At 44.2% G+C, this 57,671-nt stretch carries 49 protein-coding genes and 1 pseudogene (2 of these 50 cut by a window edge); 13 read left to right on the forward strand and 37 right to left on the reverse strand.

The genetic code is table 11. The features are described from left to right. From LRL21_RS32900 to LRL21_RS32915, 4 genes are all read right to left on the reverse strand, one after another. On the reverse strand, window positions 1–1,011 hold the 5' portion of the coding sequence (locus tag LRL21_RS32900) for an FAD-binding oxidoreductase (protein WP_240420031.1). It extends 360 nt beyond the left edge of the window; 1,011 of the gene's 1,371 nt are visible here — the first part of the coding sequence; its start codon is at window positions 1,009–1,011; its stop codon lies beyond the left edge, outside the window. A 55-nt stretch (window positions 1,012–1,066) separates the two neighbouring features. Next, the gene (locus tag LRL21_RS32905) at window positions 1,067–1,978 is read right to left on the reverse strand and encodes a hypothetical protein (RefSeq protein WP_240420032.1); all 912 of its coding nucleotides are present in this window, start codon (window positions 1,976–1,978) and stop codon (window positions 1,067–1,069) included. Between the two features lie 296 nt (window positions 1,979–2,274). Next, window positions 2,275–4,287 (reverse strand): alpha-amylase family protein, encoded by a 2,013-nt coding sequence (locus LRL21_RS32910; protein WP_240420033.1) that lies wholly within the window; start codon window positions 4,285–4,287, stop codon window positions 2,275–2,277. Window positions 4,288–4,299: 12 nt separating this feature from the next. After that, window positions 4,300–5,886 carry an extracellular solute-binding protein gene (locus LRL21_RS32915; RefSeq protein WP_240420034.1) on the reverse strand — a complete coding sequence of 529 codons (1,587 nt, stop codon included), beginning with the start codon at window positions 5,884–5,886 and terminating at the stop codon, window positions 4,300–4,302. A 196-nt stretch (window positions 5,887–6,082) separates the two neighbouring features. Here LRL21_RS32915 and LRL21_RS32920 point away from each other — a divergent pair, with 196 nt between their 5' ends. The 8 genes from LRL21_RS32920 to LRL21_RS32955 all read left to right on the forward strand — a co-directional run bounded on the left by LRL21_RS32920 (window position 6,083) and on the right by LRL21_RS32955 (window position 16,878). Then, window positions 6,083–8,308: a helix-turn-helix domain-containing protein gene (locus LRL21_RS32920; RefSeq protein WP_240420035.1), complete on the forward strand. Its 2,226-nt coding sequence runs from the start codon at window positions 6,083–6,085 to the stop codon at window positions 8,306–8,308. A gap of 30 nt (window positions 8,309–8,338) precedes the next feature. Then, the gene (locus LRL21_RS32925) at window positions 8,339–9,307 is read left to right on the forward strand and encodes an ABC transporter permease (RefSeq protein ID WP_240420036.1); all 969 of its coding nucleotides are present in this window, start codon (window positions 8,339–8,341) and stop codon (window positions 9,305–9,307) included. A gap of 27 nt (window positions 9,308–9,334) precedes the next feature. Then, on the forward strand, window positions 9,335–10,213 hold the full coding sequence (locus LRL21_RS32930) for a carbohydrate ABC transporter permease (RefSeq protein WP_240420037.1): 879 nt from the start codon (window positions 9,335–9,337) through the stop codon (window positions 10,211–10,213). 57 nt (window positions 10,214–10,270) lie between these two features. After that, a complete protein-coding gene (locus tag LRL21_RS32935) occupies window positions 10,271–11,266 on the forward strand; it encodes a D-2-hydroxyacid dehydrogenase (RefSeq protein ID WP_240420038.1) in 996 nt (331 codons plus the stop codon). 32 nt (window positions 11,267–11,298) lie between these two features. Next, window positions 11,299–13,344: an alpha-amylase family protein gene (locus LRL21_RS32940; protein ID WP_240420039.1), complete on the forward strand. Its 2,046-nt coding sequence runs from the start codon at window positions 11,299–11,301 to the stop codon at window positions 13,342–13,344. Between the two features lie 38 nt (window positions 13,345–13,382). Beyond that, window positions 13,383–14,924, forward strand: a complete 1,542-nt coding sequence (locus tag LRL21_RS32945; RefSeq protein WP_240420040.1) for a type 2 periplasmic-binding domain-containing protein — start codon at window positions 13,383–13,385, stop codon at window positions 14,922–14,924. Window positions 14,925–15,038: 114 nt separating this feature from the next. Next, complete coding sequence (locus tag LRL21_RS32950; RefSeq protein ID WP_240420041.1) at window positions 15,039–15,962, forward strand: ABC transporter permease; 924 nt, start codon at window positions 15,039–15,041, stop codon at window positions 15,960–15,962. A gap of 43 nt (window positions 15,963–16,005) precedes the next feature. After that, complete coding sequence (locus LRL21_RS32955) at window positions 16,006–16,878, forward strand: carbohydrate ABC transporter permease (protein ID WP_240420042.1); 873 nt, start codon at window positions 16,006–16,008, stop codon at window positions 16,876–16,878. A 95-nt stretch (window positions 16,879–16,973) separates the two neighbouring features. On the opposite strand, the gene LRL21_RS32960 is transcribed toward LRL21_RS32955, so the two are convergent. Continuing rightward, window positions 16,974–17,195, reverse strand: coding sequence for a helix-turn-helix transcriptional regulator (locus tag LRL21_RS32960; RefSeq protein ID WP_240420043.1), 222 nt, complete (start codon window positions 17,193–17,195; stop codon window positions 16,974–16,976). Between the two features lie 161 nt (window positions 17,196–17,356). Between LRL21_RS32960 and LRL21_RS32965 the strand changes: the two genes are divergently transcribed. Both LRL21_RS32965 and LRL21_RS32970 read left to right on the forward strand, forming a co-directional pair. Further along, on the forward strand, window positions 17,357–18,238 hold the full coding sequence (locus LRL21_RS32965) for an AraC family transcriptional regulator (protein ID WP_240420044.1): 882 nt from the start codon (window positions 17,357–17,359) through the stop codon (window positions 18,236–18,238). Window positions 18,239–18,299: 61 nt separating this feature from the next. After that, window positions 18,300–19,679 carry an ADP-ribosylglycohydrolase family protein gene (locus tag LRL21_RS32970; RefSeq protein WP_240420045.1) on the forward strand — a complete coding sequence of 460 codons (1,380 nt, stop codon included), beginning with the start codon at window positions 18,300–18,302 and terminating at the stop codon, window positions 19,677–19,679. Between the two features lie 103 nt (window positions 19,680–19,782). On the opposite strand, the gene LRL21_RS32975 is transcribed toward LRL21_RS32970, so the two are convergent. The 5 genes from LRL21_RS32975 to LRL21_RS32995 all read right to left on the reverse strand — a co-directional run bounded on the left by LRL21_RS32975 (window position 19,783) and on the right by LRL21_RS32995 (window position 26,440). Then, window positions 19,783–20,874, reverse strand: a complete 1,092-nt coding sequence (locus LRL21_RS32975) for a response regulator (protein WP_240420046.1) — start codon at window positions 20,872–20,874, stop codon at window positions 19,783–19,785. A gap of 20 nt (window positions 20,875–20,894) precedes the next feature. Continuing rightward, the gene (locus tag LRL21_RS32980; protein ID WP_240420047.1) at window positions 20,895–22,673 is read right to left on the reverse strand and encodes a sensor histidine kinase; all 1,779 of its coding nucleotides are present in this window, start codon (window positions 22,671–22,673) and stop codon (window positions 20,895–20,897) included. A 161-nt stretch (window positions 22,674–22,834) separates the two neighbouring features. Then, window positions 22,835–24,406 carry an extracellular solute-binding protein gene (locus LRL21_RS32985; protein ID WP_240420048.1) on the reverse strand — a complete coding sequence of 524 codons (1,572 nt, stop codon included), beginning with the start codon at window positions 24,404–24,406 and terminating at the stop codon, window positions 22,835–22,837. Window positions 24,407–24,477: 71 nt separating this feature from the next. After that, window positions 24,478–25,353 (reverse strand): carbohydrate ABC transporter permease, encoded by an 876-nt coding sequence (locus LRL21_RS32990; RefSeq protein ID WP_240420049.1) that lies wholly within the window; start codon window positions 25,351–25,353, stop codon window positions 24,478–24,480. Window positions 25,354–25,477: 124 nt separating this feature from the next. Continuing rightward, window positions 25,478–26,440, reverse strand: a complete 963-nt coding sequence (locus tag LRL21_RS32995; RefSeq protein ID WP_240420050.1) for an ABC transporter permease — start codon at window positions 26,438–26,440, stop codon at window positions 25,478–25,480. Between the two features lie 478 nt (window positions 26,441–26,918). On the opposite strand from LRL21_RS32995, the gene LRL21_RS33000 reads away from it, so the two are divergent. Further along, window positions 26,919–27,323 (forward strand): VOC family protein, encoded by a 405-nt coding sequence (locus tag LRL21_RS33000; protein WP_240420051.1) that lies wholly within the window; start codon window positions 26,919–26,921, stop codon window positions 27,321–27,323. Here the strand turns inward: LRL21_RS33000 and LRL21_RS33005 are convergent. The 3 genes and pseudogenes from LRL21_RS33005 to LRL21_RS33015 form a co-directional block, all read right to left on the reverse strand. Continuing rightward, complete coding sequence (locus tag LRL21_RS33005) at window positions 27,307–28,485, reverse strand: ABC transporter permease (protein ID WP_240420052.1); 1,179 nt, start codon at window positions 28,483–28,485, stop codon at window positions 27,307–27,309. The genes LRL21_RS33000 and LRL21_RS33005 overlap by 17 nt on opposite strands. After that, the gene (locus LRL21_RS33010; RefSeq protein ID WP_240420053.1) at window positions 28,469–29,101 is read right to left on the reverse strand and encodes an HlyD family secretion protein; all 633 of its coding nucleotides are present in this window, start codon (window positions 29,099–29,101) and stop codon (window positions 28,469–28,471) included. Before LRL21_RS33010 ends, LRL21_RS33005 begins: the two co-directional genes overlap by 17 nt. Before the next feature lie 38 nt (window positions 29,102–29,139). Next, a pseudogene (locus LRL21_RS33015) lies at window positions 29,140–30,371 on the reverse strand (FAD-dependent oxidoreductase). Window positions 30,372–30,557: 186 nt separating this feature from the next. Here LRL21_RS33015 and LRL21_RS33020 point away from each other — a divergent pair. After that, complete coding sequence (locus LRL21_RS33020) at window positions 30,558–31,136, forward strand: TetR/AcrR family transcriptional regulator (RefSeq protein WP_240420054.1); 579 nt, start codon at window positions 30,558–30,560, stop codon at window positions 31,134–31,136. A 14-nt stretch (window positions 31,137–31,150) separates the two neighbouring features. Here LRL21_RS33020 and LRL21_RS33025 read toward each other — a convergent pair whose 3' ends face one another. The 3 genes from LRL21_RS33025 to LRL21_RS33035 all read right to left on the reverse strand — a co-directional run bounded on the left by LRL21_RS33025 (window position 31,151) and on the right by LRL21_RS33035 (window position 34,289). Continuing rightward, entirely contained in the window at window positions 31,151–31,678 is a 528-nt protein-coding gene (locus tag LRL21_RS33025; protein WP_240420055.1) for an RDD family protein, read from the reverse strand. A gap of 816 nt (window positions 31,679–32,494) precedes the next feature. After that, window positions 32,495–33,187, reverse strand: a complete 693-nt coding sequence (locus tag LRL21_RS33030; protein WP_240420056.1) for a DUF3888 domain-containing protein — start codon at window positions 33,185–33,187, stop codon at window positions 32,495–32,497. Window positions 33,188–33,458: 271 nt separating this feature from the next. Then, window positions 33,459–34,289: an SDR family oxidoreductase gene (locus LRL21_RS33035; protein ID WP_240420057.1), complete on the reverse strand. Its 831-nt coding sequence runs from the start codon at window positions 34,287–34,289 to the stop codon at window positions 33,459–33,461. A gap of 97 nt (window positions 34,290–34,386) precedes the next feature. Between LRL21_RS33035 and LRL21_RS33040 the strand changes: the two genes are divergently transcribed. Then, a complete protein-coding gene (locus LRL21_RS33040) occupies window positions 34,387–34,800 on the forward strand; it encodes a MerR family transcriptional regulator (protein WP_240420058.1) in 414 nt (137 codons plus the stop codon). 596 nt (window positions 34,801–35,396) lie between these two features. Here LRL21_RS33040 and LRL21_RS33045 read toward each other — a convergent pair. The 21 genes from LRL21_RS33045 to LRL21_RS33145 all read right to left on the reverse strand — a co-directional run. After that, complete coding sequence (locus tag LRL21_RS33045) at window positions 35,397–36,155, reverse strand: copper amine oxidase N-terminal domain-containing protein (RefSeq protein ID WP_240420059.1); 759 nt, start codon at window positions 36,153–36,155, stop codon at window positions 35,397–35,399. 167 nt (window positions 36,156–36,322) lie between these two features. Beyond that, complete coding sequence (locus LRL21_RS33050) at window positions 36,323–37,141, reverse strand: permease prefix domain 1-containing protein (protein ID WP_240420060.1); 819 nt, start codon at window positions 37,139–37,141, stop codon at window positions 36,323–36,325. Then, window positions 37,138–37,479, reverse strand: a complete 342-nt coding sequence (locus LRL21_RS33055) for a PadR family transcriptional regulator (protein WP_240420061.1) — start codon at window positions 37,477–37,479, stop codon at window positions 37,138–37,140. Before LRL21_RS33055 ends, LRL21_RS33050 begins: the two co-directional genes overlap by 4 nt. Before the next feature lie 874 nt (window positions 37,480–38,353). Further along, the gene (locus tag LRL21_RS33060; RefSeq protein ID WP_240420062.1) at window positions 38,354–39,199 is read right to left on the reverse strand and encodes a GNAT family N-acetyltransferase; all 846 of its coding nucleotides are present in this window, start codon (window positions 39,197–39,199) and stop codon (window positions 38,354–38,356) included. 82 nt (window positions 39,200–39,281) lie between these two features. After that, a complete protein-coding gene (locus tag LRL21_RS33065; protein ID WP_240420063.1) occupies window positions 39,282–39,479 on the reverse strand; it encodes a tyrosine-type recombinase/integrase in 198 nt (65 codons plus the stop codon). After that, entirely contained in the window at window positions 39,436–39,864 is a 429-nt protein-coding gene (locus LRL21_RS33070) for a tyrosine-type recombinase/integrase (protein ID WP_240420064.1), read from the reverse strand. The genes LRL21_RS33065 and LRL21_RS33070 overlap by 44 nt, the downstream gene beginning before the upstream one ends. After that, window positions 39,861–40,151, reverse strand: a complete 291-nt coding sequence (locus LRL21_RS33075; protein ID WP_240420065.1) for a hypothetical protein — start codon at window positions 40,149–40,151, stop codon at window positions 39,861–39,863. Before LRL21_RS33075 ends, LRL21_RS33070 begins: the two co-directional genes overlap by 4 nt. 298 nt (window positions 40,152–40,449) lie before the next feature. Continuing rightward, window positions 40,450–41,169: a metallophosphoesterase family protein gene (locus LRL21_RS33080; RefSeq protein WP_240420066.1), complete on the reverse strand. Its 720-nt coding sequence runs from the start codon at window positions 41,167–41,169 to the stop codon at window positions 40,450–40,452. Window positions 41,170–41,215: 46 nt separating this feature from the next. Then, the gene (locus tag LRL21_RS33085; RefSeq protein WP_240420067.1) at window positions 41,216–42,694 is read right to left on the reverse strand and encodes a DUF4340 domain-containing protein; all 1,479 of its coding nucleotides are present in this window, start codon (window positions 42,692–42,694) and stop codon (window positions 41,216–41,218) included. Next, complete coding sequence (locus LRL21_RS33090; RefSeq protein WP_240420068.1) at window positions 42,695–44,134, reverse strand: GldG family protein; 1,440 nt, start codon at window positions 44,132–44,134, stop codon at window positions 42,695–42,697. A 2-nt stretch (window positions 44,135–44,136) separates the two neighbouring features. Continuing rightward, the gene (locus tag LRL21_RS33095) at window positions 44,137–45,000 is read right to left on the reverse strand and encodes an ABC transporter permease (protein WP_240420069.1); all 864 of its coding nucleotides are present in this window, start codon (window positions 44,998–45,000) and stop codon (window positions 44,137–44,139) included. Next, entirely contained in the window at window positions 44,984–45,940 is a 957-nt protein-coding gene (locus tag LRL21_RS33100; RefSeq protein ID WP_240420070.1) for an ABC transporter ATP-binding protein, read from the reverse strand. The genes LRL21_RS33095 and LRL21_RS33100 overlap by 17 nt, the downstream gene beginning before the upstream one ends. Before the next feature lie 14 nt (window positions 45,941–45,954). Next, window positions 45,955–46,821, reverse strand: a complete 867-nt coding sequence (locus tag LRL21_RS33105; protein ID WP_240420071.1) for a carbohydrate ABC transporter permease — start codon at window positions 46,819–46,821, stop codon at window positions 45,955–45,957. A 9-nt stretch (window positions 46,822–46,830) separates the two neighbouring features. Next, a complete protein-coding gene (locus LRL21_RS33110) occupies window positions 46,831–47,736 on the reverse strand; it encodes an ABC transporter permease (protein ID WP_240420072.1) in 906 nt (301 codons plus the stop codon). Between the two features lie 109 nt (window positions 47,737–47,845). After that, on the reverse strand, window positions 47,846–49,408 hold the full coding sequence (locus tag LRL21_RS33115; RefSeq protein WP_240420073.1) for an extracellular solute-binding protein: 1,563 nt from the start codon (window positions 49,406–49,408) through the stop codon (window positions 47,846–47,848). 44 nt (window positions 49,409–49,452) lie between these two features. Continuing rightward, window positions 49,453–50,178: a histidine phosphatase family protein gene (locus LRL21_RS33120; protein WP_240420074.1), complete on the reverse strand. Its 726-nt coding sequence runs from the start codon at window positions 50,176–50,178 to the stop codon at window positions 49,453–49,455. Window positions 50,179–50,374: 196 nt separating this feature from the next. Then, window positions 50,375–51,268, reverse strand: a complete 894-nt coding sequence (locus tag LRL21_RS33125; RefSeq protein WP_240420075.1) for a dihydrodipicolinate synthase family protein — start codon at window positions 51,266–51,268, stop codon at window positions 50,375–50,377. Window positions 51,269–51,475: 207 nt separating this feature from the next. After that, the gene (locus LRL21_RS33130; RefSeq protein ID WP_420832519.1) at window positions 51,476–52,219 is read right to left on the reverse strand and encodes a PHP domain-containing protein; all 744 of its coding nucleotides are present in this window, start codon (window positions 52,217–52,219) and stop codon (window positions 51,476–51,478) included. Window positions 52,220–52,950: 731 nt separating this feature from the next. Next, the gene (locus LRL21_RS33135; RefSeq protein WP_240420076.1) at window positions 52,951–54,576 is read right to left on the reverse strand and encodes a response regulator transcription factor; all 1,626 of its coding nucleotides are present in this window, start codon (window positions 54,574–54,576) and stop codon (window positions 52,951–52,953) included. Continuing rightward, window positions 54,563–56,326 (reverse strand): sensor histidine kinase, encoded by a 1,764-nt coding sequence (locus LRL21_RS33140; protein WP_240420077.1) that lies wholly within the window; start codon window positions 56,324–56,326, stop codon window positions 54,563–54,565. The genes LRL21_RS33135 and LRL21_RS33140 overlap by 14 nt, the downstream gene beginning before the upstream one ends. A 214-nt stretch (window positions 56,327–56,540) precedes the next feature. After that, window positions 56,541–57,671 carry the 3' portion of an FAD-dependent oxidoreductase gene (locus LRL21_RS33145; protein WP_240420078.1) on the reverse strand. The gene runs 246 nt beyond the window's last position, so the window shows 1,131 of its 1,377 coding nt (coding positions 247–1,377); the start codon falls outside the window, past its right edge; the stop codon is at window positions 56,541–56,543.

Below are 57,671 nucleotides of genomic sequence, written 5' to 3' on the forward strand. Positions count from 1 at the left end.
CATCATCTTCATTGAAACTACCGATTCGTGGTCTTCTATAAGATTAGAATTAGGCAGGATGTTCCGCACTACAGAAAGTGCTGACTCAAATTCCTCGGCTCCGCGAAGCTCTGTCATTACCGTGGCCCCTAACTCCTGACATAGCTGCTGAACATGGCGAAATTGCTCGTCAACCGAAGGCCATACATCGGCAAATCCAAGAAAAACGGCAGGTCCCTGCGTTTCGATTCCGATACATTTGACGGTATCTTTGTTCACCCATTCAAATACACACGGCTCAAGATGAGAATCCAACAGTACATTCTGAAAGGCTCGGAGCGTCTCTACATGAGCATTCCCTATAACCATCAGACACTGTCCCGCCGGAATAGGCCTGATTTTAAAAGTAAATTCGGTATGTACACCCAATGTACCCATTGAACCGATAAAGAGCTTATTCATATCGTAGCCTGCGACATTTTTCACTACCTTAGCTCCTGTACGGATGACTTGACCATTCGGATAAACAATCCGGGAAGCGATGAGGAAATCACGAACTGAGCCATAACCGGCCCGGCGGGGTCCTGAAGCGCCCGAATTAACGATGCCTCCGATCGTCGATTGATCATCCCATGCAACATCCAACGGTAAAAACTGTCCGGCTGTTTTTAACGCCGCCTGTAGTTCCCGCAGCGTGGTGCCGGCAAGGACAGTAACCATTAAGTCGCCGGCTGAATGCTCCAGCACACCGGACATGGCTTTTAGGGAGAGCACCAAATCAATCGATTTAGTAGATTGACCATACGCATCTTTCGTGCCTCCTCCTTGAGGAGCAACCGATAACCGATGCTCATCAGCAAAGCAAAGTATTTCTGCAACCTGCTTTTCATTTTCTGGCAGCGTTTTCAAACAAGCGTTTATACGGTATTCCGAACGGTTATTGTCACCTGGTAAGATATTATTTCCACTGACTATCCGTTCCAAGGTTGAACTGATTAGTCCGTTTTCCAACTTAGCTTTGGTGCCATCCATTTGATAACCCTCCAAGTGCTTTTCAGATAAGTATTCCCTTAATAATGAGCATTCGTCAGCAATTGGGCCAAATCGTCTGATTGAGCTGCAGCATCCTCCAAGCTTCGAGAAGGGTACGTTTTCCGTTTGCAATTACAGAATGCGGGGCTTCGTAATCCATCGTTTTTACATTTAAAGAAAGCACACCCTGATTGCCTTCCCCTATGTAATCGAATTTATAAAGATTCCGTAAAAAATATAGCAGCTGATCTGCATGAACAGCAGTGAACTGATTTCTTGTATGTGGCGTCTTACCCATTATTTGATTGTATCGCCCTACCTTGCAGCAGTTTCCCATTCGGGAGTAAAGCAAATGTTTTTTTATATATTTCATATTCTTATCATTCATCTCGTAATTGACTGGTAGATGATCTAAATCGATCAAAAAACCAAATTGATCTTGCTCTATTTTAGGGAATTTTCCGGTAACACTAGGAGACACTGTTGAAAAAGGAGGCCGATAAGCTACCTTCATCGTTCCTTTCAAAGCTGCATGACGATAGATTTCTTTAAAAGATTCATTTAAAGCTCGGACAGTATGTTCTTGAAAAAAGGCTTCAGAAATAAAATCATCCGAAATAGTAAATATTTCAGCATTCATCTCGTAAGCCTCGTCAACTGCTTCCTTTATCATTTGCAAGGCTGAATGCCTTTCGAATTCAATAACACTCCCGAGACTGAGCGGTTTTGTTAAACATTGCGGTGTAGCATTAAAACAAACCAGTATTCCGCTACTCAACAAAGTTTGCTTGACTTTTGTCCGTTCGTTTGAATCATGGATGGATGTAATTTCTATTGCATCAAAGAAAGGGTCACTCACGATGTCCGTTATCGATTCCAAAGTACCTCCGGATTTCGAACCTGCTAAAGGAAATGCCGTATGATGAACAATTCCAATTTTCATATAAAGATGAATGTCCTCTTTCAATTGGCAACAACTCCTGAAAGTAATACCGGTATTTTTTCCGCTGCGGAAGCAAGCTTAAAATTTCCAATGGATTACTCACAATTCCAACATGATGACTAATTATATGTTCATTGTCCCTCTTTGTATTACTATGTATCGCCCACCTTTGTTCATTATTATGAACATCGTTCAATTTATGTGTTAAGAATATATTCCCATATCGCTAAGATTATGTCAATGTAAAAAGTGTACCCGACTGCTTATTGTTGAAATTCAACAACATTCATGCGGTCGGATACACCTTACCTTATGGGTTATTAGAACGAAATCTTAATCGCTTCGAATAGTCCCAGCTTGCTTAGCTTAATTGTAAGCTGACCATCCCTGTATTCATGCTCACAATCGCTTCCGCTAATTAAGCTTATAACGGATTGCGGGGCTTCAGCAGCCGGGAAAATCACTTCTAGATCAGAAAGTGTAACCGGTTCATAAAAGGTAGCCCCGAAATGTCCGGTACCATTCACCAGATGAAGTAGTGTGGAATTACGGCCCTTCTGTTCGAACAGCGTAGCCTCGACCATCGGCGGCAGATTTCCTTGAATTGGCTTTAATCCAGCCACATGCTCAAGTAGATCAGCTACGAATTCAATCGTATTCGTATAGCCTTGTCTATGAAACAGCTCACCCGGTTTCCACGGAATGAATATGCCGCGCCCCTTCCCGTATGCACTTACAGTAAACCCGGGATGCTCGGTAACCTGGGTATAGTAGCAGCGCTCCGGTGGTCCAAACATATGAGGCGGAATCAGTTTAAAATAGGCTTCCGTCTGATCGTTGTACTCAGCGAATACATAATGACTGTCCAAATAAATCAGACCGCTGACCGGGAAGCGTGTAAATTGATCTTTATGATCCACTTTGAAATATACCGAACGATTGTCCTCACGCACGGAGCTTATTTTATCAATACCTAAGCTTTTTAATGGCGGAGTATGTCTGGCAATATAAGCTTCATTGGTAAAGCCGCTGCGACATATCGAAACAACTACTCCCCCTGCGTGTGTGAATGCATCCAATCTAGCAGTAAATTCATCGCTAAGCGGCTGGTAATCGGGAACAATAATTGCCTTATATTTATCCCAAGAAAGATTCAATGCATTCTGAACAACTAAGGTATCGAAAACATAATGATTTTCCGTCAAGAAGCGGTACCAGCCACGGTATTCAGCTTGATTGGCTGAAGGCCCGTTCAATAAAGCAATCGTTGAATTTGAGCTGATATTCAGGTACTCCTCGCCATGCTCCGCATGATAATGAAAGATTTCCTTGATCCCTTCATACCCGGATTTATCCTCTTTATTATCAAGACGTCCCATTATGTAGTAATCCAGCCCTCCTCCATTAGCAAGATTTTGAGCCAAGCGCAGCTTCTGCTGAAACGGTGAAATCGAAACATGCCTATGATAATAGTCGGGGAAATCGACTGTCGTGTTACTGGATACCATCTCAGGATAAGAGCTCACCGCCCATTTGGTATTGTCGGATGCGCTGTACTGCCAATGAGGCAGCGGACGATCCAAGGCCGTGTTGGACTCCTGCCGAATCATGCCTTGCTTTAGTTCAAAATTATTGGCGATGCAAATGTCGGGACGTACCCCTAGAATCACCTGATGCATGGTGACCGCGTAATTCTTCAGCGTTTGTTGTTTAAAGATCATATATTTTTGAAACAGCGGATCGCTTGCATCCTCAGCCTTGGGTAGCTGAGCGTCGAACATCTCTGCAAATCCCCGTTTGCAGCTGTCGCAATGGCATATGCCATAATAACGGTAGCTGTAATCCTTTACTTGGTATCCACCCATGTTAAAGAAGATACCGTCAAAATCGTGTGTCGTTATCGCTTCTTTAATGATTTGTGGAGCATAATGCTGTTGGTAATCTCCGTTCAAACAAACGTGAACATCGCCGTTATAATCAATAATCTCGCCCTTCTGACTGACATAGGCCCATTCGGGATGAGTTTCGTAGATCGGCCGACGGACCTTGGAAAAGTCGGTTCTGGCAAAAACTTTAATATCTGCTTTATGGCAAGCGGCAATAATATCCTTCAAGCTGTCGCCCGTTAAATATGGACTTTGAAAATGAAACGGCAGACTCGTCGGATAGCTGGCAATAATACCTGCTGCATTGATCATCACCACATTAGCTTTGAATTCCTGCAGATCCGCAACAAATTGCTCGGCGTTAATGTCCAGCATATCAATCTCACGTAAATTCGTTTGAATTTCGCGCCATGGCCGGTTAATCCACCATTTTTTTTGCTCACCCATATAAGCTTCGCCTCATTTCCCAAAGGTTTCTTTATAATCCTTAGCAAATTCTTGGTAAGACTTCTTAATGTTCGGATCATCGTTGATTTTTTTCACGTAAGCCTTATATTCATCCATGGAGATTTGGCCAACTATGGCTTTTACCGACATCGAGGTCCATTCCTGCTGGAATTTAGGCCAAGTCGCAACCCACGTGCTCGAGTCAATAACGCTGAATGGACTAATAACGCCCTTCGTCAAGTAACCCTGCGATTCAATCAGCTTGATTTTCGCATCGTTATATTCCTTTGGAGCGACCGGTGTCACTATTTTTCCATACTTATCAAAGAATAACGTAATAGGCTGCCAAGGTGAGGTAGAACCCACTTCTTTCTTATGTTGGTCTGTTAAGACAATTTCACCGTTTACCTTGTTATAATGAATACCTTCAAGACCGTTGACCGAAAAATCGTAGTATTCTTTGCTGTTCGTCAGTTCGAAAAAATCCAAGATTCGTCTGACTTTTTCTTCGGGAACCTTTTTCGAAATAAGAAAAGCTCCGTCCACTCCAGTTGAATAGCGAACAGCATATCCATTTAAGCCTTGAAGAGGAGGAACGGTATCTACAATAGCTTCAGGCTGTACTTTCTTAATAGTACTCATGAACGAATAATCCCAACGAAAGCTTTCATTAATCAAGGATGCAGCTTTACCGGCTTCAAAGAGCTCAACCGCCTGTGTAGGCTTCATAACTGCGAATTCCTTGGCCAGCACCCCATCTGAATAAAGGTCCCTCAACCAGGCGATCATATCGGCATATTGCGGAGTCAATTGCTCATAAATAAGTCCGCCATCCGGATCAAAGGTAGGTTTTCCCATGCCGAAGGCATCACCAAATCCACCAGCGCTTCCAGAAAACAGACTGGCCTTGGATACAAGCCCTATCGTATCCTTCTTGCCATTGCCGTCAATATCGGCATCCACAATCTTTTTCAGAGCGACGCGGTATTCGTCCATAGTCTGCGGCATCGGGATTCCCAACTTATCCAACCAATCCTTTCGGATTTTTGGACCACCGGACAGCTGTGGGCGATTTTTGGGAATTGCATAATTTTTACCGATAATCCGGCTGGTAATCCAGGAATCAGGGGCTGAATAATTTTTCAAATTCGGGTATTTGCTGAAATCACCCAGAATCGGCGTGAGATCCCAAAACGCCCCATTCCTGACCGCATTAACTACAGGCGGGTGTTTGAGGTTATTAATTACAAGGACTTCAGGAATATTTCCTGAGGCAAGAATCAGGTTTAGTTTGGTCGTATAGTCGCCGTCGGGGATCCATTCAATGTTTAATTTGGTATTGGTTCGCTTCATAAACTCTTTCCAATAGGAGTTTTCCATATTGGGCGCTTCCTCGAACAAACGCGCTGTCATTTGAATCTCCAGCGGGCTGGCTGACTTCGTTTCAGGCGGCTTACTGCTTGGCGGCTCTACCGGATTTGTCGGTATAGCCGCATTTGGACTGCTGCTGCAGCCTGCCAAGAGAAGCAGAGCCAGCGCGGAACTAATGGCTACCTTTATTGTCGGTCCACGCATACGTTTTGGATAATTTAGCCCCATTCGTTCATCCCCTCATTAATTAAATATGTCAAGCATAACCTCATAGTAAACCGGAGGGGGCAGGCACTCAATAGACAAATTTTACGATGTTGCAGGGAAATCCTCATCACTGTAAGCACTTTCACCAATATCAAATATTGTCTATATCTGCCCACTCCATTTCTTGTTATATTGATCGTACGGGAGATGATAGCTAATGAATATTCGGGATGTTCATGGAATGAAAGCTACTTATTTCTACCGACTCATTTGGTTTGGTTGCCTCTCGGTATGCGTGCCGATTATGTTGGCGGGTGTTGTATATTACCAGTTCTCAATGAAAGGAGGAATTGAAAGCATTCAATCCGATAACCAGACATCATTAACTATGGTCGAGCAGTTTACAGAAAAGGTGATGCGCGACGTTGTTGACCGGTCATTTCATTTAGCGTTTGATTCCATGATCACGGATTCCTTCAATCTTCCGGATTATCAAACCAATTACGTGGCCCAAATGGAGCTGTTGAACAAAATATCACTAGAAAAATATCAGAACAATCTGATCGGAAATATTTATTATTATAACAATAATGCTCAGTTCGTATTGTCTACCGAGGCAGGCCACCAGCAAAAAGCAGATTTTAAATATAAAAAAGATATCGAACAATTGGAAAAAAGCAATCAGCAGGGTCAATGGATTTATTTGCCCGAAAGCAAGCTTAATGGATATATTTCCTTTGCTATGAAGCTCCCAACGCTTGCCTCGGGGGAATCGCAAGGCTTGCTGGTTATACAAGTCGATGTCAGCCAGATTAAAAAATATGTTGCCGATGTATCCATGCTGGCCAAAACCGAGTCTATTATTGCTATTGACGAGCAGCACCGAGTACTTTTTCAAATTCAGAAAAGCAGTGACATCCATTCCTACTATAATGAAGAAATCATACAGACGGTCCTAACCGATCAACGCAAGAAAGACAGCTTCAAAGCTGAAGACTCCCACGGAGAACCACTCTATTATTCGTACATAAAATCCACATCCGGCAATATTTACATATCGGTAAATCCCAATCAGGCTATTGCAAAAGAACTGGGATGGATCCGATGGATGACTATTTCCGCTGTGCTTGTACTGTTGTCGGTCGGCATTTTACTTACTGTCATTACCTTAAAACGGGCCTATAATCCGATCGGGCAATTGGTGGAGCATCTCCATATAGAGAAAAAAACGCTGGGCGAGCAGCTTGACCGCTCGATTCCGCCGCTTATGGAAAGGCTGCTGCAGCAGTGGCTTGCAGGCAATTACATTCACAGTCCGACGCTGTATGATGAATGCCGCAAATACGGAATTCCTGTAGATCATACCTATGTAGTCGTATTGCTGGTCAAGGTCGAAAAGCTGTTTAATGAAGAGCGCTTTCGTCCAGAAGATAAGCCCATGATTACTTTCGCCGTAACGAATGTAATGGGAGAACTGCTTTCCAGCCACCCGACACTTCGGGGTAACGTTCTTCATGACCATCAGGGTCAAGGAACCGCGATTCTATATTTCGGCAAGAACACCTCTTTGAATTCGAATATCAATGAAACGAAACAGTATGCTGAATCGGTCCGCGCTGCACTGCTTAAGTATTTAAAGCTTCAGGTATCTGTTGGAATTGGGCGGTTGTATCCTCACATTGCGGATATTCGAGTGTCATACCGGGAATCCAAGCTCTCTCTGCAGTATCGCTTATATAAAGAGGATGAGTCCGTCTTATATATTGCTGACTTGGAAAGTACACAGAAGCTGCTTCCATTCAGCTATCCTCGCGCAATTGAGAGCTCTATTGTCGAGTCGCTCGCACTGGGTGATCTGAAACAGGCAAAGTCATCCATGGAGGAATTTACTCATGCGCTGCAGCCGTCTGAATCTTACGCAATCAGCTCTCAAAGCTATCATATGCTGTTGGCTGCAATAATCGCTTCCATTGAGCACAAGGGCGGCGGTATACCCGATATGCTCGAATACGACCTTTTCGACCAGCTCAGAGTCCGGGAAACCCGGGCAGAAATGCGTGATTGGTTTAGTGAGTATCTATTTCCTCTATATGAAAAAATTGCCAACGATAACTACAACACTTCAGGCAAAATAATCGCTCAAAAAGTACGCAGGTATATTGTCGACCATGTATCTCGGGAAATTTCATTGGCGGAATGCGCCGATTTGTTTCATATTACACCCGCTTACTTAAGCCGTTTGTTCAAAAAAGAATTCGGAGAATCGTTTATTGACTATGTAACGGAGTGTAAAATGAACGAAGCCCGGAGATTGTTAACAGCGACTGATCAAAATATTAGCCAAATAGCCGAGGCTGTCGGTTATTCGCATCGGAACTTTAATCGTGTCTTTCAGCGTCTGTTAAAAACATCGCCCAGCAATTATCGAACCAATTACCGGTAATTTGGACTGCATGAAGAAAGGAGAACCGCCATGAACCTGGAACAATCGACCCAACCATCGGGACTATCCCTGCCTCACACTTCGTCAACCCATAACAGAAAGGTTTGGCAGCGTCTGGTCACCGGACGGTATGTGTATATGCTGATCCTGCCCGGTTTTATTTATTTCGCAATTTTCAAATTTTTACCTATGTGGGGTGTGCTTATCGCTTTTCAGAATTACAACCCGTTTGCCGGGATAGGCGGAAGTGAATGGGTTGGATTTGAGCATTTTTCGAATTTATTTCTCGATAAGCACTTTTATATTTTATTGCGGAATACGCTGCTCATTAACCTGATGAGCTTGATCTTCTTCTTTCCGTTACCGATTCTTTTATCAGTTATGCTAAACGAGGTCAGGCATGAGTGGTTCAAGAAGCTAAATCAATCCATCGTATATATGCCGCATTTCCTGTCTTGGGTTGTCGTAGCAAGTATGACCTTTTTCACGCTATCCGTCGATGTTGGTTTTATTAACAAGCTATTGATTTCCTTTGGAATGGATTCGATTTCATTTTTATCGGAGCCTAAATTTTTCTGGGGCATCCTGACTTTGCAAAACATCTGGAAGGAGACCGGCTGGGGCACGATCATTTTCCTTGCAGCCGTAGCTGGGGTGGACCCGCAGCGGTATGAGGCGGCAGTCGTTGATGGGGCCGGGAGATTGAGGCAAATCTGGCATATTACGCTTCCCGCTATCCGGCCGACAATCGTGATTCTGCTTATTTTGCGGTTGGGGCATATGGCTGACGTTGGTTTTGAGCAGGTCTTGCTTATGATGAACCCCCTTGTGAATGATGTCGCAGACGTATTTGACACCTACGTATATTATCGGGGGATTCAGCAGGGTGATATCAGTATTGGCACCGCAGTAGGCATGTTCAAGGGAGTTGTGGGACTCATTCTCGTCATCATCGCCAATTACGTGGTCAAGAAACTCGGGCATGAGGGTATTTATTAGCAGCATCCGTACAGGGAGGAAGAACCCATGAGTTTTATTCACCAAAAATCAATGACGGTTGGCGATTGGCTCAACTATAGTCTGCTTGGACTGATTGCTATTGTTAGTTTGTTTCCTTTTTTGTATGTACTCAGCCTTTCGTTAACGGACCCTTCAACCTATACGCCCTTAAAATTTTATCTGCTTCCTGATAAGTGGTCTCTCGCCTCCTATGCTTATATCTTAACGACCGACAGCTTTGGCAACTCATTAAAAAGCACTGCATTTATTACGGTTGCAGGTACCGTACTCAACATTATCATTACGTTCACGATGGCATACGGTTTAACTAAAAAATGGGTGATGGGCCGTAATTTTTTCCTGGGCACCGTGATCTTTACACTCTTTTTCAACGCCGGGATCATTCCTAATTATATTTTGGTTAAAGAAATGGGCCTGCTGAACTCCTATTGGTCATTAATTTGGCCCAGCCTTACCAGCGCTTGGAGTCTAATTGTCGTTAAGAGCTTTATGGAGTCGATTCACCCGGAATTGGAGGATTCGGCCAAAATTGATGGCTGTACAGATATAGATGTATTCCTAAGAATTATAATCCCCCTCTCCCTTCCCGCAATCGCCGCATTTACACTGTTTTTCGCAGTCCAGCATTGGAATACGTACTTCAATGCTCTTATTTATATATCGGACACTAAGAAATGGACGCTTCAGGTATTAATCAAACAGTTGGTTATTGAAGCTGATGCTTCTGGAGTAGGTCAGCAAGGGAGCTCTGATGAGGTTCTCGTCCCACAGGAAACGATCCGTATGGCTTCAATTGTATTAGCGATGCTACCTATTCTGGTCGTATATCCATTCCTGCAAAAATATTTTGCCAAAGGCGTCATGCTCGGATCTGTTAAAGGCTAATCATGCAGCCGGGCTTAATCATATGGATAGCTAATAAACCAATCAAGGAGTGGTAACATGACAAGTACAAGGGAAATTAAGAATGTTCTGGTAACAGTAGAATACGCAGAGAATCACATGGCCCGGCTTAAGGAAGCTTTATTTCCGGCCAATATCATTCATCTCAGCACAAAGGATGCTTCCGGCATCGAAGAGGCCCTCAAGATAGCCGATGTTGCTCTGCTTCATGGAGATTTGGATGATCGCTTTCTGAATGCCCCCAACCTTCGTTGGATTCATTGCGACCATGCCGGTCTTAACAAGTCAGCTCGTCCAGAGGTATTCGAGAAGGGTATTATTGTAACCAGCTCCGCCGGTCGCTCGGGACCTGTGCTCGCAGAACACGTCATGTATTTTTCGCTGGCACTTACTTATAAATTTACTTCTTTCTATGCTGCCCAGCAAGCCCATCAGTGGGGAATTCCCGGCCAAAATAATCTGCGCGGATTGTATGGAAAGACGATGGGAATTCTTGGATTGGGAAATACAGGTAAAGAGCTTGCTTTGCGAGCGAAAGCATTCAATATGCGGGTTCTGGGCTACCGCCGCAGCGTAAGCGATATCCCGGAGCATGTTGACAAGCTCTTCTGCGCAGACCGCGGTGATACACTGGATGAGCTTTTGCGAGAAAGCGATATCGTTGCGCTAGTGCTGCCTCTTTCGAACGAAACTCATCATTTGATTGGTAAAAGAGAGCTGGAATTAATGAAGCCCTCCGCTTTCTTGGTTAATCTTGCCCGAGGTGCTGTTGTAGATGAGAATGCACTGCTGTTGGCTCTACGTGAGGGAACTATTGCCGGAGCGGGGCTTGATACCTTTTCATCGGAACCGCTTTCAGCAGACAGCCCATTATGGGATGCTCCCAATACGCTGATTACTCCGCACTGTACGCCTGCAGTTCCTGACAGAAACGGGCGCTCGCTTGAATTCATCCGTCACAATATACACGCCTATCGTACGGGAGGAGCTATGGTTAATCAATTGTCGGAAAGAGATGTTTACACGAAAGGCTAGGGCTTTAAATAATAAAAAGGAGACAGGACGAAATGAAAATAAACAAGTGGTGGCTGGAAAAACCGATGCGATTAATTCAAACCAATCTTCGGGAAATTGATGTGCTATCGGACCCCGATGAGTTTGTAAACAGCTTGAAGCCATTTTCAGCGGATGTGCTTTTATTAAATGTTGGCGGTATCGTTGCCAATTATCCTACGGAGCTCGATTTTCAATACCGCAATCCCCTTCTGGTCAACGACTTTGTCGGGGAAATCCTCGAACGTGTTCATGCCAATGGCATACGGTTGATTGCCCGGTTTGACTTCAGCAGATTAAACGAAGCCATTGCTTTGAAGCATCCCGAATGGTTGTATAAAAGTGTCAAAGGCGAAACCGTCAATTATAACGGTCAGGTACATACTGCATTTAACGGATGGTACCAGCAGGAAGGTTCGATCCAGATCATGACGGAGGCCGTCATGAAATATCCGATTGATGGTGTATTTATCAATATGCATGGTTATGTCACTCATGATTACAGCTACAATCATTACGGGATTTGTCAATCCGACAGCGATCAGGCCCGTTTTCAACAATTATTTGGTCATCCTCAACTGCCTCTGACGGCGGATAGCCTTGACCCTGTTTATCGGGATTATGAAAAGTTCAAGCAGCAAACAGTAGCTGAATTGTTCAGGAGACGCGCCCAAGCGGTGAAAGACGTCAATCCTAACGTTGCTATTTGCAATTATACTCCCGAGGGTACGGATATTTTCAGGATGGAATCCAACACTGGCATCGACCGTCAGCTTCCTGAATTTAACTACTCCGCCTCTCATCATGTCAATATGGTGATGAACTCCTGGGAGCATATGGCGGTCAGTAATTCTGCAGTTCATTTTGTCGATTTTGCTATGCGCCATTCCGCCGTATCTGCACATCATACAGCCGCCAGATTAGCACAGGATTTAGTCCATGGCGGATGGTTGGACTTTTACGTAATTGGCACATTAAATAATCAGGATGACCGTTTGTGTATGGAATCCGTTAAGGAATTGTATAGCTTTCACCGGGATAACGAACATCACTATACCAACATCGCGTCACGCTCCGATGTATGCCTGATCTTCCCGCACAACAGCAGCTATTATGGAAGTGTTAAAGAGTTTCAGGGACTATTCCGCATCCTTTCGGAGCAGCATATTTTATTTGATGTCATTCATGACAGCATTCTGGAAGATCCATCGACCTTGGATAAGCTGAGCGCATATCAAGCCGTACTGCTGCCGGATGCCCGCAATTTGAGCGGGACCGCATGCAGTGTACTGGACAGCTATGTGCAATCCGGAGGCAAGCTGCTGGCAACCGGCGGTTCCTCAATCTGCGACGAGAAAGGAACACCTTACCATGAATACCGTTTGGCATCGCTGGGTGCGGACCGTATAGAGCAGATCTACCCGCGTCAGCAGGGTGCCTACTTCCGCGTTAAACCGGAAGATAAGGAGCGGCTGCAAGGGTTTGAAGATTTGGACATCATGTACTTGTATGATGAATTTTTTCAAGCACGCTGTAAGGAGTCATGCACGAGTTTTCTGGGGTACATCCCTCCCTGCATGTTTGGTCCTCCGGAAAAATGCTACTATACCGTCATTACCGATACACCGGGGCTTATCCAACATTCCTATGGCAAAGGCAGCACCGCTCTCATTCCCTGGACGATTGGCAAGCATTATGAGAAGCTGAGCAATCATGCTCACTCCAAACTGGTGCTCAGCGCCTTGATTGATCTGCTTCAGGTAGAGCGAAGTTTACTTATCAATACGTATCCAACGGTTGAGGTAACCTCTCACCTTAAGAAAAAGGACGGCAGCACGCTGATTCATCTCGTAAATTTAAGCGGACAATTGGGTACCGCCTTTCATCCTCCGATTCCTATTCAATCTATTGAGATAGAACTTGCTGTTGAACGGAAGCCTAGCAGCATTTATACATTGAAATCAAAACGGTTGTTAGATTTCGCGGTATCATCCGAGCAATCTGTCACTTTCAAGCTGCCAGAGCTGCAATTGTTCGAAACGATTGTAATTGAATATTAAACTAAATCATCCACATTAACTCAATCGAGGTGTTGGCGATGACCAATAAATGGGCCAAATTCAGCTTGCCGTTATTTCTTAGCCTCCTGGTATTCAACGGCTGTAGCAGCGGAGCAAGCGACAGCGCAGTTCCTGGCACGGGAACCGTAGATACGAGAGGAACAGCTGCAGCGGACAATAAAGACGCAGGTCCCTTATCCATTGATGTGATGACGAGTTTTACAAATACCATACCCAAGTTGGATAACGCTTTTTATACCGAATTGCAAAGGCTTACGAATACTAAGCTGAATATTACTTTCGTCTTGGATGGAAACGATTATAATGCCAAGCTGGACCTGGTGCTTGCATCTGGAGACCTTCCGGAGGTTCTGAAGGCAGATTACACCCGCCCCACATTGGTCAATGCAATTAAAGACGGAGCCTTTTGGGATCTGACTCCTTTTCTTGGCGATTTCTCCAAATATCCGAATTTACGCGATAAAATGATACCTGGCTCTTGGAGTTACGTTAAATATGACGGGAAAACTATGGGTATTCCTCGAAGCAGAGCACAGATCGATAATACGATTATGTTCCGAAGGGATTGGCTGGAAAAAGCAAATATTCCTGTTCCTAAAACTGTAGATGAGTTTAAAGATGCGCTGAAAGCTATTGTGAAAAACAACCCAGCTGGCGGCAACGGTACAATTGGTTATGACATCGCTGATGCCACCGGCTCCCCTTCCCTGAACGCTGCCTTCGGTGTGCCTAATCCAACTTACGATACGGATGGCGGTCTGATGTACTCCTATTTAAATCCGCAGTTTACTAAACTGGTCGAATGGTTCCGTGGACTTTATGCAGAAGGGTTGATAGCTAAGGAGTTTTCCGCTCTGACCGTTACGCAACAAAAAGATTTGTTCAGCTCAGGTCGGGCATTCGCCTATGATGCCAGCGCTTACTACAGCTTCGTTTATACAGATAATGTAAAGAAAACCCAGCCTGATGGTAACGTAGTGTCGTTTCAGCCGTTAAAAGGACCTGGCGGCGAAGGAGCCATGCTCGACATTGGGACCCGTGGCGGCATGTATATTAGTAAGAGGGTACCTCAGGATAAGGTGTCCAAAATATTGGATTTCTTTGAAAAAACCGCCACACAGGAAATTACCGATCTTGGCTATTATGGCAAGGAAGGTGTTCATTACAACAATGTGAATGGCGAGAAGGTTTTGACCGATCTGGGTAAACAAGAAATTACAGTTGACAGTATCTCTGCCATGACGCCCGCTTATTCCAAATGGGGAAAAGTAGCTTATGCCGGAGCCTCAAAGGCTGCTAACGAAGCGAAGCAGAAAGAAATGGAAATTTACGGGCAAATAGGAAAAACCGACGTATTTGGGTATTTATATTCCCCTACATGGGTCGATGTATGGCCTACCTATGAAGCTGAATTGAAAAGTATGAGAATTAAAGCGGTTGTCGGTCAGATTACGATGGATCAATACAAGCAATTTGTGGATAAGGTAAATGCCGATCCGAAAATAAAGAAAGCCTATCAGGAATTCGCCAAGGATAATAAATCACGTACGAATAAATAACCACGGAATTTTAGGCAGTATCAATTAAATCTGCGTAAAGGCTGGGCATTTGGGAGCCTCAGGATATCCTGATTGCCCAACCCTTCTTCTTATAGTTTAGAAGGGAGGCATACTATGGTGCGAATAATGCCAACTAACAAACGCTGGGTAAGAATAAAAAGAAATCGCTACATATACCTGATGATGTCAGCGGGAGTCGTCTATTTTTTTCTCTTTAAATTTTTGCCTATATGGGGATTACTGCTATCGTTTCAGGACTACAGCCCCTTCAAAGGCTTCTTTGGGAGCAACTGGGTCGGCCTCAAACATTTTTCCAATTTATTCCAAAACGAACAATTTTATATTATGGGCAGAAATACATTCCTTATCAGCCTATTTAACCTCGTTTTTTATTTTCCTGTGCCTATTGTTCTGGCATTGATGCTTAATGAAGTTAGACATGAATGGTTTAAAAAAATTAATCAGTCGATTGTCTATCTCCCCCATTTTTTATCTTGGGTTATCCTCGTCAGTCTTACTTTCTTTGTATTCTCGTCAGATATCGGCATCATCAATAAACTAGTCGTTGCTTCCGGGAACCAGCCCATTCTATTCCTCTCCGAGCCCAAGTTTTTCTGGATACTGCTGACATTGCAAAATATATGGAAGGATGCCGGATGGGGCACGATTATTTTTCTAGCCGCAATCGCCGGAGTTGACCCTGCCCGCTATGAAGCTGCCGTCATTGACGGAGCGAGCCGGTGGCGGCAAATCTACCATATTACACTGCCCGCTATACGTCCCACCATTATCATTCTATTGATTCTCCGGTTTGGAAACATGGCGGATGTCGGGTTCGAACAGGTGTTATTAATGATGAACCCCCTAGTCACTTCCGTTGCGGATGTATTTGATACCTACTCGTATACTCAGGGTATTGTAGGCGGCAAAATCAGCGTTGGTGTAGCTGTAGGGATGTTCAAAGGGATTGTCGGACTCATTCTGGTAGTTACCGCTAATCAAATCGTAAAAAAATTGGGATATGAGGGGATTTACTAGCTTTTTCTTTGAGTGATTATTCATAGCGAAGAAGGTGACCTGAATGAGTTTCGTTTACAGAAAAAGGCTGACGGCAGCGGATTGGATTAACTACAGTGCCCTGATTTCGTTATCCTTAATTTGTATCTTCCCGTTTATTTATATTTTCAGCGTTTCATTCACGGACCCTGCGGTTTATGTTCCTTTACAATTTTATCTGTTCCCACCCAAATGGTCTTTAGATGCTTATAAATATATTTTGTCGACTCAAAGTTTTTTGAATTCCATTAAAAGCACTTTTTTTATCACAGTAGTGGGTACCATTCTACAGGTAATCGTCACGTTTACTTTGGCCTATGGCCTTACAAGAAAAGATCTGGATGGGAGAAAGCTCGTCTTGGGCTTCGTCATCTTTACGCTGGTGTTTCATGCAGGCATCGTTCCGAACTATCTGGTTGTGAAAAGTCTCGGACTGCTTAACTCGTATTGGTCACTGATCTGGCCTAATTTGACCAATGCATGGACGCTAATTGTTGTAAAAAGCTTTTTGGATTCGCTGCCTCCTGAGCTGGAGGAATCTGCACAAATTGACGGAAGCAATGACGTAGGCATATTTTTCAAAATTGTTATTCCCCTTTCGATGCCTGCCATTGCCGCCTTCACTTTATTTTTTGCAGTTTCGCAATGGAATATTTATTTTAATGCCTTGATCTATATATCCGATGCCAACAAGTGGACATTACAGGTGCTGATCAAGGCGCTTGTCCTGGATTCCACGCCCCTCGGTGCTTCCGGGACGGCTGCAGACGGAATTCCACCCTTAGAAACAGTCCGTATGGCCGCAGTTACATTTGCGATGGCGCCTATACTTATTGCATATCCCTTTCTGCAAAAGTATTTTGCAAAAGGCGTTATGCTGGGCTCCATAAAGGGATAGGGAATAGCCACTTTAGACCCATTTAATAACTGTACTACTACTATTATTGCAGACAAAAAAGCCGTTAAACCAAAATTACTATAGTTTTAGCGGCTTTAACTGTTTACGAATAGTCTGAGTTCTTTATTTAACAATTGTTTGTGGAATTGACCGGGGGACTGCTTCAGATAGCGCTGAAAAATACGATTTAAATTGCCCTCGGAATTGCCGATTGACAGGGCAATGTCATTCACACTTTTTTCAGTGTCCAGCAGCAGCCGCTTCGCTTCTTCCATCTTACAGATCATAACGTACTCGACAAATGACAAACCAATCATACATTTCCAATTGCGTTTGTCTTCCCTTCAGGTGATCGAACAAGTTGTTTTCCAAAATGTCAAGAATCCTAGCGCAGTTCCCAGCCACGTGATAGAATGAGAATGTAGCGGTCAAACTGCTGTTCGCTGATACCATACTATTCCTTGAGGTTGGTTCATTAATGAAGCTGACAATTACTTACGAGCATAGCATCCCAATAAATGCTTTCCGTTGGACACCGAGCGTAACGGCAAAGCCATTGCATTATCATTCCAGTTTGGAGATTGGCCTCTGCGTTTCCGGCAGAGGCATTTTTTACTTCGGTGAGAAGAACTATGAGGTCTTTCCGGGCGATATATTCATCGTGAATAATCTGGAGCTCCATATCGCCAGATCGAATGAGAATGATCCGAGTACGTACATCTTCATCAATTTCGATCCGATACTGCTGCTGGATGAGGAGGAAGCGCTGCTCCTGCCGTTTGCCTACCGCTCCGACCACTTCGACAATCGCATACCCGCTGCTTCCCCTCTGGCTGCGCCGATAGGAGCGCTGATCGAGAAGATATCCAGAGAGCTTACCGACAGGCAGGAAGGATACCGGAGTATGGCCAAGAGTGCCTTGCTGGATCTATGCGTTCTCTTCCTGCGCCACTATGCGGCAGGCTTGTCGATGAACGAGTGGAATCGGCTCACGGAATCGTTCCGGCGCATGCGTCCGGCTCTTGTCCTGATCGACCAACGCTTCCGGGAGCCGATTGAGCTGGGCGATGTTGCCAAAGTCCTCCGGATCAGCCCCTCGCGAGCCAGCCACCTGTTCCAGCAGGAGCTCGGTCGCAGCTTCAAGGAGCACCTGCTGCAGCTGCGCATCAACGAAGCTAAGCGGCTTCTCATCAGTACAAATCACAGCGCAGTGAATGTCTGCTTCGAAAGCGGGTTCCAAAGCGTGCCCTCTTTCTACCGTCTATTCGTGCGCTCCGTTGGTCTTGCTCCCCTGGATTACCGCAAGCAATATTCCGTTCACGCAATTTTTGAGAATACGACTGAACCGTTGAGTAGATGAGTCGATCCGGCCGCAGGTATACTGAAGCAGTAACGAATCATTATATTTGGAGGGAAACCATATGGCGGGTTGGACATTGCTTGATTCACTGGTACAGAACGAAGTAGTGCAGAGAAAAGAGGAAGGCTGCGATGTCAAAGGGTATGCGGAGAGAGTAGAAGCAGCAGGTACAGATCAGGAGAAGCTGATGGCAATCTACAATGAACTCATGGCGTTGCCGATCCGCAGTGATTATCCTTATGAGGAGCCGTCGGAGTTAAACGAGATTCGCTTACTGCGTCCGGAGGGACCTCGCCAGCTAAGCGACACGCTCGATGAAGCACAGTGGCAGGACAAGTTCTATGGAGCATGGCTGGGGCGGAGTGCCGGCTGTGCTCTCGGTAAGCCTCTGGAGGCATGGCATTATATGGGCGGCACAGGCAGTAATCCTGGCTGGCGCAACGTGCAGCTCTGGTTCGAGGGTGCCGATGCCTGGCCGATTCGCGGCTACACTCCGCTTGAATCCCGCGCCGAGATGGAACACGGCCTGTTCCTTGCATCCTCCAGCCTGAAGAGCACCAGAGAACAAATCCGCTTTATGGAGACGGACGATGATATTCGGTATACCGTACTCGGGCTGATTATGCTCGAAGAGCGTGGAATAGATTTCGATTCCTACGACATCGGGAAGCTGTGGCATAGCCGGCTTACCTATAGGCAGGTATGCACAGCTGAAACGCAAGCCTATCTGAACTTTACGCAGGCAACCTCCCACCAGAAGGCAGAAAGACCGGAAAATTGGGAAGAACGTAAGGATTGGGTTCGCACGTATTTGAATCCTTATCGTGAATGGATCGGAGCTCAGATTCGGGCCGATGGCTTCGCTTATGGAGCGGCCGGCAATCCCGAGCTTGCCGCCGATCTCGCTTGGCGCGATGCCTCGTTCTCGCATGTGAAGAATGGCATTTATGGAGAAATGTTTTGTGCAGCGATGATTGCAGCAGCTTTCGTAGAAAGCGACCCTGAGCGTATCGTTAGGATCGGACTAAGCGAAATCCCGCGCAATTGCCGACTTGCGCATGACATTGAGCTGGCGGTTTCTATTGCACAAGAGGCAACGGATCAACTCCAACTGGTTGATCGCATATGGGAGGCATTCAAGCACTATCATCCAGTTCATACGAACAATAATGCTGCGCTTGTGGCGGCATCAATCATTTTTGCCAAGGGAGATTTTGAGTTGGCGATTGCAACATCGGTGCTGGGCGGTTGGGACACCGATTGCAACGGAGCTACCGTCGGTTCCATTATGGGCGCCTCGCTCGGAGCAGAAAGGCTGCCTACAAAATGGACGCAGCCGTTGAACGATACACTGTATGCCGAAGTTTCAGGCTTCCATCCCATTTCTATCTCCGAATGCGCGAAACGGACCTATAAGGTGTTCAACAAAATACGCGGCTGACAAGACAAGCTCGCGGATTGACAGGAATAGAGCTCATCCAGGCCAATGAAAGAAGGCTGTATACAGACCGGCCAGGGTATGACCGGTCCATATATAGCCTTTATTATGGTTCTGCGCAGTATCTGGAGAAGCGATTTTTCAGTTCTGTGGAGCTCATTCCGTAATAAGACTTGAATACTTTGGCAAAATGCGCGCTGTCACTATAACCGACTGCTTCCGCCACATCGCCTAGCCTCTTGTCAGTAGTCAGGAGCAGCTCTTTGGCCTCGCGCATTCTCACCTCAGTCAAATAGTTCCAGATCGTCATTCCCGTCTCCTGCCGGAATACGTTGGCCAAGTAAGGTTTGCTTATATTGACGGCATCCGCGATCTGCTGCAGGCTGAGCTTGTGGGGATAATTGCGTTCAATATACCGCTTCACATCTACGATGGAGCGCCTGCCTGAGTTGATGCCTGCCATTCCATCATGGCTGTTGAACCAGGCTAAAGCCAATTCCAGCCGGTACACACCGACAAGCCTGAAGTACAATCTCCGGTCATCCAGGATAGGGACGGGAGAGCGGTCATGCTCCTCGGCCATCCACTCGAATACCCCCTCTGTTTTCCGGACGGCGACTACCCCGGCGATCCATTCATCGGCGAGAGCAAGCAGCAGTTCCACTCGTTCACCTACCCATGATTCTAATAAATGGAACGTATCGATTACCAGCAGAGGCAGTGACAAGGCTTGCTGATTACCCGGGTATTCCTGCCATCTGGCCAGCAATATCCCGGCTGAATTGTAATTTTTCAGCATAAGCGACCGCGCCGCGTTCGTTCGTATCGAGCGCAGTTGTTCTGCTGCAGCCAGCAGCGCCTGCTCAAGGTCCGATTGTTTGATCGGCTTTACGATATAGTCGATTGTGCCGAGCAAGATGCCCCGTTTGGCATATTCAAAATCATCGTAGCTGGATATAAGAATCGATCTCATCCAGGGAAATTGTCCGTTGATGCGCCGTACTAGCTCCAGACCGTCCATGTTCGGCATTCGCACATCGGTGATGAGAATATCTGCGTAATTGCCCTGCAGCCATTCCAGCGCCTCCTGTCCGTTATTGGCAGTACTGACAGCGGAAAAGTCAGCGTGCTCATTCACCCGGTTCACCAGCCCGTTGCGTATCCATTTCTCATCATCCACGATTAAACAGAATAACATTGTTACCCCTCCCTTCGCTTTTATGCCGACAGAATCGGCAGTATAAGGTGAACCTTAACGCCGTTGCCAGAACGGCAATTGCTGACAACTATTTCAGCCTGCAGACCATACCTTTTATAGAATTGCTTAATGCGGTAAGCTATATTCGGTAAGCCTATGCTCTGGTCGCCCTCTGGAATATCAAGGCTTCCGCGTGAAATACGTTCCCGCAATTCGAACAAGTCAGCCTTTGGGATGCCAGCGCCATTATCTCGAATGCAAATCCGGACATACCGGCCGAACCAGCTTCTCATGGATATGTCGATGTGGATGGAACGTCCGTATTTCTCTAGATTGTGCTTGATGGCATTTTCCAGAACAGGCTGAAGAATCAGTTTCGGACAATGCGCAGACAGCACGGCTGCTTCCGTCTTATAGTTGTACGTAACCGATTCAAACCGGATGCACGCCATATTGAGGTAATGCTTCGTGTGCTCAATCTCATCCCTGAGCGTGACAGTAATATCGCGAATACGAGAGGAATAACGAATCATAGAAGATAGCGACACAACGGCATCTTCGATCGGCTTCATGCCGGACAGGCTTGCCATAGCATTGATCGTCTCTAAAGAATTATATAGAAAGTGTGAATGAATTTGCGACTGTACAGCGGTGAACAAAGCGATCTGCTCCCGCGCCCGGGTATGGGCCAATTCGTCGATAGAGGCATCCATGCGAGCCAGCATATCATTGAATGCATGCCCCAGGTGAGCGATTTCATCTATTCCGCCCACTTCGGGGCCCGGGGCAAAATGGCCGATCTTGGTGTTCAGCAACTGCTTTTTTAATAAAACAATTCTCCGGGTCATGGAAGAGGTCATAATTAAGAGCATCAACACCGTAACCCCGATGCCGATACCCGTTACCGTCAAAGTTACGTCACGCACGAGGTAGATCGTGCGTGCGGCTTCCTTGTAGGGCACCTCAATTACGGATTTCCAGCCGGGAGTATCAGGAATGGAGGCGAATACCACAAACTGTCTGGAGTCAGGGTCCAGAAAAGCGCCGGATTCCATGTCTGACATTCTTCTGAGCAAGTGGGAGGGGGCAGTTGTGAATATAGCCTCTTCAACAGGATGCGCCACAATGGTTCCCTCCGAATCCATTATATAGCGCGAGTTATGGCTGCCATCGTTCATCCGTTCCAGAATGTTCAGAATAGGTTTTACAGATATATCCATTTGAATGTATGAATGATTTCCATAGTAGTCCAATTTTTTGAACAGCGTTAATACAACAATCGGTTTGCCTTCGTAATCCGTAGACCTTTTGACTATGAAGTTCGTCGAGCGGGCATCTGTCGAAGGCTGCTCCTTCATTCGCTCCGCCAGGGAATACCCTAGCTTGAAGGGAAGAACCGGATTATAGCGAAGCTCATTCCCGTAAGAATTAAGCAAGGATATGGAAACCACCTCGGGATGCTGCATTACGAAGGGCTGCACCGAGTTTTGGTAGACCAGATTGTACAGCCGCAGGTAGGTTGACGTGTACCTGTCCTGCTGCCTTGTCCACTGATAAAATTCGTCGCTTCCTTCGATGAACAGGAACGCTTGTTCATACTCCTTGAAGTAACGATTAATATTCAAATTGGCTTGCTCCAGCATCTGTCTGCTATATTTCTCAAGATCCAGCTGAAGCATTGACGAAGTGAGCACATATTGAACAATACCTACTGTAGAAGCGATAAAGAGAATCACGGTTACAAAAAGAAGGATAATCTTCCTCTTGATTGATTCTCTGATGAATTGCAGCACCTTCATGGTGTCCACCGCTTTCTGCTCAAAGCTGTCTTTTTATGAAATAAGTCTACAGTTATTCTGCAGCAGTGGCAATCCTGACATCCCTCTTACAACAGCTTGCTCCTCCCACTTGGAACATACAGCCCCGAATTTCCCGGGACTGTATGCAAGCAAGCGCAAACCTATTTGGTTTTGTTACTGTTATACCATTCGGTCATTTCCTTGATCAACTGATTTCCGCCTTGTTTCCTGATGTCCTGTACAAAGGTATCAAAGTAATCAACTGGCAACTCTCCATATACAATCTTCGTCATCGTCTCCTGGATCATACTGCTCGAATACCAGCTTAGCTCCGGGTTTTCGGATAATGCCTTCGGCTTGGGCATCGCTACCGTAGGATTGGGCAGCCCTTCCTTGCGGGCGATTTCGTAAGCCTGATCAATGCGCTTTATCGCTTCGGGGGAATACCGCGCCTGAATGGTCTGTTTATTGAAATAAAGGGGAGTCACCGCGAAGACGGCGCGTAAATTCGACTTGTTTTTGTCGTTTGCCGAATCATAAATGTATTTGTCACCTTCCTTGCGGTAAGTATCTCCTTCGGTGCCGATATCAACATACACTTGCCCTTCCTCGGAAGCAATCCAGTCGAACAGCTTGATTACCTCGACAGGATGCTTTGTGGTTTTCATGACGATGGTTGAGACACCAAACGGATTTTTTCGGTTGCCAACCGGTCCCGTATACCCTTTTCCCTTCGGGGTAGGTATCGCCACGACATCCACCTTGTGATTCTTGTTGGCATCCTGTATTGCCTGCTGGAAGTCGGCAATCTGCTCGACCGTGTGGTTATAAGAGGCTGCCTGTCCCGAGTTCAGCTTCTGGGTAAATATGCTGCCCGTATTGGATAGAAACTCCTGATCCAACAGCTTTTCCTTGTACATGGTCCTGATGAACTCAAGCGCAGGCTTCATGTTAGGATGCAGATAGCCGGGTATAATCTCGTTATTGTAGGGTATATTGGCCGAAGGGTCAACGCCCCACATCCCGAATATATTCTCCATCCAGCCAAAGCTTTGCCTTCCAATGAATGGAATGGTATCATCCTTGCCATTGCCATCTGGATCTTTGTCCCTCAACAGTCTCAGCATGTCGAGGAATTCATCGGAGGTCGAAGGAATTTTTGCTCCTACCTTGTCTAAATAATCCTTCCGCACATAGATAAGCCGATCCGTATCCGTCCCCCCGCCTGAGAATCTCGGTATCGCCATAATCTGACCCTTGAGTGTAACGGCATCCCAGGCGGATTGAGGTATAACTTTCTTCAGATTCGGCGCATGTTTGTCGATCAATTCGTTGAGCGGCAGCACCATTCCATTGGCCAGTGTCTCCTCATTGGCGAATCCACCAGTCCAATAGAAGTCGGGATACTCCCCTGCGGCCATTTTCAGGCGCAATTGCTCGTTGTATTTGCCGTGAGATAGGAAGGTTACATCAAGAATGGTGTTCGTTTTGCTGCCGAGATAAGCAATCGTAGGAATGCTCATGGAATTGCCTGGAGGAATCGGATTATTAATGTCCGTCTCGAATGCTTTTAACGTAACCGGTTTAGAGCTGGCTGATGGAGCTTCGCCTTTTCCGGGTTCCGGGTTCTTGCCCGTCTCCCCGCTTGTCCCGCCTGTGCAGGCTGCGAGCGTTGACCCTATTACAATAATGGAAAGTACCCCCATCCATTTCCTGTTAACATAATTGTTCATTTTCGTATCCCCCTATATAAGATTGTAAATCTGCTTAAAAATACAACTTCTGGTTCAATCTGTCCGGCAGCTTACTCCTTCACTGAACCAAGAAGAGCTCCTCGGATGAAGTGCTTTTGAATGAATGGATAGATCATCAATATAGGCAGCGTAGCAACTCCTACAGTGGCCATCTGAATACCGAGCGGAGAGTATTGGCTGATGGATTCCGGTATGTTCAGGAAGGAGTCCTGGGTGTTGAACTGGCTAAGTAGGCTGTACAGATAGAGTTGGAGCGGCTTGATTCCAGAGTCCGTGATGAAGAACAGCGGTCCCATGTAATTATTCCAATGGCCAACGGCATAGAAGAGCGTAAGTGTCATCACGATCGGCAGCGAGAGCGGCATGAAGATGCGCCACAATATCCCGTTGTCACCCATTCCATCCATCTTGGCTGCTTCGGTCAGTTCTTCGGGCAAACCGCGAAAGAAGGTAATGCACAGAATCAGATTAAAGGCTCCGATCGCATTGGGAATCATAATCGCCCAGAGCGTGTTCATCATGCCCAGGCTTTTCACTACAAGGTACATAGGAATAAGTGGAGCGGAGAATATCATGGTGAAAACGATCCCCAGGAGAATCCATTTCTTCCCTTTAAACGCAGGTCTCGACAACGGATAAGCCGTTAGCAGCGTGAAGTACATGTTAATTACGGTTCCCACTACAGTAACGATCAACGAAATGCGAAATGAATTCCAGAACACTTTATTGTGCCATACCAGCAGGTAATTATCTAACGTTGAGTCAACCGGTATGAAGGTGACAAGATTGTGAATAAGCGCTTCCCTCGAACTGAAGGAAGCCGCCAGTAAATGGGCAAAGGGAATAAAGATTAGCAGGCAGGCGCCAATCAGCAGCGCAACGTTAAGTGTATCAAAGCTGCGTTCCCCGAATGATTTTGAATACATTGCCGGTTCCTCCTAATATGCTAAGAGCAATAAGTGGTACATCCCAGCATCATCTGGCGTGTTACTTTCGGTGAATGGGTTACACTTTGCCCAGGATTTTATAACGTGGTCAACGCCGCTGCTCTCAATACAGCCCTTGGCCGGTAGTAGCTTTGCTTATCCGGTTGGCAACTACAAGCATCAGAAACCCGACAATCGATTTGAACAATCCGATGGCGGTTGCGAAGCTGTACTGGCCGTTCAGCAGTCCGGCCCGATAGGCATAGGTGTCTATGACGTCGCCAACCGAGTAGGTGGCAGGGGTAAGGAATACATAGATTTGCTCAAAGCCGATATCCAGGATATGACCGATCTTGAGCAGCAGCAGGATCATCGTAGCCGGTACAAGCTCGGGAGCCGTAATATGCAGAAATTGCTTCCACCGCCCTGCTCCATCGACAGTAGCCGCCTCATACAGCGACGGGTTAACTCCAGCCAACGCTGCCAGATAAATAATGGTTCCCCAGCCCATCTCCTTCCACATGCCTGTCGAGATGACGATTGTGCGGAAATATCCCGGCTCCTGCAGGAAATGGATTTCCGCCCCTCCCCATTGCGTCAAGTAATGGTTGAGCAGCCCCGACTGCGAGGACAGCAGCGAGTAGACGAGAGCGAAGATGATGGTCCACGACAGGAAATGTGGCAAATACAGGATCGTCTGCATCCATTGCTTCATTCGGGTACGGCTGAGCTCGTTCATCATGCAAGCCAATACGATCGGAGCCGGAAAAGCAAAAATCAATTGGTAAAAGCTGATGATCAATGTATTCACAATCAGACGCTTGAAATTGGGAAACATATACATTTGCTCGAACCACTTAAAGCCTACCCAATTGCTGTCCGTTATACCTTTGAAAATATTGTAATCCTGAAACGCAATGACGCTCCCGAGCAAAGGCACATAGCGAAATACGATAAAGTAGATGATTCCCGGCACGACCATCAAATACAATCCCGGATTGTTTCTTATGTGCCTGAACCAATGGGGCTTCGCCGGTCTGGCTGCCGGCCGATTGCTCTGTATGGCACGTGCCATGTTTTGCGTCATGCTCATCCCTCCTTTTTGACTTGATGAATATCTTGCTGTAGTTAGTGTAAGCTTTGTCAGGGAGATGAACAATCAGGCAGGATTATGGATTATTGTCTAATGTTATGGAAAACACCTTGCCGATCCCCACACACCGGAGAATTCTTCTTTGTTGTTCCAAGTGCATTATAATTTCCATGGCCTTCGTCCATCATTACGAGACTCGGTTTCTTCTTTTCCTTTCTGCGAGGCCTTTTGACGACGCGGCAGGATTCCGGGGAACGCGGCAACATCCATGTCGTATACTGACGCATTCCGAAATCGAATTCGGGAGTAAGCCTAAAAAATGTTAAAACGCTACTGACATACTGTTGTCAGTAGCGTTTTTTTATAATCGGAGTAAGTAAACATAAAGGAGTGGAAGATAAATGCGAAGTATTCTGGCCCACAAAGATATGATATGGTATTGTATCATTTATTATAGAAAGGATGGTATCTCATGAATTTTGCTTCTGTACGTATCATTACCGACGACGTAGATCGCCTCGTCGAGTTCTATGAGAAAGTCATGGGTGTTTCGGCGGAACGCCCCGCGCCCGTCTTTGCCGAACTCGTTGTGCCGTCATGCACCTTGGCCATCGGCCACTCCCAGACCGTGCAACTGTTCGGTGCTGGTTCCGCAGTGGCAGCCGATAATCACACTGTCATCATCGAGTTCCGCGTCCACGATGTCGATGCCGAATACGAGCGCTTGAAGCCGTTTGTCGACGTGTGGGTAAAGGAACCAACGACGATGCCGTGGGGGAACCGTGCTGTGCTGTTTCGCGATCCCGACGGTAATCTGGTTAACCTCTTCACGCCGGTAACCGAGGAAGCGATCAAACGGTTCAGCGGTAGGAGTTGACGGACAAAGCTCCCGAATCGACATTCTGCTCGGCCAAGGAGTTTGATTTTCTCGCTTCCCGCAGCACCATTAGTCCGATCAATAACGAGGCGGCGCCAATAATGATCAGTAATGCCCCGAGCTCCAAGCTGTAGGCCGTTAGGGCCCCATTCCGGAATGCCATTCCGCGAATCAATCGGTTCAGCCAGTTCATCGGCAGCACCCATGCCGTGACTTGAAAAAAAGTTGGCATCGCAAGCGGAGTCAGTTGAATGCCGGTAACAAGGAACGAAGGGTACAGAAGGATACTCATCCGTGAACTGACTTTGGACACATCCTTAGCTGTGTAACCGAGCACCATTCCCAGCAGAGACAAGGCAAAGGAGTACAGCAGCAAAGGGATAATAAAGAGGTAGGGCTCCGCCTCAAATCGCAAGCCCCCTACTTGCTTCAGTAAACCATAACTGAGGAGCAAGGAGACTGTGCTAAGCACGGCGTAAGGCACACTGCGAACCCACAGCCCAGCGGGCGATGTCCCGTTCGCGAACAGCCTCCCTTCTTTTCGAAGACGTGGGGCTACGGCTCCTGCTGCACCAGTCAAGAGCATTAATACGATGATATTAACAAATCCGATAACCATTGTGCCGATAAAGCTTGTCGTCGGGTTATACAGCATTCGCTGGACGAGCGTTAAGGGAGATATAATACCCTGTGCCGTTTGGGCATCCATCCCTTTTTGAGATAGTCCGGTCATGGATATCGTCATATTTTCCATCGTAATGATTTCCTGAATACCGGTTCTAATACCGGTTAGCCCTGAGGGCATTGTGTTATCCATGAAAACTCCGATATTGGAAGACTTCCCTTGCGCTCTGCGCAGCTCCAATTGTTCAGGAAGGAAGATGACGGCTACGGCCTGTTCATTTGCCAGCAAGGTATCAGGATTCATGCGGCTGGGAAATACATTCGTGACCTTCATATATTGGGATGTATTTATTTTGGCGGTTAACTGCCGTGAATAAGAACTATGGTCCTCATCAATGACAATAACCGGTGATTTATTAATTTGATTTTTCGAAAACATCAATCCAAAGAACAGTGCCGAAATTAACGGGGCAACAAAAATAACGATTAAAAACTTACTGTCCGCTACGTACCTCCACTCCTCAGTCAGCGATTTCATCGAAATCCACCTCCGCCGTCATACCCGGGAGAAGATCAGCATTTGAAGGTACGGAAATTCGGACGACAAACATGCTCACGTCCGCTTGCCCTTTCTCTCTTGTCATGCGCAAGCTGGCAAACTGAGGAGCGGCTGCAATCGAAGCGACAGTGCCTTCTACCTCAATCGGACGGTTCAGATAGGGGAAATGGATTTTAACGGTCTGGTTAAGCTTAAGTTTCTCAATTTGGCCTTCCTGTACGAAGAGGTCCGTATAATATTCCGTCTTTTGCACAACGGCGACGGGCATTCCCGGCATCAGCTGCTCTCCGGACTTTACAGCGATTCGGTTAACCAGCCCGTCATCCGGCGATAATACTTTTTCCTCGCTTCCTTCTGCGGACTTCAATTTGAATAAAATATCTCCCTTTTTAACAAAATCGCCAATTCCCGCATGTACCTGCTCGAGGGTGCCCGGCTTTTTATCATAAACGATCGTTTTCGATTCTGCATCCAGTACGCCTTGTTTACGATTCTCGGCCTGGCTCACAGCATCTTTCCCTTTTGCCACGAGCAGCGAACCTCCTGCGATCAGTACAAGTGCAATTACAACATATAAAATCCATTTTGGCTTCATATTTATGTCTCTTCCTTTCCTTATAAATCCAATTTTTTCTATTTTTTCTTGCTTATCGTCATTTTTTTAATCGCGTTCTCCGCAGCCTCCATCATCACTTCACCCAGAGTGGGATGAGGATGAATCGTCATTGCAAGATCTTCGACAGTCGCTCCCATCTCGATGGCTAATGTCAGCTCAGATATGAGCGTTGACGCCTCTACGCCAACGATTTGTGCACCTAGTACAACTCCTGATATTTGATCCGCTACAATTTTCACAAACCCCTCGGTTTCTTTCAGCGCAAGGGCTCTTCCGTTAATGCCGAATGCGGATTTGCCCGTAATCGCTAGAATGCCTTTTTCCTTGCTCTCCGTCTCCGTTAGGCCAACGCTTGCGAGCTCCGGTTCGGAAAAGACGACAAGCGGAATGGCTTTATGATCAATAATGGAAGATTCCCCCGCAATAGCTTCCGCCGCCACCTTCGCCTCATACGCAGCTTTGTGGGCAAGAGCCGGACCTGTTCGAATATCCCCGATTGCAAACACATGCGGAACCTTCGTTCTGCATTGTTCGTCCGTCTCGATCAGTCCTCTGGCCGCTGCCTGCAAGCCAATACGTTCAAGTCCTAATTCCCCATCCGTATTCGGTCTTCTGCCAACAGTAACCAATACATATTCCGCTTGAATAAAATGCTGCTCCTGCCCTTTCATGTAATGGAGCGTTAACCCATCCGCTCCCTGTTCGACTTTTGCTGCCTTAGCATCCGTTATGACAGTTACCCCGTCTTTGTTCAACTGCCGAACTACAGGAGCAACCAGGTCCGCCTCAAATCCAGGAAGCACTTGTCCGCCTCCTTCGAGAATGGTCACCCTGGTACCGAATTTGGCATAAATCTGTCCCAATTCAACGCCGATGTAGCCGCCGCCTACGACCACCAGGCTTGCTGGCAGTTTAGGGACAATGCTTCCGTGGATGACAAGATACGCCCGCCATACGGCAGCGCCTCCAGCTCAATCGGGCGAGAACCCGTGGCCAAAATGACGTTTTTAAATGAAAATTTTTGTTCGATTTCCTGCTGTTTGACCACCACCGTGCGCTCATCAATGAAGCTTGCTTCTCCTTGGAGGAACGTAACTCCAGCTGTTTTTAACAGAAATTGAACGCCGTCGACCTGATTGCGCTCGACAACCGCCGTTTTCATCCCGAGCTGTGCAGATCGCAGCGCCGCCGCGTAACCTCCTGGGCCTGATCCGATTACCAAAGTATCTACCGGTTCTAATTGGATCATTGTTGTATATCTCCTGTCTAAAATATTATGAACGTAATATATTATAAATCATCATATTTTAAAACCGTCAATAGCCTCTCTTGTTTTGCCTTACTTGCAACGGTTTTTATTAAAGAAAATTGACACCCTTAATTATGATGTCTATAATATTTTAAAAATGGATTAGTATGAAGGAGTGTGTTTTGGATGCCCTATCCTGAAGGTCATAAATTAAAAGTTCGCGGCCGGATTATTGAAAGTGCCGCCAAAGCTTTTCGTACGAACGGAATTCGCGAGATCAGCGTTCCGGTCATTATGAAGGGGGCAGGTTTAACGCATGGGGGATTTTATTCACACTTTGACAATAAAGAGCAGCTGGTTTCGGAAACCTGCCGGTATGCCATAAGCGATACAATAACACTGCTGAAGAAGGCTGTGGATCAGGCGAGGGAAGAATCGAAGATTGATGCTGTTATCAATTTTTATTTAAGTGCGTATCATCGTGATCAAACTGAGATCGGCTGCATTCTCCCCTCCCTTTCCGGTGAAATATCGCGAGCTTCCGAAGAAGTGCGTCAGGTCTTTATGCAAGAGATGCAGCGAATGATTGACTTTATTTGTGATCTGGCGAAAATCGACCATTCTGCGGGCAATGCTGTCATGAGCCTCATGGTCGGCACGATTGTGCTGGCACGATCGGTAAGCGACCCCGAGCTGAGCGACAGCCTTCTATCGGCAGGGAAACAAAATGCTAAAGAGCTGATTAAGTTCAGGCAGCAAGGTTAAATAAATTGGGGCTATCAAAAAATAAGAGAGACAATCGGGAGGTCAGCCCCTTGTCCACACCACCATACGAGTATACTTCGCTTAAGGGCCTTATCAAAGTTCGGTTTCTGACCCTCCAAATCCCTTATCCTGATGCCAAGGATCCACTTACCGAGGGTGGTTCCCCACAATTTTAGTAGGCATGCCTCATAAGGTATGGATAGAATAAGAATCATAATGCCCAGAAATAACCCGCTAAAACGGGTATTAAAGAAGTCCATCGGGACAAAGACCATAAGAATACCCAGTAGGAAGCCTAAAATTATCATATCAAATCCGCGTGCCCAATAACGGACCCATGGACGTACACCATCAATTGCAGATTTCTGGAAATGCAGCTTTGCAAATGATTCAGCTGCATTCCATTCCGATTCATTCCACTTAACACTTGTATCGCGTTTCAATTCGCCGCTTTGAATCAAACTATTCATCTCATTCGTTGTGAAAGGGCCATTTTCCTGACCGCCCTGCTTATAAAACCATCCTTGATCCTCTTGTACCATTCGGAACCCCCCAAATAATAAGATCTCATTTTGATAAGCTCAGGCGATGGCGATACCATATCCATTAAACGCTTGTGCAAATCATATATTTCTTTCGATTCAACACTAAGAAATGTTACTGCTGTTCCGAAGGTCGCTGGCTCAGACAGCGTTAAGTTGGAAGCTTTGAAACGATGAACATGTTATCCTTACATTTTCAAGCCATCTCATATCTTTTGTAAGTCCACTTTGAGTTTTTACAGTGATGTGGGGCTCTACAACATCCCTAAGGCGATTGCTAGCCCATTGATTTTTTTGTGAAGAAGGGGTTCAGCAACATTTTAACGAAATTATACGCTATAAGCTTTATCGAGTATATAATGATAATTGAATAGGAGGTGCTGTATCTAAATGGAATTTATAGAAACAGGAATAAAACTATTTGTGTTTATAATATTTATTTCACTACTCTTTAGTTTCGTAGGGTTCCTAGTCCAAAAATATCTAAGTGACTTCTTTCAAGTTTCTTCTAAAATAACAATAAAAATATTTAGTTTACTTAAAGGAGTTTTTCTAAAAACAAGCTGATCATATGGTCAGCCCTTGCAGCCTGTTGAGAAACCTCTCTACTCTAAACATATGTCCGCTAATGCTTAGCGTATAAAAAACGCTGTTATCTAGACGAACATGCAAAAAGCAAACCTTTGGAATATAAGGCTCTGTACATTGTTTACATGTATTTAATGTATTTTTGAGTGAGTATCACAAAAAGCAGACCAAAACTGGAACAATTCCGTCTTGGCCTGCTTTTTTCTGTCATTTAACCATCATTCTCCGTTACTTCAAAAGATTATGGTAATTGGGGAGAAAGTCATCCTTAACGGGCCCTCTAAGATGTTCAAAATTTTTAAGCTCAACTCCAGCCGGCGTGATCCGATATGTAAGTTCATCTTCGCCGACAGGTATATGAGGACCGACTATGGGTTGAGCATCAATTGTGATTAAAAAATCAAAACCACGGGAAGCAGCTACTCTTTCAAGACTCTTCACATTTACATAATCCGGATGAATAACTGGTGGTACTATAATTACATCTGCGTATACCTCAGCAAGCTTCTCTTGTATATGCGGAAGTAGACTTATGACCAGCATATCTTGTAATTGCAGTTCCCTTGAGTCCTCAAGTGGCTTATTGCCAGATGCATTTGAGGTTTGCTCTGAAAGAGCCTTTTCAGCAACATATTGAACATCTATTTTATGTTTGTTATCTGTCTCAGGAGAGGCTTGTGTGTATTTTACAAGAGCACCACTGCTCTCAACGAATAAACGAAGAGGTACATATGCCTTGTTATTATAGTTAAGCACCTCTTCACCTTCCTGTAGTTGTACTTCTTTGGAGAATCCGTTAGCTAGAAAAAAAGTAACCTTACTTGGAAAGATTGTTGCTTCAATTACACTCGAAGCAAATACAGACGTTGTTGCCATTAAGAAAGCACCACACAACACACCTACAATAAAATGTTTCTTCAATTCGTCCTCTCCTCTTCAAATGTAAATTCTTCTATCCATTTGACGAAGCGAATGTATTGTTAGTTTCAAACACGTATAAATTCCAAAATCGCAATGATAACGGGGTCCGCAGCAGTCGCAGATCCCGCTTCAATTGATTGAACTATCATATTCTGTTCGTAGGTTTTCGGATGAAAAGAACTTTATCTCATTCTCATTTCATTCCTTCCAATTTCCTTGCGAATCGCGAAGATGCGATGTTTTTTTTGTGACCTTCTTCATTTATCTAACACTATTTTGTGAAATAATGTCCTTGCTCCAGATCAGCGAGAAGCCCATGTTGGACAGGCTGCCAGCCGAGCAACTCCTTCGTCCCTTCACTTGATCTTGCTAAGTCAAGCGACGCGACCATGCCTAGAAAACCGAAGATCGCTTGTGCTTCTTCACGCGGGATGCTGACTACGGGCACATCCACGTGACGACCTATGACACCGGCAATGTCCCTGAACGGAATGCCTTCGTCGTCCACTCCATCCAGTCGTGAGCCTGCAGGCGCAGATTCTACAGCGAGGCGGAACAAAACTGCAGCATCCAAGCGATGAATCGCTGGCCAACGGTTAGTGCCGTCTCCAATGTAAGCCGAAGAACCTCTTTCCCGGGCGATCCGGATTAATTGCGGCACGAAGCCCTTATCTCCTTTTCCATGAACGGAAGGTGCAAGCGAGACGATCGATGCTCTCACGCCTTGTTCTATACATGCAAGTGCTGCATCCTCCGATGCTTTACCATTAGCATGTGCTGTGATAACAAGTGGTTTACTGGAGCCCGCAAGCCCCTCTCCCATGGCTACGATGGCGCGAAGATCAGTTGTTAGTGATGCGGTGAAATTAGAGAAATCGTGGTTAAATGCCAGATGAATAACACCGTCTGAATTGGCTGCACTGCTGCGTAGTAAATCCAGATCCTCTAAAACACCGCGAGCCACCTCAGCTCCCAAGCTTTCTAATACTTGAGCACCACTCTCTGAACGGGTCAGACCAACTACTTGATGGCCCGCACCGATGAGTTCGCGGACAACAGCTGTACCAATATAACCTGCTGCACCTGTAACGAATATACGCATAATAGTTTTACGCCTCCTTAAGCATTTGACGAAGATATGACTCTAGTCTAAACTATGAAGTACACTCTAAGGCAAGCGTTTGGAGGTATGATTGCATATGAAAATTCAAGAATTAGGAGACTTGATGGGTTTAACACCCCACACCATTCGTTTTTATGAGAAGGAAGGCTTGCTTGACAGCAGGCATATTCAGCGAGAGAAGAATAATTACCGCAACTACTCAGACGAAGCAATTGAACGGTTAAAGCTGATTAAGAAATTTCAAGGCATCGGCTGCTCGATAGCTGAGCTGAAGACGATTTTGCAGGATCACGATACGAATGCACGCACGAACCAGGAAGTAATAGAATGGATTCTTCAGAAAATCAATGAGATCGAGCGCAGGAAGGACGAATACGATCATATGCTTGTAACGCTGAATTGGATGCTGACATACAGGAAGCTGCTGAATGAAGATCCACAGCAAGCTGAAGCCATGATGGCGGAATTACGTCTTCGAATTAACATCTAGCCGTATAATCGTGAAAAAGCTCTTTGGACGTAATTCCGTCACAAAAAGCTTTTCGCGGCTCACAAAAAATAACCATCGCATATCTCAAGGCATCGGCTGCTGATTTTGCAGGATCACGATACGACCGCGATATTGAGAAGAAGAACTTGATCTGATAATAAATAAAGCCCGAAATTCAATCAGACTTCATTCGGTTAATGTTCTTGTCAACCGACTCATGACTTCGACAAATCAGGTTAAACGATCCTGAGCTCTTTTCGTTAAATCAAAAAGAATTATATACATTTTCGCATTCTTTCAGTGCTATGACTTCCTTCAATGTTGTGTCTCTCAAAAGAGACACAAATCTGCTTAATTAACATTTAAAGATATACAGTTTTCGCTCATTTTATATAAGCGGTTTTGTGTCGCTGCACATCCCGGAATGTACAAAACACCTTACAACGTTGTTCGTCTCGAATGATTATTGTTCCATCACTAACGGACACCGAACATATTCAGATATATATAGGTAGAAAATAACTATTACATGCAGAAATTCTACAAAATAAGAAAAGGGATTCGTCTTAATAAAGTCGAATCCCTTTTCTTTTCCTTTATGGTATGTCTATACCATAAAGAGTATGCATATCAGGTTCTATTATTTGTGTCGTACTATTTTGTTGACCTCTAGTATTGTATTCAATAGTTACAGGCTTAATTTGAACTATATATTGTCCTGAGCTTACTGGTTTTCCACTGCTATCTTTTTTGTCCCAATAAATAATGGGGGATTTAAGTCCCCAATAATTTTGTGAATCTGCCCCAGGAATTACATCCGTAAAGGGATCACCTGGATCTGGTTCAGTGGATGAAACTGTTGTACTCCAAACAAGCTGTCGTTGTTCCCCTACTTTTGTGATTTCAATTTGCACTTTAAATGGTTTTAACAAAACGGTTTCTTTACCGGTGTTATGAACCTGAGCGTAAAAACCAACTGAATCTGATTCAGGTATATGTGCGCTAAATAGCCTAACAAAGAGAGGGGAACCTTCTTGATTACCTGCTCCCAAAAAAGTGCTTCTCCAAGGCCAAGTTGCTGTATATACATCAATTTGCGGTAACGTTCCTTGATTTGGTTCGGTATACTTTACAGTAGAGCCTATACTTTCTGAAAAAGCACGAAGTGGAATGTAGACGCTGTTGTTGTAATTCAATACTTCATAATTGCTTCCAAGAGTAACTGTGGATTCTCCCTTGTGAATGTTGATGGTACTTGGAAACAAAATTGCTTGAACTGATGGACTTGCAGCAACAGCCCCAGTGGCCAAAGATAAGAGAACTCCCGAAGCAATACCAATTACGAGTCTTTTCAATATGGCTCATCCTTTCGAGAATCATTTTGTGGAGATTGTTCGCACAGTATCTAAACGTAAATACACATTATGATGTTTCATATTCCAAAATAAACAATTACGAGCTTGGGCAGGAAATATTGTAACTTATTGCGCTAACGTCTCCCATTAGTTCAATCACGAGACGTTCATTCAGCAAGGCGCTTTTTACATGTCACAAGGAAGACCACGAAACCGAAAATGTTAAAAAACAAGAAAATCAACGTCCATAAGACACTCACTTTCCTTGTCGTATGGAACGCAAAGATAATTGCCCAGATTGTGAATAAAGCCCAATAAAGAGCGATTCCCAAAATCAGAATTAAAAAGGATATTACATAGTAACCGAATGCTGACGTGTAAACAAACCAATTTCCCATGCCGTTGCCGCCGCGACTGTATCCTGCCCATAGCCATTTTGGCGAATCATCTTCTTCAGAGTAAGAATAAATGGGCTTAGAATTCTCCAAGTAATTAAATAAGTCATCCCCCTCTAAACCTTTAGTATAATAAATTTCTATTTTGTGTACCCTCTTATTGCTTTGTATGATGGATTCAACTTCTTTTTTTACTTCTTCTGTGATTGATTCGTGGTCTTTTAGACTGTCAATTATCTTTTCGTTAAAGCGGTGAGGAAAATCATGACTGTTCAAATAATCTCGTTGATACAGGATTTGAAACGAAAATATAGAGACGATAAGTACCGTTAAAGCTGCAAACAACACCCCTTTTGCAAAAAGCTTTTGTTTGTGATAAAGCTGAGAAATTTCGTAACGCAATTCCTGTTCTCCACCGAAACGCTCGATTGCGAGTTGAACTGCTTCCTGTTCCGATTTCCCTTCTTTCTTCAATTCGTGGACTGCTTCTAGAAGGTGGCTTCTCATTTCAGTTCTTAATTCTTTTATTTCTTTTTTATTTCCGCTAGCGTTTTGATAAACAGAAACGACAAATACTTCGATTTGCTTCATTTCCTATCCCCTCCCTCCAAAAATGAATCAATTATTCCTTTGATGAACCGCCATTCTAAGCGTTTTTCTGTGAATGTTTCTTCGCCCAAAGACGTGATTCTATAATATTTCCTTCTTCCGCCTGGTCCTTGCTCGTCACTCCAGTAAGAAGTAATCCACTGATTTTTTTCCAGTCGCTTCAGTGATAAGTAAAGCGTGCCTTCTTTCAATTCGAATTGTTCTCTGCTATTTTCTCGTACTAATTTGGCAAGTTCGTAACCGTACATTTCTTTGTTGTACAACAGGGAAAGTATTATCGTGTCTATATGACCTTTCAATACCTCTTTATTAACTTCCAAAGTCCCACCTCCACATCATACAGCAACTGTGATTATATGTAATTTATTTATAATACATATTACTCTACAATGCAAGGTATTTATAAACGACAAAGGGATCAGTTTCTGCCCGTTGGCGTTGGAACTAAACTCCCTCTATGGAGAAACGTTTTGCTCTTAAATGCTCGGGTATTCTTAGAATTTGATCGTAATGCATGTGTTCCAGATAAAATTCATGTGGAACCAAATTGAAGGTGAAGAAATATGTGGGGCTTGAAAAGGCGCAAAACGTCCTTACCTGACCATGACTCCATCCATATCAAAAATAATTGCATTAATCATACTTTCCTCCTTCTCTTCTCTACGGCGAACTTTCACCATTCACTGGTTGATTTGAGGAAAAGTATATTATAAATTATTTGCTACGCTATTCTGCTGCCCGTTGAGCGATGGTAAGAAGTTAAGCCAGGATGTGCAGCGGCACAACCTGGCTTATATTTATATATATCTGTCTGTTGTAATTTAAGATGGTCTAAAAACGATCGGTTTATAGACGAGGATTGATGGATAATCTTCATCATTGGTTTGACCGCGATTCATGTCTATAAAGTCGTCTAAAATTCAATTTCTATGATTGCACCAGAGCGTTTTGTATACTTCAATATTTCCCCTTAGCGTACGTTTACCGCGTTTTTTTGGCTGTACCCCTTACTGTAATCCTTCTGAGACGATCTACTTCATGCAACTGCCCGTTACTTCAATGGACAACGGCAGTCGATCGTCTAACCGGCTGCCGTCATATCTTGATGACACAATCGTTCTCCTTTACTTCAACGGCCAACGTCAGCCGAAAGCATGTTCAGCTAATTTATGTCGTGATTGAACTACATCATCCTTAGCTAGTTGAATAATTATATTTCTTTAAGTAATTTGTAATTACTTCTTTATTCTGATGCCACCAAAACATTGGCATGTCTTTGTTTTTTTCAAATCCAAGTTTGGTTGCTAGTTGAATCGATCTTTGATTACCTGCATCACAATCCCAAGTAGGGACAAGATTATGCTCAAGACAATATTCAATGAATGCAACACAGACATGAGTAGCTAAACCATTTCTTCTGTACTTTTCAATTGTAACAATATCAATATCAGCTTTTCCTCCACCTACAAAATATGAATTACATACACTTGCAAATTCAGTATCAACAAGTATACAAAAACCAAATCCTTTTTCCATGAAAGATTGCTCTGAACTCCAAAGTGAATTATACATTGGGTCAATTTCATTTCTATATTTCAGAAAATGTGTACGGTCCAGCTGCTTAAGTACATAGGGTATTGGAATAATACCTTTTTTAGAATTAAATTCTTGGAACTTCAATTCATTAAATACAAAAGAAGATCGGTACAATAATACGACTTGTCCATCCAATTTATTTTGTATTTCTTCTATCCAATCCTCTGTAGAGATATAAAGATCATAGTAATTTGAATGATTGTATTCATTCCCCAAAAATTCGATGAGGTCACTCATAAATACTTGGTTGTTTGAATTCCCGACAACGAGATACTTTCCCGAACCACTAATAATTAAACTACATGTTGGATTTATGCATTGATCAACAAAAATTTTTCCTGGTTGAATTTTATTAATCACTGAATAAGCAAATGTAGCATTGTACTTCAAAGAATTGACTAATGGTAATACATACTCATAAATTTCACTGCTTAATTCTAACAACTCTTATTCACCCTCCTAAAATACGGAAAATAACCCCTCCGTAAGTGTAGCAAGTTATTTAAAAAATGTCCTGATATTTTTATTATATATTCGAACTAAACTCCTCACGACTTGCTAAATACTTCTTCAACCATACTTTACATTCCGTGGTGAAATATACTTCTCTTTGCTTTGAACCCTTCCCATTTACAATGGCAGAGCAGTTCTCCCAGTTCAAATCCTCTATATTTAACTTCTCAACTTCTCCAATTCGACAGCCGGTGCTGTATAGAATCTTCAAGCAGTGCTCTTTCCCTTAGCGTCTGACAAGAGATTTTCAGATGAATTGCATCTTCCTCCACCAAAAACTTAGGAATTCTCTTATCCATTTTGGGTTCACGCAGTTTGAGCGAAGGATTGTTATGTAAATAGGTTTCTTCAAATGCAAAACGGAATAGGGATCTTACAAAACGAATGCGGTGCCCTAAGCTGCTCGGCTTCAAGCGCTCGGACTGCTTAGCCAAATATTCCTTCAGCAGATTCAGTGTGGTCTCAGAAATATCTATGTCCCCAAGATCCGTAACCAACATCTTGAGCTGCAGAGAATAAGCTTTTAATGTATTTGGACTAAACCCTTGAATTCTCTTGTCCGCTTCATATTGACGCCAAAGTTCGCTTAATATCATAATAAAACCTGATTGACGACGCCAGGAGCTCCGATGACAGGCGCATCTGCTTCCAGACCGTCAGCAAAGAGTAACAGCTTCTCGAGGTAGTTAATCGTTATGATTAAAGTCCTTGGCTCCGAGATGCTGAAGGTTAGCTTGCTTCCATCCTTGATGCCCGCAATCTGATAATTGAGTGGACTAATGCCGAACGTTTCAATAGTCTCATTGGCATATACATCCACCTGAACCGTACCCGAATAGGAGAAGCGGGCATAGCTGACATCCCCGAATTGTTCAACAAACACGTTTTGTCCATTACAATTTAGTGTCGTACACTATATTTCTCCTTTTCGAACGCCCCACATCTTATTAGCATAATCTGCCCGTTCCTCGGTTTACTTTAATAAACCAAAAAAGGAGTTTTCGCAAAAATAAACTTACTTTTGCAATATATTATCCGAGAAATTTCGACATTATTTTTATGGGCGATTACGATGCACTTCACATTTAGATATCCACGACAAAAAGCAAAAGCGGAAGCCCTGATAATAGGCATCCGCTCGCATCTTGATTTGACTTTCGTCATTTTGATCCTTTCTACCTCTAGTTTTCCCCGAAAAAAACAAGAGCTACATCCAGTTCTCCTCTTTGCTTGAGTGTTGTAGACAAGGTTGCCTGCAGTAGGGGTGATCGATCGTACTGCAAGCTCTTCATATCGATACGTCCATCTGTAATCGTCATATAATGTGCCTCTTTACATGGATCGTCAGGTCTGCGATACGAGATGCTTCCGGGATTCATCCACAGCTCATGGTTGCTTAGATAATGAATAGCTCTCCGATGCGTGTGGCCGAATATCATTCGTTTATGCTCCATGCTCGTAATCGGTTCCTTGGTCTGCTGTTCCCAGAAGCTATAATAATGATGGAGACTAGGAATGGTCTCGTAATTGTTGTACATATGCTGCATGGTATATCCAATAGAATCCATAGTGAATGCAAGTGAATGAGGCAGATTTTCCAAAAATTCAATATCCGACTCACTAAGCTTTTGAGCATTGTCATGCGCCCAAGTTCGCTCTTCAAGCGAAACATTCCACAGTTGATCTTGGTTGCGATATAAGGCAGCTACACGCTCATCATGGTTTCCTCTCACACACAAAGCTTTATGCTCTGTAATCCATTGTAGTACTTCCTTGGGAAAAGGTCCGTAATCAACCAAATCTCCCGCACAATAAATCACATCACTGTCTTTTTCTTGCTTCCATATGTTTTCTAATGCATAAATATTGGCGTGGATATCAGAAATAATCAGTGCCTTCAACGAGCGCCATCCCCTTATTATGTGATTCAAGAACTTAAAAGTGAACTCAAAATCTATCTGACAAAATATCTGTACAAGCCATTATGACTTCATCAACGGCTTGTTTATTTATTAAATATTGAGCAGCTCCATCACCTACTTTTACTAAATAGAAGTTATCCTTATATGTATAGAAAGCTACGGTCTTATCTCCTTTTTTAGTTTTATATGTTATCGTAGTTAAAGGGGTTCCAGGCTTTTCTACAGGTTCTATAAACGCATCAAAGCTTAGTCCTATGATCATTTCATAAAATTTTCTTAATTGATCAACCTGAATCACTTTACCGTTCAAGGTTCCGCTCTGTTCTTCTCCTTGAGTTGATTGTCCTCTTGCTAAAGGTAATTCTTTATGATTAATTGTTACATTGAATTTCGAAGATGAGGCTTCTATTGAAATTTGATCACAATCAACAATATTGGTTAAAGCTAAAAAGCGATCTATAAACTGAATGGGCTCAAATGTAAGTAAGGAATGGATACTTTCCCGGTTTATCGAAAATATATAGTTCTTGTCAGCAAATTTAGCATAAATGATATCTCCGCTTGCATCACCTAATAGGAGATGATATTCATTTTTATCATCTAGAATTTTCAGCTCTAATGCAGGCACCGAAAGTCCGAAATGTCCCATGTCTAACGGCTTCTCATCAACCAGGGATACTACTTTTATCGTAGTCTCAGTTAAATTGGTAGTACCCGCAGGCAATCCAAAAGTCCTTTTAGCAAAGTCCTCCAAGTAAACATCTCTGTCGGGTACAGGATACTTCATCACTACATGATTAGTTGGTAAAAGATGTGCCCCTGGTAAAGATGCAGGTGTAGACTCTGTATTTGGTTTTGCTTTAAGATCTAAATAAAGTTTTCCTGATTTAAGGATCTCAATCGATTTTAAGTTTTTTAAATTAATTTCAGGTATTTTTTTATCAAAAAACTCGTTTAAACTTGCTAATAATTTTTTTGCATTACTGCTATTCATTAAATAAATTCTGTTTTCATTGTTAATAACAGCGTAATAATTCGCCTGATCCGGAGTTGGTTTACCTATTTTTATTGTATGCTCTTTACCATTATTAAGAGTAACCCTCACTTCAGCATTTGCAGGATCTAACCCGAATTGCTTTAAATTCGTTGCATGTTCGTCAAGTAAATCGAATTTGGCCAATATGGCGCTTCCAGTCATATCGTTTAACAACTTCTGGTCAACCGGAAAGTCCGGCTTGTTTTCCAAAACCCAATCTATACTCTCGTTACCCGAAATCCCCTTTGTAGATACCAATTTAATCACACCAGCTGTGTTAACGATTTTGATTTCTTTTACATCGCTTTCACTACCGCCAATCGAAAATGTTGGTGTTGATCCGGTAGTTGCCGCTGCCGCTGCTCGACTTCCTTCTTTTTGATTGTTAGTTTGAATTGCAAATTGAATAATGAGCAGGATAATCAAAACTGCGACTACCGCGATAAAAAATATGATTTTCTTTTTCATTTAGCTATTTCTCCTTTTAGCCCAAACCACAATACCCGTAACTAAGATGATCAATGGAATAACAATTACGGTTACTAAAGTTAGGATAACTGCTTGCCCGCCGCTTAATTGTAATTGTGTAGCAGCATTAGGAGCTTTAGGAGGGATGTAGCTTCCGCTTTCTTTGCCTTGAGTCCAATTTATTGAATTTACCAGGAAATTATAATTCGTTCCTCCGGATACTGAATTGGCTTCAGGTGATATTAACGTATCTGTACCAATAACGACTAATTTTGTTTCCAAATAAGATTTCGTATCCGTATAATCCGTAATCATAACTGCCAAATTAAATGGTCCTGACGTATCGCCGCTCGCTTTTTCAACACTTTGTGCTGAGCTGTTTTTAGCATAAGACTCGGATGAACTGGTTAATAATGGATTCATTTTCAAAGAATTTCTCTTCATACTATTTTGTTTTATACCAGCTGCTACAGGCAGCAATACCTTGTATTGTTTGTCTGCTAAAATTTTTGTAATTTCATTGGCTTCCAGGTTAGGCAGCAATACCGTTGGCTGATTAGGTAAAGAATGATTTGTGTTTGGTTCTATGATTACTTTATTATCTACAGACACTCCATAAGCACTTAACACTGACATTAAATTAGGAAAACCGGAAGACGTATAATTAAGTGCAAAAACCGCTTTTCCGCCATTTTGTAAGTATGATTTTACTTTATTTGCTATTTCTGATGTCCAGTCTTTGGCAGGTGTTGTTACAAAGATTAAATTTGCTTCTTTTGCAACATCATCTGTTAATAGATTTATATCTTTCCTATCATAATTAGCTAGTTTAATGGCATCAGTGAGTTTTTCTGGCAAAGATAGCTCACCATTGCCTGCGATACTATAAATGATATGTGTTTTATCGCTTGTAACATGTTCAATGGCATTCGTAATTTGAGGCTCAACATCGATGGACTGTACGTATTCTTTATAGGTTTGCTGGTCAAATCCGATTGTTATCATTTGCCCGGCATCTATTAATTTGAACTTATTTGTTTTTCCATTTTCCACCACAACGCTGTTGCTTGAGACCGCTTGCGACGGGTCCGATTTAAATTTTTCCACAAGCTGCGGATATAAATTGGGATCTTTTACAGCAACCTGAATGTTACTGTTATATTTTGTATAATCGAGGATCATATCTTTAAAATCAGGGTTTTCACTCCCAGGTTTGGCTAAAACATAAATGTTTATTGGGTCTTGTACTTTTTTTATAATATCTATGGAATATTGGGATATGGAGTATGATTTGTTTTTACTAACATCATAACTTAAATTTAAACTGGAAAAGATGAAATTTACAATGATTAACACCGCTAAAACGACAATTGCTGTTAATGTTGAGAATGCTCCATATCTAAATTTTTTATTATTCAAGGTTTGAATTAAATTCGTCATTATTACCTCCACCTTCTCTTTTCAATTCCATTTATAGTTAAATAGGTGAACGCAATAAAAAAGGTAAGGTTATAAATAATGTCAGATACATGTAAAACGCCTCGCTGAAAATTAGTAAATCTGTTGAACACGGAAAACCATTGTAAAACATATGCAATTGTACCCTCAAATAAGGTTGGCTTTATGAAAAATAAAACCACTTCTACTGCTATGAATAGAAGGGTTATACAAACGGCCACAGCTTTATTTTTCGTACTGTCGTATACGATGAATCCAAATATACCTATTATTGCTGTAATAAAAAATAAGGAGCTCATTTTATCAGCTGGCAGCGCTTTTGCTAAACCGTCCATGATAAAGAATAAAAATACCGTTGCAAATGTGATAACCGCAGCTATGATTTGGTTTTCTGTTAAAGACGATACAAACATGCCAACACTAATTAAGCTTAAACCAAACAGGATAAATCCCAAATAACTAACAACGATGAGCATCAGGTTAATATCTGAAAACAGTAATAATAGGATAGGAAAGATGAATGTAAGTACTGTACCTATACATAATACAATCGAAGCAGCTATAAATTTGCCTATAGTGATGTCCGTTATGGAAAGAGGCGATGTGTATAATAACTGGTCTGTTTTTAATTTAGCCTCTTCCGCAAATAACCTCATGGTCAATATGGGAATTAAAAATAAATAATAAACCGCAATACTTGTTAATACTCCCGAAAAATCTGCTGATTGCGCACTTATATTTCCAATTACAAAATATACCGCTGAAAGTAATAATAAAAATGTCAAGAAAATATATCCTGACATGGTAGTAAAATAGGTTCTTAATTCTTTCTTAATTATGCTTGTCATAATGAATCCTTTCTCCTGTTGCTTCTAAGAAAATTTCTTCCAGGGAAAGATTAAGAGGTTGTTGTGTTAATACCGGTAAATTACTTTTTGACATAGCATGAAAAATAAATTCCCTTATATCCGTATGATTGTCGCCCTCGAAAATAACATCCAGCGTATCGCATTCTTTGCTGCCCACTATTTGTACATGCTTGATTAATGGAAAACTAGCGATCGCCTGTTTAATTTCTGCTTCTGTTCCTTTAATACGAGACAACAATTTAGAACCCTGTATCAAGTTATTTGACAATTTGTCAGGAGTCTCGCAAGCAACAACTTTGCCTTTATTAATAATGATCACTCTGTCACAAACTGCACTAACTTCTGAAAGTATGTGTGAGCTTAAAATGACTGTATGATTATTCCCAAGTGTTTTGATAACGTCGCGCATTTCAATAATTTGTTTAGGATCTAGACCTACTGTAGGCTCATCTAAAATAATGATTTCAGGGTTACCTATCATAGCTTGTGCTAAACCAACTCTTTGCTTATAGCCTTTAGATAAATTTTTTATTAATCTCTTTGACACATCCTTAATCCTTACCGTTTCTTTTATTACTTCAATCATTGCCTTTTTTTGACTTGACTTGACTTTTTTTATATCAGCCACAAAGTTTAAATATTCATCTACCTTCATGTCAAAATAGAGCGGTGGTTGTTCAGGCAAATAGCCTATTTTAGATTTTGCTTGTTCCGGCTCATCCAAAATATGATGTCCCGATATGATAACCTCTCCTTCTGTTGAAGCGATGTATCCGGTCATCATATTCATTGTAGTAGATTTACCTGCTCCATTGGGTCCAAGAAAGCCTACAATTTCTCCATCAGCTATGGTAAAGCTTACATGATCTACCGCTACATGTTTTCCGTAATGCTTCGTTAAATTTCTTACTTCTATCATAAGTACCTCCTGAATTAGCCTTTTATACCACCAATCATAACGCCTTTTACAAAGTATTTTTGGATAAATGGATATACAAGCAAAATAGGTAATGTTGTAATAAATACCATGGCCATTTGTATTTGATAGGCTGGAGGAACTGTACCCGTATCCACATTAGCGTCGGCGGCTATCGTTGTACTTAAAATATTTTTCAACACTAGCTGTAAAGGCCATTTGTCTTTGGTGTTTATGAATATAGAGCCATTAAACCAGGCGTTCCAGTGATCTACAGCATAGAACAAGCCAATTGTGCTTATAGCTGCCATCGATAGCGGGAATATAATTCTGAAAATCATTTGTATCTCTGATAAACCATCAATTCTGGAAGCATCAATAATTTCTTGTGGAATCGTTTCAAAGAAGCTAATCATAACAATGACGTTAAATGTATTAATAAGTCCCGGTATTATTAAAACCCATATCGAATCGATTAAGTTTAAATTGATATAAAGAATATAAAGCTGCACAATACCTGGTGGAAAAAGCATGGTAAGCAATAAGAAAAATTTAACAGGTTTTCTGTATGGTAAATATTTTCTTGATAATGGATACGCTGTAACGACTGTAAAAATTAAATTTAAAGCTGTACCTATGACCGTCACAAACATAGTTACATTAAAACCCGTCAAAAGCTGACTGTAATTAGCCAGATATTTATAGGCTGCTATATTAAAACCTATCGGATAAACAGTTATTGAACCAGTGTTAGCAGCAGCCGTAGAACTAAAAGAGATAGCAATAATATTAATAAATGGATATAAAATGGTGATACAAAAAATGATTAGCAGTAACCCGTTAACGTAACCGAATATTTTCTCACCTGTTGTTCTTCTTGTCATCTTAGCCTCCTACCATATGCCATGATCTTTATCCACATATTTGACTATTTTGTTTACAGCAATAATCAAGAGTAAACCTACAACTGATTTAAATATGGTGATAGCCGTTGCAACTCCATAGTTAAAATTATTCTGGATACCAATACGTAAAGCCAATGTATCCAAAATATCCGCAACAGGATATACAGGTGGCGTATAGAACAAGTAAATCTGCTCAAACCCCGCGTTAAGAATACCTCCTAAATGCAAAATCAGCAGTACAATAATTGTTGGTATCATACAAGGAAGTGTTATATACAGGGCTTGTTTAAATCTGGAACACCCATCCACAATTGCCGCTTCATACATTTCAGAATCTATTCCGGAGATGGCAGCCAAATAAATAATGGTACCCCAGCCTAGGTTTTTCCATACTTCGGTAATGACCATAATGCTTCTAAAATATATGGGGTCTGCCAAAAAAATAATTTTATCTTGATGAAACAGCTCAACTAAAACATAATTGATGATACCTTTAGAAGAAAGGATCCCTGTCAATATACCGGCAATGATTACCCATGATATAAAGTGAGGCAAATACGATATGGTTTGGATTACTTTTTTAAATTTAGTACCCATAACTTCATTTAGTAATAATGCCAAAATAATGGGGCCGATAGTTCCAAAAATAAGTTTATATACACTGATTATGAGCGTATTACTCAAAGCGTTTACAAAATTATTGTCTTGAAACATAAAACGAAAGTTATCTAAGCCAACCCACGGACTCCCGAATAGACCTTTACCAATTTTGAAATCCTGGAAAGCCATTAAATAACCAACAATAGGCACATACTTAAAAATGATATAAAATGCAAGCCCAGGCAATAAAAGCATATAGAGTGGAAAGTGCTTCTTGATATTTTGAACAAACATTTCGGCATCTCCTCTTTACTAAACGGAGTTTTTTATCTTTTAGTCAATAAGTGCAAGGACAAGAAATTCTTATTCTTGCACTTGTAAGTTCTAAAATAATATGCTTGCTTTACTTAGCGTTTTTAGCATATCTTTCGTTTATTTCTTGAGACATGACATCTCCTTTTAACAATTTAAATTGTTTTTCCCATTCAGCCCAGCCTGCGTCTAATTCCACTTTACCTGAAATAATTTGTGTAAATATTTCAGTTGCTTTAGCTGTAATTTGTGTTAATTGTGAATCTGTTGTAGGAGTTGAGAAATATACGACTCTTGGTTGAGTGGATAATCCTGTATTAGCCATGTTAGTAGCTGTTTCTGCTGGCCACAGGTCTTTCCAGAACTCTCTTTGCCCCTCCATATTGCCGATGGTGTAAACATCCCAAGCACCATCTTGTCTTAAACCTTTTAAGTCTTTAGATAGTTTATATTCATTACCTGATTTTGTGTAATCTTTTCCTTCAACACCAACTGTCATTAATTGGTCGCCAGATGTAAAGTCAAAAATTCTTGCAATACCGTCTAAAACATCGGCATTTACTTTTGAATTCACAGCCCATATGCTGGAGAAACCAACAGGCAAACCGTCTTTATTTTTTTTAATAATGTTTCCATATGCTGATACACTTTTTGCAATTCCAGGTGCTGGTGGAACCTCTAGAACAACGACTTTAGCATTAGGTGTCTTTTCCTGAATAATAGCTAAGTCTGCAGCAGCACCGGACGAAACTCCCTGATATACACCGACTTTGCTGTTTCTTATAAGTTGAGTTTTACCATTGTTTGGTTGATAGGTTACAAATTCGGGATCAACTATTTTGGCTGCCACCAATTCTCTGGCAAAACCGATTGCTTTTTTGTATTCAGGAGTTATTTGTGACCAAACTAATTTGTTGTCAGCCGTTTTCATCCAATCTGCGTAAGGAACACCGAAAGGTGCTAATGCAGGTTCCAAACCACTTTGTTTATCAAAAACAGCGCCGTAAGTATCGCCATCTTTACCATTTTTGTCCGGGTCTTTTGTTGCAAACTGTTTTAAAACTTCCTTATATTCATCAAAGGTCTTTGGGATTTTTAAACCCAGGTTATCCAACCAGTCTTGTCTAATAAATACTGCGCCATAACCAACATCTCTTGGTGTAGGCAATATGTATAAACTGCCATCTGCATTTACAAATTTGCTTTGCATCTCTTTGTCATAAAATTTTTGAACATTAGGCATTTTAGGTAATAGATCGGACATTTTCTTTAACAAACCGTTTGCGCCAAAATTGTTAATCATACCAATTGTTGTTGTATCCGTACTAGCATGAACGATATCAGGTGCCGTACCACTGTTAAATTGTAAGGTGATTTTTTGAACATAACCATCGTCCGGCATTTCTTGAACTTTAATGACAGTGTTTGTTTTTTTCTGCAATTCTGTTAATACTGGATTGTTTGTTCTGTCACCATCTGCAAACACTCCTTTGAAACCAATATTGATTGTTGGCGCAGGCCCCGCAGGAGTTGAAGATGATCCAGATGGTGCAGGTGAAGCCGTAGTACCACCAGAGCTTGAACATGATGTCATCATAGCAACGGTTAAACCAAACGTAGCAACTTTACCATATAAATTGAAACTCTTACTCATTTTGATTCCTCCAGTAATTTATTTGTTAGGAACGGGGTATTATCCTACAATTCCAGACCTTCAGTGACCATTTCCTGCCGAAGATGCCCAACATAATTCAATAGTCGGAGACTTACCGTACCGTCATCCTCTATATCAACCCTGGCAATGGCGGCATGTGAGAAGCTGAACCGGTTATGGTCGCACGGATCGCATCCAAGCAGGTCGTTAAGCATAACGGAACCAAACGCCGCATGGCATACAATAGCAATCGTGACATCTGTGCCTTCATGAATTTTTCTGATAGTCGCCATTACACGTCTCGCGCGATCATAGGTTTTCTCTCTCGTTTCCGATTCTAGAGCAGGCTGCCAAATGTCCGGCCAATCGAAGTCTCTTCCAGTTTGTACACCGGGGAACAGCTCTCCTACTTTAGATAGTAGCGGGTAATGCTCGCTTTGAGCGGCTTTGTTAGCAGCGGATTTTTCAGCATGGACCTCATAGCTCCCTGCACCTACCAATTCACGCATCAGTGGCCAGCCTCTGCGATCCGTTTCAGATAACGCCGGATACACATACCAAGGTACACTCCTTCTTTTATGGATCGCTTCTGCTGTTTGAAGTGCTCTTTGCAGGGTGCTGGAGTAGATAACATCCAGTGGCAGCCAATTGGCGAATTGTTCTCCTACACACGCTGCCTGCTCCAATCCAAGCTTGCCCAGCGGGTAATTAGGCCCGCCTGTATAGCCTGGCTCTTGATTCGCTGGCTGGGCATGCCTGACTATATACATCCTAATGGTCATACTCCTTCACGAGCCTTTCCTACTTTTCTTCAATCCAGAAAGATGATGTTCCATTCGTCCTTTTCTTCAATCACCCCCTTTTTTATTAAGACATTTACTTTTTTCATTGAGAGTCTCTAATACTATCCCTTTAAAGCGTTTACATTGTTAGGATATTGCATCTTAATGATTGATGGTTTGTTATTCATAGGGTTGAAACGTGCCATGTGCGTATCGCTGCTGCCGCTTCTTCGCTCAGGCTTTTATTTGATCTCGTTACATGACTCATGGGTATTCCACGTAATGCCGCAAGATACTTTGCGGTTGCTGTATAGCCCAAGCCCAACGCGTCATTTAAAGCTACAAGCTTCTTGTGAGTCTTAACTGCCATGTCGGAATGGGTTGATGCTTCGCGCCATAGCTGTATCACGACGTCAGCCGCAGCCGTTGCCGTAATGGCCATGATGCCTCTTGCACCGAGATGAATTGCATCCAACATGTGCTGCGTATTTGCTTGGTAGACGATACTATTTGGAGCACCCTTGATTTTCGCCTCAATACCTTCGATCGTACAAGTCGTATCCTTTATCCCTACAATTCCATGATTAACAACAAGGCTGCTGTACACATGCGGATCGATAAGATGCGGCTTATTTGACGGACACTCATATAAAATGACGGGCACCGATGATCGATCAGCCAGATCAGCAAAATATGCACCAAGCCGTTCTTGATTTTCACCCATTCCTTTTGGAGGAATGAAAACCACACCGGACACGCCGGTCTCCTCCATGCGACGCAATTCTTCAGCGTGGTTGCCAGTGTCGGGGCTGACGTTGGCAGTAGCCACAATCGGCGTATTGCCCGCCCTCTTCACAGCAATTTCCGCAAGGGACAACCGTTCATCCAAGGTCAGCATCCCCATCTCACTGCTGCCGCAAACGGCAAATAGGCCGTTTGGCTGCATGGAGAGCTGCCAATCTACGTATTTATCGTAGCAGTTCCAATCTATACTTCCGTCTTGCAGAAACGGGGTAAGCAGCAATGAATACACACCGGAGAATGGATGGTTATGTTTCAATTCATGAACGTTCGACATACTTATCACTTCCTTAATATTCGAAATTTAGCTTGCAATGTGCACCGCCGCCCGATATAAGCGTCACAGCTTGTAGTTCTTACTCAGCCAATTTATATTCTCATTCATTAAGTTAAATGCTTATTCGTCTAGAGTAAACGACTCGACGCAGTATGATACACTTTCGGAGAGGCGTATCTGGAGCTGCGCTTCGCTTTAGGAACCTGCTTACTCCAATAACTGTTTTAATCGCTCCAAGTGCTGGGACGTCGAGACGGCGGCCATCGAATGGGCGTCAGTACCCAAATGGAACACAACTTCAACCTCTTTGCCGATACGCCAGTATCGTTTCGAAAATTCCGGATCGGCGAATAAAGCCGGCACATTCAATTCCCAGGCAACCTGGCTTCGTTTACCCTTTTCCAATATATCGCCCAGTTCGTTATCCGTGATCTCCTTCGTAACGAGCGTCTTGTCTTCGAAGCAATGAATAAATCTGCCGATAAAAGGATGGGCTATGCAATCGGCCCGACTTGTAGCAAATAACGACTCCAGTACTTGCAGCGCATGCTGCACATACCCTCGCGGTGACTTGTCTTCGGGGTGTTCCCAGTAATCGAGGTGATAATGATTATAGGCATACAGGCGATAATCCAAAGCTTCATTAATGACAGGCGCATCGAGAAATTTGCCGATACCGTATGCTGACAACTCGGAGGCGTACAAAACTTTGAGATCCGTGCCGCATTCCTCTACTTGGTTCTTTAACTCGCGATTCGTGTCCAGTATCGGAAAATCTCCACTGTTATAATGATCGGTAAACGCGATGACCCGAATGTCGTCCTTCACTGCCTTGTTCACAATATCGCGGGCAATCATTTCAGGTTTGGCACAAGGCGAATACGTAGTGTGAATATGCAGATTTTGTTGGATTAATCGTTCCAAATCGTAGGTTTGCTCCATTTTGTACACAAGGTAGCCTCCTTTCATTTATGGGTAAAATCTGATGAGGCAGACATCATCGGAATGTCCAAACCTTTTTGGCCAACGCTTCCTTATCGGATCGCAAATAATCCTCGGATCAAATGTACGTAATTGAATTTTAATCCACAGGGCGACTTTTTCACCCAAAAATAAAACAGCAAGGTTTGCCTACTCGATCCGACAATTGAACCCTGCTGTAATTATTTCATGTTGACTTTCTTGTAGGAGGGAGGAATTCTTAAATACTTCGCAAGCTTCAAGTCATTCATGACTCCGTTACCGACTTGATTAATGACACCAATTACATCAACGTGGGCAGCATCCGATCCAACTTCGTTATTTCTCCAATTCCGTAATCCGTCCCTCCAACTGCTTCTCAGTCAGCAGCATTGGATATTTCTCCCATCCTCCGCTATATATTTTAATCATTAAGGTAATATGATTATAACAAACGTTTTTTTGTATGTAAACTTATTTATAAGCGCTTTCATACATGCATTGCTAGTCTAACATTGAGGAATTACTTTTGCTCAAGCACGTGCATAATATATGGTAAACTGGAAAATGCCTATTATGAGCATCTGCAGCTGTAAGTCATCTGTATAGCTAAAAAACCAAGGTGCTAAGCGGCCTGTTCTCGCTTCGTTCCTTGGTTTTTGTGTCTACAGCTGCTTTCTTAAGTATATTATGGGCAAGATACGCTTATAGCACAGGCAAGGCTAGCCTCTCGGCGTTTCCGGATGATAGCTTGCGCGAAACTCGGATGGTGTCATGCCTGTCGTTCGCTTAAACATTTCGCTGAAATACCGTCGCTCCTCATAACCGACGATGGCGGCGACCTCCTGAACAGGTACACCTGCGATTAGCAGCGACTTCGCTTTTTGTATACGCTCGGCCGTTATATACTGGATCAGCGTCATGCCCATGACTTTCTTGAAGAGGCTCGAAAAATAACTGACGCTCAAATGCACGTGGGCGGCGCATTCGCCTACGGTCACATCTCGCTCCAAACGCTGCTTGACATATTCAAGTGATTTGTAGATGACCAGCTGTACCTCAGACAGCGTGTTTTTCCGAACGAGCTCCCCGCCATCCCGGCATAACGCCGCAAGCTGCTGCTCGAGTACGGTCAGGGCGACGCCTGAGCCGCTTGTTTTCGCTTTGTACGATTGAACGAGCGGCTGCAGCTCATCCGGCGATACAAGCTCGTATAAGGTCCGGATGATTGAAGCGGCCAGCTCCTCATAATGACTGAGCAAGTACTCCGGGTTCGGCCGCGGACTTGGCCGCTGCAGTGCCGCCGATAGCTGAAGCAGCAGGGCAGCCGCACGCTCGCCGCTGCCCGAACGAAGCGCAAGCAGCACCTCCTCCTTGCCCTCTAGCGACATGGACGCCTGCTTGTTGGTCCTTGGAATCTCATCGTAGCTGATCGCTCCGTTGCCTCCGGTAAATAGGTGATAGGTCAAGGCTTGATCAGCCTGTTTATACGAATCCGGAAGCTCGGCGACCGACTCCGCCCTGCCACCGACACCGATGGAAACGGTGAATTTGGTGAAGCTTTCAATATTTTTGCAGCAGCGCTCTGCGATTTGAGTTGCGCTCATGTCCGCAGGGTCGTTCAAAACCGCAACAAATCGATCCGCCTCCAAACGAAACAACAGACCGTCAGCGTACTCACGGATCGTTTCCTCCGCGATATTTTGCAGCGAGAAGCGTATCAGCTCGACCTCGTGCATGGACAGTTTCGCTGCATGCTCCTGGAACATGTCGATTTCCAGCAGCAATACGATCAGCCCCTGCGGCTGCAGCCCCAGTTTCAGAAAATCCCAACGCTTCGAGGTATGGTCCCAGGACGTTCGGTGCTGCACAAGCAGCCTCAAGTACTCCTGCCTAAGCAGGGGCATGCTTTCGCGCAGCTTGAGTTCCATCCCTCTGACGTTCAACAGCACCTCCCGTTCCTGCAAAATGTGCGCCTTCGCCTTCCGTACCGCCTCCACAATGTCCTCCTCGGTGAATGGCTTTACCACATAATCAAAGGCTCCGAGCCGAACGGCTTCCTTCGCATAATCAAAATCGGTATAGCTGCTGATGAGAATGACTTTGCAGGCGAGATTCGCTTCGAGCAGTTCCCGAAGCATTGTCAAACCGTCCATTCTAGGCATCCGGATATCCGTAATGACGATGTCGGGCTTCTCGCGCAGGATCAGCTCAAGCCCGTCCTCCCCATTCGACGAGGTGCCTGCAACGGTCACCCCCTCGCCTACCCAATCGATCATCGTCAGTCCGTTGACCACGCTTTTGATGTCGTCGATGATGCACAGACTGACCTCTTCATGACCTAACATGCTGCATCTCTCCTTTCAACGGTAACGTAATCGTCGCCGTCACTCCCTGGCCCGGCGGACTATCCAGCCGCAGTTCGGCCTGATCGCCATAATACAACTGCAGCCGATTGATCAGATTGCCGAGCGCGTACCCGCCCTCGTTCGCCCGCTCCCTTTTGGACGAGGCTCCTGTTCCGTCCAGGCCCATTCCATTATCACGGACGCGAATCATGCAGTGCTCCCCATCCGGCGTTCGGTCCACACGAATGACGATTTCCCCCCCGCTGTCCATCTGATCAAAGCCGTGCAAGATGCTGTTTTCCACCAGCGGCTGCAGTATAATACGAGGAACGGGGAGTGCAAGCAGCTCTTGCTCTCTTACTTCGATTTCGAAGGTAAATAAATTTTCATAGCAAAACGTTTGCAGCTCCAAATATTGGCGTACATGCTGCAGCTCTTTATCGAGCGTCGTTGCCTCCTGCCCTTTATTCAAGCCGAGCTGGAACAGCCGTGACAAAGCAACGACCATTTTCTGCGAGGGCTCCACCTGCTTGAGCTTCAGCTTCCAGTAGATCGTATTGAGCGTGTTGTACAAAAAATGCGGATCCATCTGGGCGGAAAGCGCCTTGATCTCAGTCGTCCGCTTGGTCGTCTCCGCTTCCTTGACCTCCTCAATCAGCCTGACGATCTGCTCCAGCATGCGGTTAAATCGTAAGCCGATCTGGGCCAGCTCGTCTTCGCTTTTACTTTCAAAGCGGGCCGTCAGGTCGTTAAGCTCGACCCGCTTCATCACCTGCTGCAGTCCTCTCAGAGGTAAGAGCAAGTAGCCCGTAAACGCCCCGGACACGAGCAAGGCCAGTAAAAAGCAACCAGCGGTAATCGCGGCGATCATCCATTTGACATAGATGAGATCCTTCAATACGTAATCCTTGGATTGAATGGCAACCACAGTCCAGTCATTCAGGTGCAGGCGCGCGTAGTTGAACAAATAGTGTTTGCCGTTCAGCTTATCGGGTGCATAGCCAAGCTGACCTTCGTTCAGGAGTGATGCAATAACCCCACTGTTTACCGCCTCCTGAATGAGCGTGCCCGTCTCCAGAACGACAGGCCGCCCCTGACCGTTCAGCAGAAATCGCGCGGCACCGCCCTCGGTCCCCGTGCCGAGCAATTGGCGAAGCCCTTCCTCGCGGATGTTAACGACGACGTACACATCCTTCACCGGGTCCTCGGAAATCGGCTGCAATATGAGCGAAACGACCCGGTTGCTGCCCAAAAACAGCGTGTCTTCATGACCTTCGATCCACACGTTGCGTTTCTCCCGAACGATCTGCTCGTAAAGTGGGGTCTTCTCAAATACCGTCTGCCGGTTGCGATTCATCGATAGCGGGTAAAATTCGCCGATCGGCGTTGAAACATAGATCGAATGAATGAGAGGCTCGGCCATCCGAGCTTGGGAGAATACATTGTCCATCTCGGTCAAGCGGGTAAAATAGCGGGCCGCATCCCCCGCATTCACGTCCTTGAGCATCGCTCGAAAGGGCTGGCTAATCATAAACGTCATCATGACCAGCATCAGCTTGCCCAGCTTCTCGTCCACAATTCGCGCCGATTGGGCAACCGAGTCCTGTGTCAGCTTCATCGCACTGTTCTCCAGGATAACGGAGGTGATGGAATAGGAGAGCCCGCCTGTCGTCAAAACCGCGAGAATGGTGACAATCAGAAAGGCAAGTCTCAGCTTGTTGCGGAACGATAGTTTGCTTCGGTCGAGCATCAACGAATCCCCCGTTCTTCGGGCTTCGCCCGGTGGCTCTATACGTTGATTATGTCATGGTACATTCGCTTACACAATACGAGCCAAAACTGCGCATATAATGAACATGCCGGCGGCGGACTATGTGCTAAACTGTGGCGAAAAGGGTGCAGCGCTATTACCGGCGCCGCACCCTGAGTATGCTACAACTTTGATCACTGGAGTTCTCGATCCTTCAGCCCACACTCTCATGTTCATCCGCGCCGACAGTAAGGTCTTCGCCAAGCCAAGCCCCTTGCTCCAGAAGCCTTTGCTGCAGATCAGGCACCGAAACGCCGCGCGAGCCTGTGCCACATAGCAAAGCCATCGCCGCCGCCGTACCGGACGCCTGCCCCATGGCGAAGCAGTTCGGCATCACACGAAGCGAGCCTTGAACGGCCCGGTCGGACGAAGCCGCACGTCCTGGCACCCATAGATTATCGATGCCTTCGGGAAGCAGCACCCGGTAAGGCACGCCGTGCGACTGCCCAGGAGACAGGTGAGTAAACGTCATGCTACCCCTACTGTTGGCCAGATGAATGTCGATATAGTAAGCATTGCGTGCAATGTCATCCGGGAAGGAGCGAGCCTCCATGAAATCGTCCGCCGTCAGGAGGTAATCGCCCCGAATACGCCTGGTTTCGCGAATGCCGATCTGCTCACCGCTAGCGATCAAATGCGCGTGCTCGAAGCCGGGCACATACTGGCGGAAAAACTGCGTCTGACGCTCCGCCAACCGCCGCCCTTCGATCGCGCCGCGGGTCAAATCCTCGGCCTTCGTGCCGTCAATGCCGAACACGTGCCCGAAGTTGACGCCGACCAAATAATCGTTAACCCACGCGAGCCCCGAGATCGATTTGCGTCCCTCCGGCAAAGCGCCCTCCGCGATGGCTTGTTCCACGGTCTTGTGCAGCTGACCAGTGTCGCCCGTATCCTCGAGAAAGCGCAAGAAGCGCTGGCGATCCACATTGACCAGCATGTAGCACATACTTCCCGGCTGCAGCTCTCCTTGCTCCCCGCCCTTTTGGAAGGGAACCCCAGCAAGCGCGGCAATATCGGCGTCGCCTGTCGCATCAATTACATACCGGCAGCGTACGAAAGAGCGGCCTGTCTTGTTGACAATTAAAATGCCTTCGATCGTTCTCCGGTCCTCGGAGAGTACTACGTCATAAACGAACGTATGGAAAAGCAGCGAAACACTGTTTTCAAGCGCAGCGTCATCATAGACCCGCTTCAGCACCTCGGGATCGATAGGTACCCAATCCAGCGTATGCTCGTACTCTTTGCGGTACTCCGCATTGCAGGCCGTCTTCATCCGCTCCATCAG

Origin of the sequence: Paenibacillus periandrae, from assembly GCF_022458865.1 — a bacterium.
Classification (GTDB): Bacteria; Bacillota; Bacilli; order Paenibacillales; family NBRC-103111; genus Paenibacillus_S; species Paenibacillus_S periandrae.

Excerpts from the sequence above, each read along its gene's own strand:
- LRL21_RS32910 (WP_240420033.1), bottom strand. The coding sequence starts at position 4,287 with ATGGGTGAGCAAAAAAAATGGTGGATTAACCGGCCATGGCGCGAAATT.
- LRL21_RS32915 (WP_240420034.1), bottom strand. The coding sequence starts at position 5,886 with ATGGGGCTAAATTATCCAAAACGTATGCGTGGACCGACAATAAAGGTA.
- LRL21_RS32920 (WP_240420035.1), top strand. The coding sequence starts at position 6,083 with ATGAATATTCGGGATGTTCATGGAATGAAAGCTACTTATTTCTACCGA.
- LRL21_RS32925 (WP_240420036.1), top strand. The coding sequence starts at position 8,339 with ATGAACCTGGAACAATCGACCCAACCATCGGGACTATCCCTGCCTCAC.
- LRL21_RS32930 (WP_240420037.1), top strand. The coding sequence starts at position 9,335 with ATGAGTTTTATTCACCAAAAATCAATGACGGTTGGCGATTGGCTCAAC.
- LRL21_RS32935 (WP_240420038.1), top strand. The coding sequence starts at position 10,271 with ATGACAAGTACAAGGGAAATTAAGAATGTTCTGGTAACAGTAGAATAC.
- LRL21_RS32940 (WP_240420039.1), top strand. The coding sequence starts at position 11,299 with ATGAAAATAAACAAGTGGTGGCTGGAAAAACCGATGCGATTAATTCAA.
- LRL21_RS32945 (WP_240420040.1), top strand. The coding sequence starts at position 13,383 with ATGACCAATAAATGGGCCAAATTCAGCTTGCCGTTATTTCTTAGCCTC.
- LRL21_RS32950 (WP_240420041.1), top strand. The coding sequence starts at position 15,039 with ATGGTGCGAATAATGCCAACTAACAAACGCTGGGTAAGAATAAAAAGA.
- LRL21_RS32955 (WP_240420042.1), top strand. The coding sequence starts at position 16,006 with ATGAGTTTCGTTTACAGAAAAAGGCTGACGGCAGCGGATTGGATTAAC.
- LRL21_RS32960 (WP_240420043.1), bottom strand. The coding sequence starts at position 17,195 with ATGATTGGTTTGTCATTTGTCGAGTACGTTATGATCTGTAAGATGGAA.
- LRL21_RS32965 (WP_240420044.1), top strand. The coding sequence starts at position 17,357 with ATGAAGCTGACAATTACTTACGAGCATAGCATCCCAATAAATGCTTTC.
- LRL21_RS32970 (WP_240420045.1), top strand. The coding sequence starts at position 18,300 with ATGGCGGGTTGGACATTGCTTGATTCACTGGTACAGAACGAAGTAGTG.
- LRL21_RS32975 (WP_240420046.1), bottom strand. The coding sequence starts at position 20,874 with ATGTTATTCTGTTTAATCGTGGATGATGAGAAATGGATACGCAACGGG.
- LRL21_RS32980 (WP_240420047.1), bottom strand. The coding sequence starts at position 22,673 with ATGAAGGTGCTGCAATTCATCAGAGAATCAATCAAGAGGAAGATTATC.
- LRL21_RS32985 (WP_240420048.1), bottom strand. The coding sequence starts at position 24,406 with ATGAACAATTATGTTAACAGGAAATGGATGGGGGTACTTTCCATTATT.
- LRL21_RS32990 (WP_240420049.1), bottom strand. The coding sequence starts at position 25,353 with ATGTATTCAAAATCATTCGGGGAACGCAGCTTTGATACACTTAACGTT.
- LRL21_RS32995 (WP_240420050.1), bottom strand. The coding sequence starts at position 26,440 with ATGACGCAAAACATGGCACGTGCCATACAGAGCAATCGGCCGGCAGCC.
- LRL21_RS33000 (WP_240420051.1), top strand. The coding sequence starts at position 26,919 with ATGAATTTTGCTTCTGTACGTATCATTACCGACGACGTAGATCGCCTC.
- LRL21_RS33005 (WP_240420052.1), bottom strand. The coding sequence starts at position 28,485 with ATGAAATCGCTGACTGAGGAGTGGAGGTACGTAGCGGACAGTAAGTTT.
- LRL21_RS33010 (WP_240420053.1), bottom strand. The coding sequence starts at position 29,101 with ATGAAGCCAAAATGGATTTTATATGTTGTAATTGCACTTGTACTGATC.
- LRL21_RS33020 (WP_240420054.1), top strand. The coding sequence starts at position 30,558 with ATGCCCTATCCTGAAGGTCATAAATTAAAAGTTCGCGGCCGGATTATT.
- LRL21_RS33025 (WP_240420055.1), bottom strand. The coding sequence starts at position 31,678 with ATGGTACAAGAGGATCAAGGATGGTTTTATAAGCAGGGCGGTCAGGAA.
- LRL21_RS33035 (WP_240420057.1), bottom strand. The coding sequence starts at position 34,289 with ATGCGTATATTCGTTACAGGTGCAGCAGGTTATATTGGTACAGCTGTT.
- LRL21_RS33040 (WP_240420058.1), top strand. The coding sequence starts at position 34,387 with ATGAAAATTCAAGAATTAGGAGACTTGATGGGTTTAACACCCCACACC.
- LRL21_RS33050 (WP_240420060.1), bottom strand. The coding sequence starts at position 37,141 with ATGAAGCAAATCGAAGTATTTGTCGTTTCTGTTTATCAAAACGCTAGC.
- LRL21_RS33070 (WP_240420064.1), bottom strand. The coding sequence starts at position 39,864 with ATGATATTAAGCGAACTTTGGCGTCAATATGAAGCGGACAAGAGAATT.
- LRL21_RS33085 (WP_240420067.1), bottom strand. The coding sequence starts at position 42,694 with ATGAAAAAGAAAATCATATTTTTTATCGCGGTAGTCGCAGTTTTGATT.
- LRL21_RS33090 (WP_240420068.1), bottom strand. The coding sequence starts at position 44,134 with ATGACGAATTTAATTCAAACCTTGAATAATAAAAAATTTAGATATGGA.
- LRL21_RS33095 (WP_240420069.1), bottom strand. The coding sequence starts at position 45,000 with ATGACAAGCATAATTAAGAAAGAATTAAGAACCTATTTTACTACCATG.
- LRL21_RS33100 (WP_240420070.1), bottom strand. The coding sequence starts at position 45,940 with ATGATAGAAGTAAGAAATTTAACGAAGCATTACGGAAAACATGTAGCG.
- LRL21_RS33105 (WP_240420071.1), bottom strand. The coding sequence starts at position 46,821 with ATGACAAGAAGAACAACAGGTGAGAAAATATTCGGTTACGTTAACGGG.
- LRL21_RS33110 (WP_240420072.1), bottom strand. The coding sequence starts at position 47,736 with ATGTTTGTTCAAAATATCAAGAAGCACTTTCCACTCTATATGCTTTTA.
- LRL21_RS33115 (WP_240420073.1), bottom strand. The coding sequence starts at position 49,408 with ATGAGTAAGAGTTTCAATTTATATGGTAAAGTTGCTACGTTTGGTTTA.
- LRL21_RS33120 (WP_240420074.1), bottom strand. The coding sequence starts at position 50,178 with ATGTATATAGTCAGGCATGCCCAGCCAGCGAATCAAGAGCCAGGCTAT.
- LRL21_RS33125 (WP_240420075.1), bottom strand. The coding sequence starts at position 51,268 with ATGTCGAACGTTCATGAATTGAAACATAACCATCCATTCTCCGGTGTG.
- LRL21_RS33135 (WP_240420076.1), bottom strand. The coding sequence starts at position 54,576 with ATGTTAGGTCATGAAGAGGTCAGTCTGTGCATCATCGACGACATCAAA.
- LRL21_RS33140 (WP_240420077.1), bottom strand. The coding sequence starts at position 56,326 with ATGCTCGACCGAAGCAAACTATCGTTCCGCAACAAGCTGAGACTTGCC.